Source organism: Desulfonema magnum (genome assembly GCF_017377395.1).
In the GTDB taxonomy this organism is placed as follows: domain Bacteria; phylum Desulfobacterota; class Desulfobacteria; order Desulfobacterales; family 4be13; genus Desulfonema_C; species Desulfonema_C magnum.
On the sequence record NZ_CP061800.1, the window covers coordinates 4,210,021 to 4,267,691 of the forward strand.

30 protein-coding genes (1 of these 30 running past the window's edge) are annotated in these 57,671 nt (G+C 46.1%); 13 read left to right on the plus strand and 17 right to left on the minus strand.

Annotated features, from left to right (window positions below):
* Positions 1-541 precede the first annotated feature (541 nt).
* The 6 genes from dnm_RS16275 (at position 542) to dnm_RS16300 (ending at position 7,510) form a co-directional block, all read left to right on the plus strand.
* A complete protein-coding gene (locus dnm_RS16275) occupies positions 542-1,915 on the plus strand; it encodes a PFL family protein (RefSeq protein ID WP_207677975.1) in 1,374 nt (457 codons plus the stop codon).
* Positions 1,916-2,667: 752 nt separating this feature from the next.
* Positions 2,668-3,195, plus strand: a complete 528-nt coding sequence (locus dnm_RS16280; protein WP_246556002.1) for a tRNA (cytidine(34)-2'-O)-methyltransferase — start codon at positions 2,668-2,670, stop codon at positions 3,193-3,195.
* A 253-nt stretch (positions 3,196-3,448) separates the two neighbouring features.
* Positions 3,449-4,615, plus strand: coding sequence for an alanine transaminase (alaC, locus tag dnm_RS16285; RefSeq protein WP_207677976.1), 1,167 nt, complete (start codon positions 3,449-3,451; stop codon positions 4,613-4,615).
* Positions 4,616-4,760: 145 nt separating this feature from the next.
* Complete coding sequence (locus tag dnm_RS16290; RefSeq protein WP_207677977.1) at positions 4,761-6,080, plus strand: homoserine dehydrogenase; 1,320 nt, start codon at positions 4,761-4,763, stop codon at positions 6,078-6,080.
* A gap of 251 nt (positions 6,081-6,331) precedes the next feature.
* Positions 6,332-6,952 carry a bifunctional phosphoserine phosphatase/homoserine phosphotransferase ThrH gene (thrH, locus tag dnm_RS16295; protein ID WP_337833582.1) on the plus strand — a complete coding sequence of 207 codons (621 nt, stop codon included), beginning with the start codon at positions 6,332-6,334 and terminating at the stop codon, positions 6,950-6,952.
* A gap of 156 nt (positions 6,953-7,108) precedes the next feature.
* Positions 7,109-7,510 carry an acyl-CoA thioesterase gene (locus dnm_RS16300; RefSeq protein ID WP_207677978.1) on the plus strand — a complete coding sequence of 134 codons (402 nt, stop codon included), beginning with the start codon at positions 7,109-7,111 and terminating at the stop codon, positions 7,508-7,510.
* On the opposite strand, the gene dnm_RS16305 is transcribed toward dnm_RS16300, so the two are convergent.
* Positions 7,484-7,702, minus strand: a complete 219-nt coding sequence (locus dnm_RS16305) for a hypothetical protein (protein ID WP_207677979.1) — start codon at positions 7,700-7,702, stop codon at positions 7,484-7,486. The genes dnm_RS16300 and dnm_RS16305 overlap by 27 nt on opposite strands.
* Before the next feature lie 619 nt (positions 7,703-8,321).
* Here dnm_RS16305 and dnm_RS16310 point away from each other — a divergent pair.
* The 3 genes from dnm_RS16310 (at position 8,322) to dnm_RS16320 (ending at position 14,588) form a co-directional block, all read left to right on the plus strand.
* Positions 8,322-9,728 (plus strand): efflux transporter outer membrane subunit, encoded by a 1,407-nt coding sequence (locus tag dnm_RS16310; protein WP_207677980.1) that lies wholly within the window; start codon positions 8,322-8,324, stop codon positions 9,726-9,728.
* A 24-nt stretch (positions 9,729-9,752) separates the two neighbouring features.
* Positions 9,753-10,994 carry an efflux RND transporter periplasmic adaptor subunit gene (locus dnm_RS16315; protein ID WP_207677981.1) on the plus strand — a complete coding sequence of 414 codons (1,242 nt, stop codon included), beginning with the start codon at positions 9,753-9,755 and terminating at the stop codon, positions 10,992-10,994.
* 264 nt (positions 10,995-11,258) lie between these two features.
* Entirely contained in the window at positions 11,259-14,588 is a 3,330-nt protein-coding gene (locus tag dnm_RS16320) for an efflux RND transporter permease subunit (protein WP_246556004.1), read from the plus strand.
* Between the two features lie 338 nt (positions 14,589-14,926).
* Here dnm_RS16320 and dnm_RS16325 read toward each other — a convergent pair whose 3' ends face one another.
* The 11 genes from dnm_RS16325 to dnm_RS16375 all read right to left on the minus strand — a co-directional run bounded on the left by dnm_RS16325 (position 14,927) and on the right by dnm_RS16375 (position 32,742).
* Positions 14,927-15,550 carry a hypothetical protein gene (locus dnm_RS16325; protein WP_207677982.1) on the minus strand — a complete coding sequence of 208 codons (624 nt, stop codon included), beginning with the start codon at positions 15,548-15,550 and terminating at the stop codon, positions 14,927-14,929.
* A gap of 1,788 nt (positions 15,551-17,338) precedes the next feature.
* Positions 17,339-20,302 (minus strand): C1 family peptidase, encoded by a 2,964-nt coding sequence (locus tag dnm_RS16330; protein ID WP_207677983.1) that lies wholly within the window; start codon positions 20,300-20,302, stop codon positions 17,339-17,341.
* Positions 20,303-20,938: 636 nt separating this feature from the next.
* On the minus strand, positions 20,939-21,460 hold the full coding sequence (locus dnm_RS16335) for a hypothetical protein (protein ID WP_207677984.1): 522 nt from the start codon (positions 21,458-21,460) through the stop codon (positions 20,939-20,941).
* A 674-nt stretch (positions 21,461-22,134) separates the two neighbouring features.
* Positions 22,135-24,291: an alpha/beta fold hydrolase gene (locus tag dnm_RS16340; protein ID WP_207677985.1), complete on the minus strand. Its 2,157-nt coding sequence runs from the start codon at positions 24,289-24,291 to the stop codon at positions 22,135-22,137.
* Between the two features lie 571 nt (positions 24,292-24,862).
* Positions 24,863-25,573, minus strand: a complete 711-nt coding sequence (locus tag dnm_RS16345) for an ABC-type transport auxiliary lipoprotein family protein (RefSeq protein ID WP_207677986.1) — start codon at positions 25,571-25,573, stop codon at positions 24,863-24,865.
* A 46-nt stretch (positions 25,574-25,619) separates the two neighbouring features.
* Positions 25,620-26,675, minus strand: a complete 1,056-nt coding sequence (locus dnm_RS16350; protein WP_207677987.1) for an MlaD family protein — start codon at positions 26,673-26,675, stop codon at positions 25,620-25,622.
* Positions 26,676-26,731: 56 nt separating this feature from the next.
* Positions 26,732-27,481: an ABC transporter ATP-binding protein gene (locus dnm_RS16355; protein ID WP_207677988.1), complete on the minus strand. Its 750-nt coding sequence runs from the start codon at positions 27,479-27,481 to the stop codon at positions 26,732-26,734.
* Positions 27,482-27,586: 105 nt separating this feature from the next.
* Positions 27,587-28,321, minus strand: coding sequence for an envelope biogenesis factor ElyC (gene elyC / locus dnm_RS16360; protein WP_207677989.1), 735 nt, complete (start codon positions 28,319-28,321; stop codon positions 27,587-27,589).
* Between the two features lie 664 nt (positions 28,322-28,985).
* Positions 28,986-29,771, minus strand: coding sequence for an endonuclease (locus dnm_RS16365; RefSeq protein ID WP_207677990.1), 786 nt, complete (start codon positions 29,769-29,771; stop codon positions 28,986-28,988).
* A gap of 52 nt (positions 29,772-29,823) precedes the next feature.
* Positions 29,824-31,530: a hypothetical protein gene (locus dnm_RS16370; protein WP_207677991.1), complete on the minus strand. Its 1,707-nt coding sequence runs from the start codon at positions 31,528-31,530 to the stop codon at positions 29,824-29,826.
* 528 nt (positions 31,531-32,058) lie between these two features.
* Complete coding sequence (locus tag dnm_RS16375) at positions 32,059-32,742, minus strand: aquaporin (protein WP_219739691.1); 684 nt, start codon at positions 32,740-32,742, stop codon at positions 32,059-32,061.
* A 451-nt stretch (positions 32,743-33,193) separates the two neighbouring features.
* On the opposite strand from dnm_RS16375, the gene dnm_RS16380 reads away from it, so the two are divergent.
* Entirely contained in the window at positions 33,194-34,435 is a 1,242-nt protein-coding gene (locus tag dnm_RS16380) for an ISAzo13 family transposase (protein WP_246555998.1), read from the plus strand.
* 131 nt (positions 34,436-34,566) lie between these two features.
* On the opposite strand, the gene dnm_RS16385 is transcribed toward dnm_RS16380, so the two are convergent.
* Complete coding sequence (locus dnm_RS16385) at positions 34,567-35,895, minus strand: hypothetical protein (protein WP_207677992.1); 1,329 nt, start codon at positions 35,893-35,895, stop codon at positions 34,567-34,569.
* A 299-nt stretch (positions 35,896-36,194) separates the two neighbouring features.
* Here dnm_RS16385 and dnm_RS16390 point away from each other — a divergent pair, with 299 nt between their 5' ends.
* Positions 36,195-40,289, plus strand: coding sequence for a PAS domain S-box protein (locus tag dnm_RS16390; RefSeq protein ID WP_207677993.1), 4,095 nt, complete (start codon positions 36,195-36,197; stop codon positions 40,287-40,289).
* 4 nt (positions 40,290-40,293) lie between these two features.
* The gene (locus tag dnm_RS16395) at positions 40,294-41,169 is read left to right on the plus strand and encodes an ATP-binding response regulator (protein WP_207677994.1); all 876 of its coding nucleotides are present in this window, start codon (positions 40,294-40,296) and stop codon (positions 41,167-41,169) included.
* 95 nt (positions 41,170-41,264) lie between these two features.
* Here dnm_RS16395 and dnm_RS16400 read toward each other — a convergent pair whose 3' ends face one another.
* Positions 41,265-43,256: a hypothetical protein gene (locus tag dnm_RS16400; RefSeq protein ID WP_207677995.1), complete on the minus strand. Its 1,992-nt coding sequence runs from the start codon at positions 43,254-43,256 to the stop codon at positions 41,265-41,267.
* Between dnm_RS16400 and dnm_RS16405 the strand changes: the two genes are divergently transcribed.
* Positions 43,232-45,352, plus strand: a complete 2,121-nt coding sequence (locus tag dnm_RS16405; protein ID WP_207677996.1) for a chemotaxis protein CheA — start codon at positions 43,232-43,234, stop codon at positions 45,350-45,352. The two genes, dnm_RS16400 and dnm_RS16405, sit on opposite strands and share 25 nt — an antisense overlap.
* 475 nt (positions 45,353-45,827) lie before the next feature.
* On the opposite strand, the gene dnm_RS16410 is transcribed toward dnm_RS16405, so the two are convergent.
* From dnm_RS16410 to dnm_RS16420, 3 genes are all read right to left on the minus strand, one after another.
* On the minus strand, positions 45,828-46,694 hold the full coding sequence (locus dnm_RS16410) for a diguanylate cyclase (RefSeq protein WP_207677997.1): 867 nt from the start codon (positions 46,692-46,694) through the stop codon (positions 45,828-45,830).
* Positions 46,695-46,915: 221 nt separating this feature from the next.
* Complete coding sequence (locus dnm_RS16415) at positions 46,916-48,679, minus strand: PAS domain S-box protein (protein ID WP_207677998.1); 1,764 nt, start codon at positions 48,677-48,679, stop codon at positions 46,916-46,918.
* A 74-nt stretch (positions 48,680-48,753) separates the two neighbouring features.
* Positions 48,754-57,671, minus strand: partial view of an SdrD B-like domain-containing protein gene (locus tag dnm_RS16420; RefSeq protein WP_207677999.1) — the 3' portion only. The gene runs 13,336 nt beyond the window's last position; the window shows 8,918 of its 22,254 coding nt (coding positions 13,337-22,254); the start codon falls outside the window, past its right edge; its stop codon occupies positions 48,754-48,756.

Genomic DNA, 57,671 nt, shown 5'->3' on the forward strand with positions numbered 1-57,671 from the left:
CCTAACACCTGACACCTGACACCTAACACCTTTTTCATATAAACGGCCATGAGCTGCCGGTCACAACGAATGATGAAAAATCAGTAGATCGAAAAGAATTTGTAACATACTGTTTTAAAACAACTGCGAGGAGTGCAAAAATGAAGCGAAGGCGAAATTTTTGCAAAAATTCCGCGTTCGCTTCATTTTTGCACTCCTTTTGTCCCGGAAACTTTTCGATCCATTGAAAATTTGTAATTTTTCCTAACACCTGACACCTGACACCTAACACCTTTTTCATATAAACGGCCATGAGCTGCCGGTCACAACGAATGATGAAAAATCAGTAGATCGAAAAGAATTTGTAACATACTGTTTTAAAACAACTGCGAGGAGTGCAAAAATGAAGCGAAGGCGAAATTTTTGCAAAAATTCCGCGTTCGCTTCATTTTTGCACTCCTTTTGTCCCGGAAACTTTTCGATCCATTGAAAATTTGTAATTTTTCCTAACACCTGACACTTAACACCTAACACCTAACACTTTTTTCTACAGAGAAATATCATGCTTACAGAGAGAGAAATACTTTCCACGCTTGAGATGCTTCAAAATGAACATCTTGATGTGCGTACTATCACTTTAGGCGTAAATCTTTTTGATTGTGCAAGTCATAATCTTGATACGCTGAAAAAGAACATCCATACCCGAATCACACAGCTCGCCAGAAATCTTGTAAAAATCTGTGACCAGGTTGGCGACAAATACGGCATTCCGGTGGTGAACAAACGGGTGGCCGTGAGTCCCATTGCAGTGGTGGGCGCGCCGTTTTCTCCGTCCCAGTTGGTTGAGATCGCCAAAACCCTCAATGATATTGCCGAAGAGGTGAATATTGATTTTATCGGCGGATTCACAGCCCTGGTGGAGAAAGGCATTGCCAAAGGAGACCGCTCGCTTATCGAGGCAATTCCCCGTGCCCTTGCGGAAACTGAACGGGTCTGCGCTTCTGTGAATGTGGCTTCCACCCGGGCCGGAATAAATATGGATGCGGTCTGTCTTATGGGGCAGATCATCAAACAGGCAGCAAGCCTTTCTGCTGACAAAGACGGGCTGGCCTGCGCCAAGCTCTGTGTCTTCGCCAATATTCCCCAGGATATTCCCTTTATGGCAGGGGCTTATCTAGGGGTGGGAGAGGCAGATGCGGTTGTCAATGTGGGGGTCAGCGGTCCCGGAGTGGTAAAAAAAGCCATTGATCGTGCGCTTGAGGCAAATCCCAATCTTGATCTGGGTCAGATTTCGGAACTTATCAAGCGGACCGCTTACAAGGTCACCCGTGTCGGAGAACTGATCGGCAGAGAAGTGGCTGAAAATTTGGGAATTCATTTCGGAGTTGCGGATCTTTCCCTTGCACCCACGCCAAATGTGGGAGATAGTGTGGGGGAAATATTCCAGAGTCTCGGGTTGCTGAGTATCGGCGTACCCGGAACCACGGCTGCACTGGCCCTTCTGAACGATGCAGTGAAAAAGGGCGGCGCGTTTGCAAGCTCCCACGTGGGCGGTCTGAGCGGGGCTTTTATCCCTGTGAGTGAGGATTTGAATATTTCCGAATCCGCAGCAGCCGGGCATCTTTCCCTTGAAAAACTGGAAGCCATTACCAGCGTATGCTCTGTGGGCCTGGATATGGTTGCCATTCCCGGAGATACGTCAGAGGAGACCCTTGCCGCGATTATTGCGGATGAAATGGCTATCGGTGTCATCAACAAAAAAACCACGGCCACACGGCTGATCCCTGTGCCGGGGAAAAAAGCAGGAGATAACGCTTATTTCGGCGGGCTTCTGGGGCAGTCCGTGATTATGCCGGTAAATAATGCCTGTGGCGAAAATCGTTTTATCCGCCTGGGGGGCAGGATTCCCGCGCCGATTCAGAGTCTGACAAACTGATTAAAGGTATATTTGACATGAGACCTCCGAGCAGTTGAACTCGGGGTTTCGTACCAAATTTCATAATCTTCTGTATGATCAAAAAACAGTTTGACATTAAATTTATAATTCAGTACGTTAGATAATTTTTTATTATATGCCAGCTCTGAACCACAGACTAACATGGATTAACACGGATTTCACGGATTGAAAAAAATTAGATAATTTTTTATTATATGCCAGCTCTGAACCACAGACTAACATGGATTAACACGGATTTCACGGATTGAAAAAAATCTGTGTAATCCCCTTAATCTGTGTTAATCTGTGGTTCAAACATTTTGCGGGACGGGGTTGCAAACCCGCCCGGGATGTTTTCCGAATCACCGCAAAGGAACCTTTCGGACGGGGTTGCAAACCCCGTCCGGCAACCTTAGCCTGATGCGTATGGGTTGCAAACCCCGTCCGGCAAAAATTTGAACCACAGATTAAAATGGATTAACACGGATTTCACGGATTGAAAAAAATCTGTGTAATCCCCTTAATCTGTGTTAATCTGTGGTTCAAACATTTTGCGGGACGGGGTTGCAAACCCGCCCGGGATGTTTTCCGAATCACCGCAAAGGAACCTTTCGGACGGGGTTGCAAACCCCGTCCGGCAACCTTAGCCTGATGCGTATGGGTTGCAAACCCCGTCCGGCAAAAGATTTCACAGATTTCACGGATTGAAAAAATCTGTGTAATCCCTTAATCTGTGCTAATCTGTGGTTCAGATGCTTCATTTACCGAAGATGAAAAATAAGTTTGAAAAGAATACCAGAGTGACAGAGCGGCATGTCGTTCTTATCGCGCCTGAAGTGCATTGGAATACTGGCAATATCGGGCGCACCTGTCTCGGGGCAGGCGCTTTCCTTCATCTGATCAGACCCTTGGGGTTTTCCCTTGAAAGCAAACAGGTTAAACGGGCAGGTCTTGATTACTGGCCTAAGGTCAGGCTTTTTGTGTGGGAGAATTTTGAGGAATTTAAGGAAAACATGAGACCGAAAAAAGAGGAAGTGGCATTATTTGCTAAAAAAGCTGAAAAACCCTTCTGGTCCATGCCATGCCCTGACCGCCTGTTTCTTATCTTTGGCTCGGAAACCAAAGGACTTCCCGAAACCATCCTGTCCGTATATAATCAGGCTGCTTATCATATTCCTATCTCCGGAAAAATAAGATGCCTCAACCTTTCCACAGCCGTGGGAATCGCTTTATATGAAAGCCTTCGCTCCTTACCGCCCGTTCATGCCTGGGCATCATAGGGAACGCGTTTCCCTGCGACTGACCTTCTGAGAATCAAAACAATTTTTTTGACATAAACCAATTCATATTGTAAAAAAGTGAAACTTGAAACTTGAAACTTGAAACTGGGCAACCACAGACAGATTCTCGCTGTGAAACAACGATTTCACACAAATTTGTCTTACATTCAAATAAAACTGTTCGTTTCAAGTTTCCAGTTTCCAGTTTCCAGTTTCAAATTTCCAGTTTCAAATTTCAAAACATGAGGTTGTTATGAGACAATTTGCAAGACTTGACCGTTTACCGCCATATGTGTTTGCCACTGTGAATGAAATAAAGATGGAAGCACGACACGCGGGTGAGGATATTATTGACCTGGGAATGGGCAACCCGGACCTGGGCACGCCTGACCATATTGTTGAGAAACTCGTGGAAGCCTCACAAAAGCACCATAATCACCGCTATTCGGCTTCCATGGGAATTACCAAGCTGAGGCTGGCGATTTCCAATTGGTACAAACGCCGGTTTGATGTGGATGTTGATCCTGATACCGAGGCCATTGTCACCATCGGTGTGAAAGAAGGATTATCCCATCTGATTCTTGTGACGATCCGTCCGGGAGATGTGGTGTTCACTCCGAATCCCACCTATCCGATTCATCCGTATTCGGCTATCATTGCCGGGGGAGATGTCCGCGGCATTCCTGTGGGGCCGGATTCTGATTTCTTTGAAAATCTGATGCACGCGACAAAGCAGACATGGCCGAGGCCAAAGGTGCTGATTCTCAGTTATCCGCACAACCCCACAACTGAGGTTGTTGATCTTGAGTTTTTTGAAAAGATCGTGGCTTATGCAAAGGAACACGATATTATGATCATCCACGACTTTGCTTATGCGGATCTGGTGTTTGATGATTATAAAGCGCCCAGTTTTCTCCAAGCCAAAGGAGCCAAAGACGTGGGCGTTGAATTTTTCTCTTTGTCCAAAAGCTACAGCATGGCAGGCTGGCGGGTCGGCTTCTGCGTGGGAAATAAGGAAGTGGTCGCTGCATTGCGCCGGATAAAAAGTTATCTTGATTATGGCATTTTTCAACCCATTCAGATTGCGTCCATCATCGCGCTAAACGGCGATTATGACTGCGTGGAAGAAATCCGTGACACTTATAAGAGTCGGCGGGACGCCCTGATAACAGGTCTGAACCGTGTGGGCTGGGACATAAAAAGCCCCAAAGGAACCATGTTTGTATGGGCAAAAATTCCAGAACAATATATTAAGATGGGTTCCGTGGAGTTTTCCAAATTTCTGATTAAAGAGGCCAAGGTTGCTGTCTCACCCGGATTGGGATTTGGCGAGTACGGGGATGAATATGTGCGGTTTGCGCTGATAGAGAATAACATGCGCATCAATCAGGCCGTAAGAGGCATTAAAAAAGTAATGTAATCCCGGCACAAGGAGTGCGAAAATTTTATTTTCGCAAACTCTCCTGCTGGCAGATTTTTTCTGGCGGTTTTTGCGAAAATAAAATTTTCGCACTCCTTTTTTTCTCTTCGGAGCAGAGGTCGGGAGTATTCAAAGGCTATTTTTTATGAAAAAGATTAACATTGGTTTGCTTGGCTGCGGCACAGTCGGTACAGGCGTTGCAAAACTTCTTATCGAAAACAGAGAGCTGATTCGCTCCCGGGTCGGGGCTGCCCTGAATTTGAAATATGTGGCTGATATAGATATTCAAACGGACAGAGGTATAAGTTTTGATGACGGGGTCTTCATCAGTGATGCTCAGAAAGTGCTTGATGATCCTGACATTGATATCATTATTGAAATGATTGGCGGCGAGGGACTTGCAAAAGAGTTTATTCAAAAAGCCATCCATAATGGCAAGCATGTTGTCACTGCAAATAAAGCCCTTATTGCCAGTCATGGCAATACCCTGCTCAGAGCCGCGGCGGAAAAAGGGATTGATTTTGCGTTTGAGGCAAGTGTGGGCGGATGTATGCCGATTATAAAATCTTTGCGGGAATCCCTGGTGGGAAACCGCATCACCTCCATGATCGGCATTCTCAATGGCACATGTAATTATATCTTATCCAAAATTACGGATGAGGGAAAGACTTTTGAAGCCGCCCTTTCCGAGGCCCAGGCAAGCGGTTTTGCAGAAGCGGATCCCACGCTGGATGTGGAAGGGTTTGACACGGCTCATAAACTGGCTATTCTGAATTCCCTTGCTTATGGCATGGAGATCAATTTAAAAGATATTTATATTGAAGGAATATCAGGAATTACGCCGCTGGATATCGAATTCGCAGGAGAGTTCGGCTATCGGATAAAACTCCTCGCCATTGGCAAAGATAAAGGCGATGCGGTTGAGGCAAGAATCCATCCCACCATGATTCCGTTTGATAATATTCTTTCCAATGTCAACAGCAACCTGAATGCGGTCATGGTTTCTGGCGACGCGGTGGGCGATATGCTGCTTTACGGATATGGCGCGGGGATGATGCCCACTGGCAGTGCGGTGATCAGTGACGCGGCCGATATTGCCCGGAATATTCTGTCCGGTGCGAAAGCGGGGAGGGTTCCCCTGCTTTCCTATCAGTCTGAAAATATTCGAAAAATTCCTGTGATGCCGGTGGATGAAATTTTCACTCATTATTATTTCAGGTTTTCCGCGCTGGATCGTCCCGGGGTTCTCTCCAAGATATCAGGTATTCTGGGCAAGCATGACATCAGCATCAAGTCTGTGCATCAGAAAGGACGGAAAACAGGCGGATCAGTTCCCATTGTCATGCTCACTCATCTTGCCAAAGAAGCAGATGTGAAAAAGGCGTTGTCCGAGATTATGCTCCTTGATGTTGTGGGCGATAAGCCGGTTATCATACGCATTGAAGATCAAAACGGACAGGATTGAATTGGGTGATTTGGGATTGGTGATTGGTGATTTGGGATCGGATCGTGAACGAATACTCGATGATCAGGTGTCTTTCTGTCATTCCTGCGAAAGCAGGAATCCCGTGCCGCCGGATTCGTAAAATATGCGAAAAATGGATTCCTGCTTTCGCAGGAATGACAAGCTTTTTCTTCGAACCGGGTCAAAAAGCTGATCGTTGAGTCATAATAATATCCTCCTCATCGGCGGATAATAAGAATGGTGAATCATAAATGACAGATAACAAAATGTATATTGTTTGTTCGGATTTGGAAGGGGTTTATACGCCTGAAATATGGATCAACGTGGCGGAGAAAACAGGCATTGAGGAACTCAGGCTGACCACACGGGATATCTCCGACTATGATAAATTAATGAAGCGACGGCTTTCCATTCTTCATGAGAACGGACTGAAAATAAAAGATATCACAGATGTGATCGCAACCATGGATCCCCTTGAAGGTGCGAAGGAGTTCCTTGACTGGCTGAGATCACGCACTCCGCTGATCGTTGTTTCCGATACTTTTGTTCAGTTTGCCGGCCCGCTCATGGAAAAACTTGGCCGCCCCACACTGTTTTGCAATTCCTTATCCATAGAACCGGACGGCACTGTTTCAGGGTATAACCTGCGCCAGAAAGACGGCAAACGAAAAACAGCGATTGCTTTAAGAGGTCTTAACTATAAAATTATCGGTGTCGGCGACTCTTACAATGATATTAATATGTTGAAAGAAGCTGACAAAGGCATTCTTTTCAGACCTCCGGAAAATGTAACAGAGGAATTCCCGGAGCTTCCTGTGACCTACAAATATGATGAACTGAAAACAATTATTCAAAAGGAACTGGGCGATTAAATATCTGAGTGCCTGAGGACCTTTAACTCAATCATCAAATTTTTTGTTCTTGTATAGGGAATTATAAAATCTGATCATCGAGTTTAAGCTGTTTAAAGAATTCAGACACCTCTCAGACACTCAGACATTAAAAAAACTCAGCTATTCAGACAAACAATGCTTACTCACAGAACAACATACCGAGTCATATACGGCGACACGGATAACATGGGAATCGCCTATAATGCCAACTATTTAAGATGGTTTGAGATCGGCCGGGCAGAAATGTTCCGGTCATTGGGGCTTCCTTACAAGACAATCGAATCAAAGGGAATTTTTCTGCCAATTTCGGAAATGCAGTGCAAATTTATATCGCCGGCCCGCTACGACGACCTTATTATTATCGAAGCGTCAGTTGATGCAAAGGTGCGGGCAGGAGTAAAATTTGATTATCAGATATTCAGCGAGGACGGGGAGACCCTTCTTGCCACAGGATACACAAAGCACGCCTGCGTTGACACTCACGGCAGGGTGGTGCGTCCGCCTGCATTTTTAAAAGATATTCTCCGTGAGGGATGAATACATTTTTATCTCGTTCCCACGCTTTGCGTGGGAACGAGATAACGAGATATCGAAATATCGAAATATCGAACGAGATAAGGCATATCTCCCGCCACACAGCTTCCTCAGTTCCTTATCATCCCACCACAGAAGAATGCCGTGCATTCCTGAGACCGCGCACAAGAACCAGAAGCCCTGTTCGAAAAACAATCTCTTTCTCCGAGTTTGAAGAATAATTTCAACCTGATTTTAGATTTTATTAACAGAGTTGTTCCTAAATACTCGATGTTCAAGTTTTTTTCTGTCATTCCTGCGAAAGCAGGAATCCGCTGCTTCCGGAAGCGTGGCCTCTGTCCAAAATGGATTCCTGCTTTCGCAGGAATGACAGGCTTTTTAGTCGAATCGGGTCAAAAAACTTGAACATCGAGTAAATAAATAATGCCACAAAGACACGAAGATGCGAGGGCGAGGGCTTCACGAAGGGTCTTTGTGTGCCTTTGCGCCTTCGTGTCTTTGTGGCATTATGAGCCGCACGTCGCGTCATATGACAGCGGGCTGAAAGGCTTACTTATTTGGGAACAACTCTAATGATTTAAATTCAGCGAATTAAAATTTTTAAATACAAAAATATACCAAAGGCCATTACCTTATCACAAAAAAATTCAGAGCAGACAATCTTTTTTGTAACCTTTTTCCAAGAACCATACGACATATATAGGCAGAAGCAGAAAAAAACTTCTGCTGATCTTTGTTTGGAAAAAGAAAATCTGGTTCATAAAGGAGTTTAAGATGAAAGCAAAAAGGACTATCAGTATGAGGGCCTGACAACATGATAAAAAAACAGATTATTATTACACTGCTGATTATTACAGGTCTGACAACCTCCTCCTGTACCTTGTTCACCCCGGATATCAGAACTGCTCCCCAGGGAGAACTGCCTGAAATGTTTTCCCTTTATACATCAGACAGGGATATGGCTGTCCCGTGGTGGCAGGAATTTAATGACGTTGAACTGAACGCGCTGATTGCCGAGGCTTTGTCAGGAAATTTCAGTCTGAAAGAGGCGTGGCAAAGACTGAAACAGGCTCAGGCAGTGGCAGTGAAAACCGGAGCAGCGAGTTTTCCGGATGTGTCACTGAACGCAGGGAATTCACGCACCCGCAGGCGCACAGATGACGGTTCCGGTTCATCCTCGCTTACTGCTTCGGATTATTCCCTAGGGCTTGCCAGCAGTTACGAACTGGATATATGGGGACGGATTCGTTCGGAACAGGAAGCGACCCGCCTTGAAACCGCGGCAACCCGTGAAGACCTGAACGCGGCTGCCATGACGCTCACCGCTTCGGCCGCAACACTCTGGATCAATATCATTTCACAGCGAATGCAAAAGCAGCTCCTAAAAAGACAGCTTGAGACAAATAAAACCTATCTCGAACTGGTGGAACTCCGTTTCCGAAAAGGGGTTGTTTCCGCACTGGATGTGTATCAGCAAAGGCAGGCTGTTGAACAGGTCCGGGGGCAGATTCCGCTGATCGAATCAGAAGAACAACTGCTGATGCACGAGCTGTCGCTGCTTCTGGCAAAACCGCCCAGATCAGAGGTTCGCATTACCCGAAAAACCCTGCCGGATATTTCCCAGGTTCCGGCAACAGGACTGCCTGCGGATATTTTGGCCTCAAGGCCGGATGTCCGGGCAGCCGGGTTGCGCTTACAGGCTTCGGACTGGAACGCGGCCGTGGCAAAAGCCGACCGCCTGCCCGCTTTGAAACTCACAGGAACTGCGAGTTTCGGCGCAGATCATCTTGACATTATTTTTGACAACTGGCTGCTCAGGCTCGCGGGAAATCTTACCGCACCGATTTTTGACGGGAAACGCCGGAAAGCCGAGGTGGATCGGAGCCTGGCAAAGGCCGATGAAAATCTGTGGGCATATCGCCGCGCTGTTTATACCGCCATCAAAGAAACAGAAGACGCGCTGATCAGGGAGAAGAAACAGCGACAGCATCTCCGGGTGCTGGAAGCAGAGACAGAAGTCGCCCAAAAAGCATTTGATCAGGCCATTGCCCGTTACCGCAAGGGGCTTTCAGATTATCTGCCAGTGCTGACACAGCTTCAGAAAGTTCAACGTCTGGAAAAAAGCATGATTCAGCAAAAAACCGGGCTTCTGATCTATCGGGTAAATCTGTATCGCGCACTTGGCGGAACATGGACAGATTCGCTCATGTCCGAGGGGTAATCTGCAAGGATAAGGATAAGGAAAATGACACATCGCAATCATCAAAACACAGATCAAAATCGCATCGCGGTTCCCTCCGAACATCACCGCATCATACCGCTTTTAGTTAAAATTTTGCTTCCCCTGCTCATACTCGGCGCGGGTATCGCGGGGGCCGCATATATTCAGAAAAGTACCTCCAAACCCCGCAGACGTCCCCCCGAGCAGACAGCCCGCCTGGTAAATACCGAGCCAGTTCGCATATCTGATGAACAAGTGGTGATTCAGGTCATGGGAACTGTGGAACCAGCCCATGAACTGGTACTCAGACCCAAAGTTTCGGGAGAGGTGGTCTCAGCTCACCCCGAATTTACCGAAGGCGGCTTTCTTGAAGCGGGCGAGGAAATCCTGAAAATTGACCCCAAAGATTACGAACTCATTGTCACACAGATGAAAAGTAAAGTTGCCGAGGCTTCATATCAACTGAAGATAGAAATGGGGTACCAGGATATTGCCAAACGGGAATGGGAGTTGCTCAACGGAAAAAGCAGTGGCAAAGACCCTGACAAAGCGCTTGCGACGCGCAAACCGCATCTTGAAAAGGCAAAGGCTGAACTCCGGTCGGCAAAGGCCGAACTGGAACAGGCAAGGCTGAACCTTGCCCGAACCCGGGTTTGCACGCCGTTTAGCGCTGTGATACGAACGAAACAAGCAGAGATCGGTTCCCAAGTCTCATCCGGGGAGCAGCTCGCGGAGCTGACAGGTACGGATGAATACCGGATCCGGGTTTCCGTGCCTGTGGACAGGCTGAAATGGATTACCATTCCCCGAAAGGGCGGAGACCCGGGTTCCCAGGCTGTTGTGAAATACCATGACGGCGCATATCAGCGGGAGGGAACAGTGATCAGACTTCTGAGCGACCTTGACACTGAAGCGCATATGGCGCGGCTTCTGATCTCTGTAAAAGATCCGCTGGGGTTGGAGAATCCTGAAACCGGATATCCTCCGCTTCTGATCGGCGAGTATGTCCGCGTTGAAATCAGAGGAGAGAAACTGACAAATGTTGTCCGCATTCCGCGAACCGCGTTGCGGGATGATAATAAAATCTGGATCGCGGGAAAAGACAGAACCCTGATTATCCGTCAGGTCAGAACTGTTTGGCGGGATAATGATTCTGTTTTTCTGAAAAATGGTTTGAAAATCGGAGAACAGCTGATCACATCTGATCTTTCCGCGCCCGTGCATGGAATGGCAATTCAGATGGCAGGTTTTTCTGAAAATGAGTAGATCGAAAAAATTCACAAATCCGGAGTGCAAAAATTAAGCGAAGCGGTTTTTTGCACCGCTCATTTAAAGAATTCACAAATCCGGAGTGCAAAAATTAAGCGAAGCGGTTTTTTGCGCCGCTCATTTAAAGAATTCACAAATCCGGCGTGCAAAAATTAAGCGAAGCGGTTTTTTGCACCGCTCATTTAAAGAATTCACAAATCCGGAGTGCAAAAATTAAGCAAAGCGGTTTTTTGCACCGCTCATTTGAAAAATTCCGCTAAAATGCAAAAAATCGCTTTGCTTAATTTTTGCACGCCGGAAAGGATTTTTGATCTGCTGAAAATAGCAAAGATTCAGAAAGAGGCAAACATGGCAAATGAACATAAAGAAAAAGAACGTGGACCGGTCGCATGGATGGCGGGCAATTCTGTTGCCTCGAATTTACTGATGCTGGTCTTGCTGGTGGGCGGTCTGATCCTGGGAACTCAGATCAAACAGGAGGTATTTCCTGAATTTGATTCGGACAGAATCAGCGTGACAGTATCTTATCCCGGGGCCAGCCCCGAGGAAATAGAACAGGGAATCATCCTAGCCATTGAAGAAGCGATCCAGGGACTGGAAGGGATAGACGAAATCACATCCGCAGCAAGGGAAGGTTCGGCAACAGTCACAGTCGAAGCCCTGACAGGTGCGGATATGCAAAAGCTTGCAAATGATATTCAAAGCGAAGTTGACCGCATCAGTTCTTTCCCGGAAGAAGCTGAAGACCCTGAAGTGTCTGTGGCTATGCGCCGCCGAGATGTGATATCTCTCGTAATCTACGGAGATCAGGACGAGCGGGTGCTGAGGGAAACTGCCGAAACTGCCAGAGACGAACTGCTCCGGAATGAGAACATCACCCAGGTGGAGCTGGCCGGTATCAGGGATTTGGAAATCAGTATCGAAGTGCCCCAGGAAAAGCTGAGGGCATATCATCTGACGTTGGAAGAAGTCGCACAGCGCGTCAAAGCCGCTTCAGTGGAACTGGCAGGCGGCGGTATCAAAACCCGGTCCGGCGAGGTACTGGTCCGCATGAAGGAACGCAGAGATTATGGCAGGGAATTTGCCCGGATTCCCATCATCACCGGCAAAGACGGTTCCCAGACACTTTTGGAAGATATCGCTGTGATCACGGACGGATTCGAAGACACAGGCCGTTACGCCACTTACAACAGTAAACGCGCAGTGATGATCGAAGTTTACCGGGTGGGCGATCAGAGCCCGCTTGAGGTTGCCGATGCAGTCAAAACCTATCTGGAAGAATTACAGGGAAAGCTGCCTCCCGGGATCGAAACCGGAATTCTGAAAGACAAGTCAGATATATATCGCCAGCGCCTGGACCTGATGCTTCGAAACGGCTATATGGGGCTTTCACTGGTATTCATCCTGCTGGGGCTGTTTTTGGAAATCCGTCTTGCTTTCTGGGTGGCCATGGGAATTCCCATTTCATTTATGGGTTCGCTTCTGTTTCTGCCCCTTCTGGGCATCAGCATCAACATGATTTCCATGTTCGCATTTATCATTGCCCTGGGAATTGTGGTGGATGACGCGGTTATCGTGGGTGAAAATATTTATTCTTACCGGCAGCAGGGAAACTCCTTTTCCAAGGCTGCGATTGCAGGCGTTCAGGAAGTCTCCATGCCTGTCACCTTCAGCATTCTGACCAATGTGGTGGCGTTTATGCCGCTGTGGTTTATACCCGGACATATGGGCAAAATTTTCAAGAGCATTCCCGCTGTTGTGATCACTGTATTTCTCATATCGCTCATCGAAAGCGTGTTTATTCTGCCCGCGCATCTGGGACATCAGCGGGAACGGGGAAAAAAAGGACTGACAGGCTGGCTGTTCCGTGTACAGGCACGTTTCAGCAACGGATTTACCCGTATGATTCACCGGTATTACAGTCCGTTTCTGAAACAGATATTGAAAAACCGGTATCTGGTTCTTTCCATTGGCATGACAGCCCTGATACTCATTCTTGCCCTGGTAAAAAGCGGCCGTATGGGCATGACGCTTTTTCCCAGAGTTGAGTCGGATTTTTCTCAGGCAACCCTTGTTCTGCCATATGGCTCACCTGTTGAGAAAACCGAGGCCGTGACAAAAATTTTAACAGATGCTGCCAGACAGGTGGCCGAGGAAAACGGAGAAAACAGCCTGGTTCAGGGCATTTTTGCGGAAATCGGCAACTCTGGCGAGCATACGGCAAGGGTAAGGGCATATCTGACACCTCCGAAAATACGCCCCATGAGTACCGGCGAAGTTACCCGTCTGTGGCGGAAACAAGCCGGAGTCATTGTGGGGCCTGAATCGCTGACATTCAGGTCTGACTCAGGCGGTCCCGGATCAGGCGCCTCACTGAGTCTGGAACTGAGCCACCGGGATATTAACGTGCTGGAGGCAGCCAGCACAGAACTGGCTGAGGCATTGAGCCAGTTTCCCAATGTCAAGGATGTCGAGGATGGTTTTTTACCCGGCAAGCAGCAGATGAATTTCAAAATCCGACCCGAAGGCCAGGCCCTGGGGCTGACAGCCCAGTCCGTTGCCAGGCAGGTGCGTTATTCTTTTTACGGCAAGCAGGCGATTCGTCAGCAGCGGGGAAAAAACGAGGTCACGGTGATGGTACGCCTGCCCAGGGCAGAACGGAGTTCGGAGCATCACCTGGAGGAACTGATCCTGCGCACCCCCTCAGGCGCGGAGGTTCCTTTGCGTCAGGTGGTGGATACAAAGCGGACCCGGGCATATACAGAGATCAATCGGCGGACCGGCCGCAGGGTGATCACGGCCGAGGCAGATGTGAATCCGCCTGAAAAAGCAAATGAGATATTGGCTGAACTGAAATCCGGCATACTGCCCGAACTGACACATAAATACACGGGACTTGAGTACAGTTTCCAGGGCAAACAGGCGGATATTCGGGACAGTATGAGCAGTCTGGTGAAAGGTCTGCTTCTGGCAATGCTGTGCATTTACGCCATGCTTGCCATTCCTTTCAGGAGCTATGTACAGCCTGCCATTGTAATGACTAGTATTCCTTTCGGGATCGTGGGCGCGGTGCTGGGGCATCTGATCATGGGCTACAGTCTGAGCGTGATGAGCATGTTCGGCGTGGTCGCGCTCTCCGGCGTGGTGGTGAATGATTCCCTGGTTCTCATCGAGCTTGCCAACCGCAGAAAACAGGAGGGATTATCTGCCCATGACGCGGTTCATTCCGCCGGAATTCAGCGGTTCCGTCCTATTTTACTGACAACCTTTACCACTTTTGGCGGACTCGCGCCCATGATCTTTGAAACATCCCGGCAGGCAAAATTTATGATTCCCATGGCCCTTTCACTGGGCTACGGTGTTTTGTTCGCCACCGGTATCACCCTTGTCCTGGTTCCGTCGCTGTATATGGTCCTCGAAGATATCTACCGAGCTGTGTGGTCCCTCATGGGCACCCGGTCAGATTTGCGGATACAAGATGAAGACCAAGCCTGTAAGGATATTCTTCAAAAAAATGATACTGTTATAGCTTCCGATCCCCAAACTCCCAATGACAGGGCTGTTATACTGTCGGACGCATTCAAAGTTTAGCGAAACACACAGAGTCTCAGCAGATTGAAAAAGTTTTCAGGCCGTCACAGGGCGGACGGGGGGAGAAACCCATATGCATCAGGCTAAGAATGCCGGACGGGGTTTGCAACCCCGTCCGAAACGTTTGTTTTCGGGGGTCGGAAAATATTTCGGACGGGGTTGCAAACCCCGTCCGGCAGATCACGGATTAATAAAAACAATGAGTTACGATCTTAGCCTGATGCATATGGGGGAGAAACCTGGCTTTTTCCCGCGGGGGAGATATTTTGTCCGGGGAACAAACCCGGGTTTCGTTGCTGTCCAGCGCACAGCCAGGAAACTTTTCAATCTGCTAAATATTACAGCCCCATCTCTGAAATATAGTTCAAACCATAAATTATGTCTCTCAGGTCTATTTTGTTGTCTTCGTTCATATCAACATACGGTAATCCGGAATCTTTTGCTATTAATGCTTTCAGCATATTTATAACATCAGCCAGACTTACAACGATAAGATCAATTTGTTCAACATCTCCGCTTTCTCCTACAGTCAGTTGCTGGCCCTTCGCTGACACATTAATATTATCCCGACGTTCCCCTATTAATACAACGGGTAGTTCAACACCATCCTTAATGGCATGGATGACCACTGGTTCGCCTGGTTCCGCCCCTTCTGGCTGGCTGTCTTTGTTATAAATTGGAATATCTATTATATAACAATTATGTTCATTAAGGCCATCTGTATCTTCCGCTTCATCTCCGTTTGCTGAAATAAAAGATGTTCCATCCGGTTTGGTTACAGTAAATACATAACCTGCATCGGTCTCATTTGTTATTTGTACACCATTTACCTCCACCGTGCCGCCAATTCTGAAAGGCAACGGTATTCCGGCATCATCCCTGGTTGTTTCCTGCCCCAGAACTGTTGAAGCAAAAAAACAGAGAGACAAAACGACTGACATGGCAATTTTTTTCCCAAACATGGATAACCTTTCTTATTCATTAGAGAATTAAAAAATTAAAATAAGGTGCAAAGATGAAATAAGTTCCCGACCTGAACGTCCTGGAAAAAAGCCGGGTTTCTTTGCCGCACCGCGCGCAGTCCGGAAACTTTTCGATCTGCTGACACTCGATAATCAAGTTTTCTGATCCGGTCCGGCCGGACAGCCTGTCATTCCGTCCGACTGAAACTTTGGCATGAGTTCAGTCGGACGCTCACGCCGAAGCCTGCAAAAACAGGAATGACAAAAAAATTTGATCATTGAGTTACAGTGTTTCATTCAGGGACAAACTTTGAAAAACTCCGTATAAATCCTCTTATATTCAGATAGATTGGGGGCAGTTGCAATGAAGGCGGTAGGTAAGGTGCGATTTGGAAAATTGAAATATGATTCAGCAACTCCTCCCCCGGAATTTTTTTCTCAGAGCTTATAAGTACCTAACCATAAGTTTTCTATATTTGTCCGGGGAAGAAACCCGGGTTTTTTCCGAAATGATCCGCCGTCCGTGAAGGAAAAAGCCGGGTTTCTCAGCCATCCTCGGAAAAAAAAGATGTATGAAAAATTTTTGCTCAAGTACTTACATGCGGCAAAGTTATTTTATCTTTTTCGTGAATCATCAATATCAGTAGATCGAAAAGTTTCCGGACTGTGTGCGGCATGGCAGAGAAACCCGGCTTTTTTTCCCCGGACAGAAGACTCCCCCCGCGGGAAAAAGCCGGGTTTCTTCCCCGTTCGCCGTGTCTGTCCCGCGACAGCCCGAAAACTTTTCGATCTACTGAATATTGAAAAGCAAAATAGCAGATTTTAAGGAAAGTGATCAATGGGGTGAGAAGAGTAAATTAACTGGAGAAAAGGAGTAAACTGATAGGGAAAAGGCGCATCAGAGGTAGGAATATCCTACCTTTTACAAAGGCTTTGGCATATTTTTTGCTTAAAAGATTATAATATTTTAATATAATTATAAATAGTCAGATATATTGACCCGATGCCACAAATTTAAGCGGTTGCAGCCAATAGGGTGAAAAGCGTAAAATTATGAAAAACAGGGAGTAAATCAGCAGAGCAAAAAGCCCCTTTTTAAACTTTTCGAGCTGAAATAAATAAAAAAATAGCTGGTTCTGACGAATTTTTTGGTTTTACATGATTTCAGAGAGTTATCAGCCTGAAAATCGGTGCGAAAGTATCAGAAACCACAAAAAAACGTTAGAATCAGGAATGTTCAGCAGATCGAAAAGTTTGTATCAGCCAACGGATTACAGAAGACATCACGGGAATAACAGAGATATTCCCGTAACAGAAAATTAACGATACCTAATAGATATCTTATACTCGATAATCAAGTTTTTTCTGTCATTCCTGCGAAAGCAGGAATCCACTGTCTCCGGATGCGTAAAATCTGCGGAAAACGGATTCCTGCTTTCGCAGGAATGACAGGCTTTTTTGTTCGATCCGGGTCAGAAACTTGATTATCGAGTGTGAGGAATGCGGAAAACAGATGCCGCGCCTCCGGCAACAGTGGATTCCTGCTTTCGCAGGAATGACAGGCTTTTTGTTCGATCCGGGTCAGAAACTTGATTATCGAGTTATAGTCTTCATCACAGAATTCAATTCTGATCTTAATATTGGCAATCACATAGGAAAAAACGGCCAGCAAACTCATCAATTCAGATTTTTGAATAATTTCATATAGTTGCATTCCATTCTTTCAACTAAGAAAGCTTCTCTCAAATAAATTGTCCCAGTTTTCAAAAGTTTTCGATCTGCTGATGTTTACTGCCTTTTTCGTGAAACATATCTTAACACATAAATCGCGTCTTCCAGACTGATCTTGTGATCTTCATTCATATCAGCACATGACGGATCCGCGACTTCCATGCCTGTCAGCGCTTTTAATACTGATATGGCATCAGACAGTTCAGGACCATTGCCGCCACATCCCGCAGGAGGCGTCTCAGCCTGTCTTATCTCCACAGTCTGAGGGCTTCCTTCTATGTCCGGGGCTGAAATTTCAATTTCACCTGTTCTTGCAGCACCGGGATTGGCTTCATACTCAACTTCTATGATGCCGTCATTCGTTCCGGAGGTTTTGCTGATAATGCTTAACCATGGGTCATGGGTCTGTGCTGTCCAGTTTATCGTGCCTTTGCCTGCGTTAGAGATATTAATGGTCATTGCTCCGTGTGCTTCGGAAACCTCTTTGAATGGCGGTGAAGCCATTAAAACCGGAGGCATGCCTGAACTCGCAAATTTTATGGCCCTTACTTCCACAATAACAGAAGCTTCATCCGGATCATTGGAAAAGATTGTTATCTTTCCTGTCTCCTCCGGGTCCCTGACGGCGTCCCAATCTGTCACAGATACTTCCACAACAGCGTGTTCGTTCGGACGGATACGCTGAATTATCCGGGGCGAAAATGTCAGCCAGTTCTTATCTTCTGATATGCTGTTGATGACCAAATCACTGTCGCCTGTATTTGCAATGGTAAACTCTGTTTTGTCCTCATCTGTGAAGACCCCTGAGACTTTGCAGGCATAACTGCCAAATTTCACATCATCCGTGACATCATCATAGGCAATACGAAAATAGCCATTCTCTCCCCACCAGTCGCCCCAACTGTTTTTCACCTTGAAGCACTGTTGCGTGTCATCATATCCCACAAGCAGAACCGCATGACCGTTGTCCTCCCAGGAAATGGGTCCGCCATTATAATCATAGACCCCGCCGGTGTAGCTGCCATTAAAAGTTCCGTCGTCAGGTGTCCTCATGCAGACGATAAGTGGTCCGTCTTGCAAGGCTTCTTTCAAATCATTTACAGTATGATTTTCTCCCCATAACCCCGGGGAGGGAGTAAACTCTTTTATTTTCAAAAGAAAATCCGGTTCAGCGCATTTGTCATCACAACTACCTTTTGAAGTGGTATAAGGGTAGCAGGATTCCGGGAAAATTCCGCTTTTATAAATATAATTCAGGGCATCCCAGTACCATCCGCCGCTGCAACTGCCAACAGAACAGGAAAGAATGGCCTGTTCGGAAATATCATCTTCCACAGAAAGTCCCGCCTGATTCATAAGGTTCTCAATCATCGCAGCGGTTGCAAAGGCCCAGCACGAACCGCAGGATCCCTGAAACCTGACGGGGCTGTCATAAACGCTCCAATCCGCAGACACAGGCAAAGAATCTGAAGCAGGTTTGCGCGGCGGCGCAATACGCGTATTCCAATATGCTTTGACATATTCAGGTATGACAAGACCCTTTGCGTATTCGTTGTCTGAAACTTGAAACTTGAAACTTGAAACTTGAAACCTGAGACTTGAGACTTGAGACTTGAGACTTGAGGATGGAGACTTAAAACCTGAGTTTCGAGTTTCGAGTCTCGAGTTTCGAGTCTCGAGTCTCAAATTCTGAGGCTGATTAATAATTAATGATTTCGGAGTGACATGAATATCTGATGTGCTGATTTCTTCAGAAAAATTCCTGGAGATATAAGCTGAACCCGAATCTTTTCCATTATCATCATCTTTATAAGCCCCTGCCATTGCATAATATCCCTCGCTCTGGCCGGAGATGGAAACAGACCAGCCCAGATAATCCTCTGAAGCCCCGTCATTAGCAACCAATTTTTCCTTCTGAATCCAATGAGTTCCGTCATATTTAAAAATATAGGCTGAACCGGAATTATATCCTCTGTCATCGTCCGAATCTGCTCCCACCATTGCATACCAGTTTGATCCGCGTCCGGAGATGGCGACAGACCTGCCGAAAAAATCGTCTGCCTCTCCGTCATCAGCTGTCAGCTTTGCCTGCTGAATCCAGCGGCTTCCCTCACGCTTAAAAATATAGGCCGAACCAGAGGCACTTTCATGGTCATCATCCGCATCCGCGCCCACAATCACATACTGTTCCAGGCTCACAGCGCCTGAAACAGAAACCGAAAAACCGAAAAAGTCGTCTGCCTCTCCGTCGTCTGCTGTCAGCTTTGCCTGCTGAATCCAGCGGTTTCCCTCACGTTTAAAAACGTAGGCCGCTCCCTTATCACCATCATGAATCGCTCCTACAACAGCATAGTCACCGGAAATACAGACAGATCTGCCGAAATTGTCACCGGCCGCGCCGCGGTCGGAAGTCAGCTTGTCCTGTTCTGTCCAATCGGTTCCGCTGCGTTTAAAAATATAAGCCGAGCCGGAGTCCTTTCCGCCGTCGTCATCCCTGTAAGCCCCGACAATCGCATAATCACCGGAAACAGATACAGAATAGCCAAAATAATCATTTCGTTCGCCATCGCTCGCAACCAGTTTTGCCTGCCGGATCCAGTTGGGTCCCTCACGTTTAAAAATATAGGCCGAGCCTGTGCCAAAGGCATTGCCATTACTGTTAAAAGCGCCTGCTATGGCATACCACTCTGATTCATGGGCAGAAATGGAAACAGAATGGCCAAAATACTCATGACCTGCCCCCTCGGCAGATGCGAGTTTGGCCTCCCGGGTCCAATTGCCGCTGTTATGTTTAAAAATATAAGCCGAACCAGAACCGCCCCCTCCGTTATCATCTTTATAAGCGCCTGTAATGGCATAGCACTCTGAGTTTTGTCCGAAAATGGAAACAGACTGACCGAATTCATTGCCTTCGGCCCCGTCATTGGCAGTGATTTTTTCAGTTTCGGCAAATGCCGCGGAAAACAACAGAAATACAAAAATTGCAGTGAATAAAACCGGGGTATGTTTTTTTGTCATCATATGTCTTTTTTCAGATAAATAAATTCAGAATACAGGAGCAATTCTTGTGGCTGCACCTGATATCAGATAAGTGCCTTAGCAAAAAGTTTTTATATATCTTTTTCTGCGAACGGAGGAGAAACCCGGCTTTTTTCTGCTAAGGCTAGCGCATTATTTTAATTTTAAAAAAATTGTCCGAACCGTTTTTCTGTACAAAGCATTTTCTCTTTGTGATAAACTTCGTCATTATACCATTGATTTTTGATAACGGGCTGCTAATATTATTTTCAAATTAAAATTTGACTTCCTTCACAGAAGCTAAAAAGCACAGATGGTGGGTTCCGCTTCGCTGCACCCACCCTACATTTCGGGCAGATTATTTTTTGGGAAATTTCTTACACTTTTTCCGGCCTGTAAAACAATCTGCAAAATTTTTCTGTGGCAGAGTGCAAACTGATAAATAAAGGATGCTAAAATTTTAAAAAATTTTCCTGATAAAATGGGGATTTTCCTGATATACAATATTGCTTTTTTAAAATATATTTATTATTTCAGATTGTTTTTAAAAAATCGTTAAAAAATCTAATCTATTGAAATTAAAAAATATTTTATGATACTGAAGTCGGATTTAAGAGCAAAACAGTCGGATTTTGACATTCAGGGTCTTAGCCAGCTCAGAAATGTTTTAAAGAATCTGACGGCCTGAGGGTCAGTAACTTTCTGAGTCCAAATATGCTGCCCCAACCCCGTCTGAGCCAGGACATATTTCCCAATCGCAATCTGTCCGATTGCGACAATCCCTGTGGATATCTGTCCGATACCAAGGATAAAACCAATTGCCAATTGTCCGAGCGCAAACATGCCGCTACATCCCTGTCCGAGCCCGAACAAAATGCCGGCTGCAAGCTGACCCACAGCGATCAGTCCGAATGAAGCCTGGCCTATGGCGATACCACCGGCCGCAATCCTTCCCACTGCCACAATCCCCTTGGCAATGATACGTCTGCCAGTCTCAGGACATATCCCCCGGGTATAATGAAACAATGGGAGACCGAATAACACACGATGGGATGTGAATTCAGCAAAGTAAAGTCCGCTCACAGAAAGGTGACGACGCCAGGTTCCATACCGTGTTTTTTCAATCTTATAATCTGGTTTCTCCAGTAACATATTCTTCATAAGTCAATGTTTTCCTTTCCGGTGCGGCCATATCTGCCAGTTATTTTTAATCTTTAACTATATCAGAAAGTTATATCAGAAAGCACATGTGCTGCGAGATACAAAAAAGCATTCCTGATACCACAACAGGACAAAAGCAAAACGGAATAGTAAGTACCTAACCATAAGTTTTCGATATTTCCCCTGAAAAGAAAGCCGGCTTTTTTTCCCGGAATGACCCGCCGCCTGTGACGGAAAAAGCCGGGTTTCTCCCCCGTTCGCGGAAAAAAAGATGTATAAAAAATTTTTGCTCAGGTACTTATCAGCAGATCGAAAAGTTTCCGGACTGTGCGCGGCGCGGCAAAGACTCCCGGCTTTTTTTTCAGGACGGGGCACCCCATATGCATCAGGCTAAGACTGCCGGACGGGGTTTGCAACCCCGTCCGAAACGTTTGTTTTCGGGGGTCGGAAAATATTTCGGACGGGGTTGCAAACCCCGTCCGGCAGATCACGGGTTAATAAAAACAATGAGTTACGATCTTAGCCTGATGCATATGCGGGGCACCCCCCTCGCCAGAAAAACCCGGGTCTCTCCCCCGTCCGCCCTGTGACAGCCCAAAAACTTTTCAATCTGCTGAGTATAAGAATATCACAAAAGATATTAAAAGACATTATTCTGATATCTGTTCAATAGACTATAATTGTTTAATAAAATTCCAAATGGCTTCGTAAACACGGTGAGACCCTTCACCTAAAAGTATTCCGTGGCGGGCAAAATTATATAAGATATATTGTTTATCTTCCGAACCCAGAAGCTGGAATATTCGTCTTGAACCTTTATAATTGACGACCGGATCTTTAAAAGATTGGATGACAAGCGCAGGAATTTCTATGGCAGGCAGTTTGGGTTCAAGTTCATCCATCAGTTCCTCAATTTCCTTTACACCTGAAATCGGATTTCGGAAATAATTGATATGAGGATTTTCAGGAGTGTTCTCAACAAATTCTTTTTTAGCTCCGTCAAGGTTAACCGCGCTCATGAGACGGTTCCACGCATCCACTGCCGGAGCAAATTTTGCGGCGAGATCCTGAAACCGCAGCGGCGGGCAGACAGCAAACCCTCCTTTTATATCACCGATTCTGGCCGCAAGATCAAGCGCCAGGGCCGCGCCCGTGGAAAAGCCCCCCACGATAACCTGTTTACAAATATTGCTCATAATCGCATAACCCGTATCAACAGATTCCACCCAGTCCCTGTATGTTCTGTTGGCAAGATCATCAGGAGATGTGCCATGTCCCTTTAAGCGGGGACAGTAAACCCATAAGCCTCTCTGGGCAAGATATTTTGCCAGCCCTGTTACCTCAAGAGGGGCTGCCATATATCCGTGAACAAGAAGCACCCCTGTCTCCCTGGAAGCTCCCCGGAGGAGAAAAGGTCTTCCCACATGTTTGCTTTTTGATTCTCCTTCAATATAAAACATTTCATAATCTTTTTCAAAATCAATAAGTTCCTTATTTTTTAAATACTCAGATATCTTGTGTCTTATTCGGAAAGCAGGCTGCCATGCAAGACCGCGCATCACACGCTGAAGTGATATCAGGGGTTCCACCTCGTTGGCCATCACCAGAATCGGGTTGTCAACGCGCATCCGATGAAAATCAAAAACAGAAGAGAATTTGGATGCATCCTTTATCAGCATATTTTCTTCCGTTTTTACAACGCCCTTTTCCAGAGCGATTGTAATAAACTCTTTGAACTTGTTATAACGGTCGTCCGTGAGAAGCGGAATCTGATTGGCATCGAGACTTGTATGATGGCTGGAGACCTTCTTATGAAGGTTCCGGGTCGCGGCAAGAAATACCCTTCGCCTCAGATCATGCGGATCAATTTTTTTAAATGGCATCAGCCTGAGAAGGGACGCAAAAAGGTGATCGTGGTTTACCGTGGTCATGCTGTAAATAGATGACATATAACGTTCCATAATATCCATTGCCGCCCTCCGCATGATTTGTCTGGACGGAATGGGGTCATCAAAATTTATCTCACACATTGCGCCTGAGATATCTTTTTCGATAACCGTGTTGCATAAGAAATCACGGATCCGAATCGGTTCACCAAAACGTATATCTATATCCACTCCGGAAAGAAGCATGGCACCTTCGGTCATAATCTCCTCTGTTGCGCGTTCTGAAATATCTTCGACAAGATTTTCGGCAAGCTTGTTGAGGATATTTTCCCGTGCCCTTATGGGATAATAAGTCAGATTCACCGGAACAATATATGTGGATTTCTCAAGCACAGATTCAATTGAATCTATTTTAAAAAGCGTTAACAGACGGTTTGCTTCATCAGGCCATTCTGTTCCCATATTGTGCAGGCGCTGCCGATAGAATTCCGTTCTGAGCGCCAGCGTCGCGGCCCCTGTATGCGGCCGATGTTTGCCTTCGGGAGACGATATCATAAATCGCCCTTTTTCAAATATCTTTTTATTTTTTACCATCAGGCCCTCGGGGAAAATAATCCAGTGAGCTTCTCCGGTCAGCAGACTTTTTACGATGATCAGATCTCTGTCAGGGTTTTTGGTGGAAACCGCGCCCACTTTGTCGAGATAAACCCCCAGAGCGCCTTTGAAAAGCTCGTAATCCGCAAGAGACCATACCGGAATCCCTGTCAGATGATGGATATAATAAGGCATTATAAGGGTTTCTATCCGGGTAAAATGATTGATCACAAAAATAACAGAGGCATTTTCAGGAATATTCTCTTTCCCATGAATATTTATCCTGGCTTTTGAAATTTTGGAAAGCGTCTTTATGGCAAAACGTGATGTGAGATAAGCAAAACGGCTCATATTTGTCACTCGTCATTCATTATTGTCAGAATCATCTTTTTCATCATTCCTGATCAACCAGAATCAGCAGATCAAAAAAGTTCACTCCCGTTTGAGGCGCTCAGGCATGTCAGAGGCGTCTCTCTGCTTTCACGAGGATCGCCCGGACGCGGAACTCCGAACTTTCCGATAAAAATAAATTGTAAAACAAAATGGTGAGATAAGTCAATGGGGCGAAGAGAGTATTCAGGCGCATGGGTTTTCTGCTTTTGGTACCCTGCCGAACCAACCAAAACAAAAATTCAGATAAATTCCGAATTTCAGATAAGACTGAATTCCGGTCATTGTGATTTATAATTTATTTGGAATTTGTTTTTTGGATATTGAGATTTATTTGTCATTTGTTCTTTGTGAAGGCTGCCGGACGGGGTTTGCAACCCCGTCCGAAACGTTTGCGGGCGGCGATCCGGAAAATATTCCGGACGGGGTTGCAAACCCCGTCCGGCAAAATCAGAGTTAATAAAAACAGTAGGTTGTAATCTTAGCCTGATGCATATGGTGAAAAACCCGGCTTTTTCATGAGTGTTTATTGTCATTTGCTCTTTGTTTTTTGCGATCTGAAAGACAAACAATTGTGGATATCAGTTATTATTTTTTCAGAAATCTTTGACAAGGCTTTTCCCATGGCTTCGGCGAGATGTCTGGGATTTTTTTGGGCACACAATTCTTTTGCATTGTATTTTTTCTGCAAAAGAATTTTTTTGCTTATATCGGGTTCGTTTTCCGCCATCAAAGTGATACTGACAGCTAAAACAGCCTGCCATGAATCCGCCTCATCCTGCTCGAAAAATTCATCAACCGTCCCCTCGATCAGATGGGAGCAGGACAGGCTTTTATCAAAAGCAAACACCGCTTCGAAGAGCCCGGATGCTTTTATATCTCTTGCCAAAAAATAGCTGACAATATCCCCGGGTTTAGCCCACCATTTATGATAAATATATGTGTCTCTCTTAAAAGCGCCTTCTTTAAAGACAATTTTATTTGTATCATAAAAAGGTGCCGCCTGAAAGCGTTCCACCCTTATCACAAAAGGAAGGGGAGGCGATTTGGGATTTGGGATTTGGGATTTGGAATTTGGAATTGTCGAGTTTCCAGTTTCCAGTTTCCAGTTTCGGACAACAGGAGGATCATATTCAAGAGAATAATAGTTTATCTTTTGGGCTGTCTCTTTAAGATTCAGACATCCTGCCAGAGACAGAACAACGAAAACGAATAAAAAAAATATTTTTTCAGAATGATTCATTGGAATATCCTCGCTACCTGAAACATTTTTCTTCAATCTCGGATTTTCAGTCTTCAATTTTTTTGGACGGAATCGGATGCCCGAAAATCAGTTGGGAAGGCTGATCAGAAATTGTGTCAACAAAATTATCTAAATTTTCACTTGCTTTTTCAAGATTCTGAAGGGTGACAAGCAGATGACGCTGCAAGGTGGAAAATCTGACCTCTGAATTTTTTATCAGACGGGTTCCCTGGTCCAGGAAAATATCCGCATTTTCCATTGAGCTTTCCAAACTGGCAGCTGCTTTATTAAGACGCTTTTCATTGTCTGAGACAATTTTTCCGATTCCGTTGACGGTATTATTTATGCTGGAAATTGTCTTGTTTGCATTTGCCGACAGCTTGTTCATATTTTTATTGAGGTCAGAGACCGTCTGATTGGCGTTTTGGGCAAGACTATTTAAAGATTCGCTGGTCTTTTCAAGGGAACTGATAATTCTGTCCCATTTTTCAGGTTCCAAAATTTTGTCAATTTTTGCCAGGGATGACCGGATATCCGATGACAACCCCTTTACCTCCGCATCTTCAAATATCTGGTTTATTCTGTCAACGCTTCTTTTCAGCCTGTGAGAAATCCCTTTTGTATCTAATTCACTGACAAGATCAAGTACCTCATCCATGCCGTCCATGAGCATTTTGATACCAGATGGTTTTACAACGACAATAGGATATTCCGTATAAAAGCTTATGGGAGGATGATAATCCGGTTCCCCTTCCTTTTTTCGGTCAATTTCAATAAACATAATGCCTGTAATTCCAACGGATTTGAGCTGCGCGTACATATCTGATTCAAGCTGCATCTCTTCTTCTATTGTCAGTATGACTTCAATCAGGGTTCCGTCCGGAGCCACGCCCACGCTTTTCACCCGACCGATGGCAACACCTCTGTATTTTACCGGAGAATCCCTGTCCAGTCCCTGCACGGATTCATCAAAATACGCGACATAATTTTGCCCTTTTTCAAAATAATTGGACATCCCGAGCCATATAATAGCGGTAACGGCGATGGCAAGTCCGACAATCATAAACAGACCCACTGCAAATGCGGTTTTATTTGAGGCCATTGTGTTGTTGGTATTTGGTTTTCAGGTGATTAATCTTTGCTGATTTTTTCAAAAAATTAAACACTGATTCTGTTAAAAAACTTTCTCACAAAAGGATGATCACTGTGATCTTTAAGCTTTTTGGGGTCTCCCTCGGCAATGATTCCTTTTGTGCTTTTATCCAGCATGATGACCCGCTGGGCAACGGTGAAGATGCTTGCGAGTTCATGGGTGACGATCACCATGGTTGTTCCGATAATTTTGTTGAGCTGTAAAATCAGTTCATCTATTTCCGCGGATGTGACAGGATCAAGTCCGGCCGAAGGCTCGTCAAGAAACAAAATCTTGGGATTCAGTGCCAAAGCTCTGGCAAGTCCGGCCCTTTTTTTCATCCCGCCGCTGATCTGGGCCGGCAGATGATGTTCATAACTCGCCAGACCCACCATGCCCAGTTTCATCCTCACAAGATTGGCAATGGCGTCCGGGGGAAGATCAGAATATTCCGCAATGGGAAGTGCCACATTTTCCCCGAGGGTCATGGAGCCGATAAGCGCACCGCTTTGAAACAAGACACCTATTTTTCGTAAGGTATTATGAAATGTCACATCATCACATGAGCCAATATCATTTCCGTCAATAAAAATGCTGCCTGAAAAGGGTTTGTTCAGCCCGATCAGATGTCTGAGCAACGTGCTTTTTCCACATCCGCTCCCTCCCAAAATGACAAAAATCTCACCTTTATAAACATCAAAGCTGATATTGTCAATAATACGGGCATCCCCGTATTGTGCAACAAAATTTTTTACTTGGATAATCGGTTGTTCCATGCTTATAATCAGAATGTTCCGTTGCGCTGAACAGCGTTATATTTCTTCTTTTGTTCAACAAATCATTTAGAAACAGAAACCGTTAATTTCCCTTATGTCAGCCACTCATATTTGCCCTCTTAACTTTGCCCAAATCAGCCCCATGTATTCATAAAAAGCGTTTTGCGATTTATACAATTCATTTGCATTTGGAAAAAATGAACTGAACGTCACCTCATCTTTTTTAACCAGATGATGAACGGAAGCGGGAACAGGGTTCATGCCCTGTTTTTTAAATAAAGCCACGGACCGGGGCATATGCGAAGCAGAAGTGACCAGGGCAAATGGTTTCTCATGAACGATTATTTTTACGTTTTTTGCTTCATCTTTTGTGTCTTTGGATCTGTTTTCAATAATGATATCATTTTCATCAACTCCGAGAGATTTTGCGACATTTGCCATAAGCATTGAAACGTCCTTACCTGTAAAAACAAGCCTGGTCCCCGGATTTTTATGGTATATCCGAATTCCCTCTGTCAGACGAACCAGGCTGGGACTGGTGAGCTGGCTGGCCAGGGGAATTTGGGGATTAAGCACATGGCCGCCCCCGAGGACAACGACAAATCTTACAGAAGTTTTCATGTCATAAGGGGAATATTTTTTTTCAAGCGGTCCGAGGAGTGTATGGGATACAATCCTGCAACTCAGTAAATAAAGAACACATATTCCAATAACTATGAAAATTTTCCCATGCTTCTGTTTTGTCGTGAAGCAAAGGAAATACATCCCCAGTAACAACATCGTGAGACAAATGGGAATCGGTAAAAAAAACGGCGCAACTGCCTTTTTAAAAAAAAACATTTTTTCTCTCCCCGGGCGGTGAATTGCCAGGTTGTTTTCAAATATTCCAATGGGACGAACTTGCTCTCAGCAGCGATGAAAAAAGCCGGGTTTCCCCGCAGTTTGAGGAAAAAAGAGCTATAAAAAATTTTTGTTCAGGTACTTAGGAATGAATCTTCAACAGGGTAAGGGAACTCGAAATAAATAAAATACCCGATACAAAAAATGCAGGGTGGGTTCCGCTTCGCTCCACCCACCCTACATTTCTACATTTCCGGGTATTTTATTTTTGGGGAAATCCCTAAGTAACCGAACATAAATTTTCAGGTGTAAATCTGGCATAAATCCTGCGAGGTTTTCGAAATTCCGCAGGTCTTCGGATACAGGCTCAGGGTACATTTTTGGCTCAGTGCATTTTTGGATCGGGTTTCCGTTTTTTGTCCCTGATCCCTGAGCCTGTCGAAGGGAGCGGGAACAAAAAACGGAAAGATGGGAACAAAACCGGGTAAAAAATAGTGGCAAAAAGTGACATTTTCAGACGGCTTAATCCAAGTCATACCTGGCCAAAGTCACTCGATGATCAGGTTTTCCGAAGCCGATTTCGACAAAAGTCTGTCATTCCTGCTTTCGCAGGAATGAGAAAAAAGAACCTGATGATCGCGTAATCAGAACCAGGCCGTCTAAATCAGAACGCAAACCCTTTTTTCTGGCACGGTTTTTTGACAAACGAATTAATGTTGCCCTGAAGACTTTCTATCTTTTTACACCGTTCGCATTCCCACTCATCCACCGGATCTTCCTTATCCCACATCTGAAACTCCCGTTTTTCAGCCTCGGACATGATGTTTCGTCCCGGATAAACCTCATTCATATAAAAGTATGTCCTGGCGATATCCCCTCTGACATGCGGAGAAGGCTCTGCTGTTTTTTTTGAGACCTCAAAGTCACAGTTTCCGAATTCTCTTTTCTCACCCGGAATAATTCGGTAGGGATAATTCAGCCGTCGCTGATTGATCAGGCCGATTGCCGGGGCAAGATTATACATGTCGGATTCCATCAGCCGATAGAGTTTTGACACACGCCTGGCATTTTCCCTTCCCCCGAGTACTTTGCATTTTATTGAAAATAATTTCCGTATAAAGGAAGGAATCCGGCATTTCAACGGCGTGTATTTTTTCCAGGAGTCGAATGTCCGCCCGAACTGAGACGCGGGTACGATATGTTCCCATTCTATACGCCTGGCTCTTTCTCCTTCGCCTGTTTTGCATCGGACTTTCTTATTTTTGGTAAAATTACACCCGCAATAAAACGTGACCCTGTGATTGTTATAAACCTGATTAAGCAACAAGTTCTTTGCCTTTATGAAGCTTTCATTTTTTGTATTTCCTTTTTCCGGAATGCTTTCCGTGCCGCCACAGCCTGATATAATCAGCGTGGCAGCAATGATAACAAAATAAATTAACCTGAACATAAAACAAATCCTTTCAGTTCCATAATACAGGGCTACTTTAGCCCCTGGCCCCTCACCCCTCGCCCGGACCTTCCGCATTGTGGAGGGTAATCTGTGTAAAAGGTATTTCCCAGCCGTAAGCGTTACAGGCGTCAACAGCGAAAGATTGTATATTTCGGTTAAGCCTTTGATAAAATTCAGCCACCCTTCCGGAAAAATCAGCGATGATTTCAAAATCCAAAGAAGAGGCAGCGGCTGATTTGAAATCAACTCTGAGACTGATAAGGTCATCTCCGTACCCCGCGTCCCTAAGTTTTTCCTCCACAAATTTACCTAACATCTCAGGCACTTCACTGGTACATATGGCCTGATGTCTGTAGTCAATCCCGAAAGTGACTTTCAGACGGAATTTTTCAGAAATATTATGCGGACTTAAACTCAGAAAATCTCCTGTAAGATAAGTTTTGTAACTTTCGCCTCGAAGACAAAGCCGAACCATATCATGGCTCTGACTGATCACCTGACCTCGTGTTTCATCAGCCAAAATCACCCAGTCGTTTTCTTTACAGGGAAACCACGGATCATTTTTTTGATAAGGGTATGAATTTAATGTTGTGAGTTCCCTCAGCGAAAGCTTGATTTTGTTTTTTAACACCGGGTTTTCCAATTCAGTGTAAAGATTTAAAGAATTCACCTTCCAGGGAACTCCCTGATAGATCAGACGCTCATTCTCCCTCACAGAACCCAGGTTTAACAAAAGTTTGATTTCTTCCCAAAAACGTGAAAAATTCTCTTTGGCAGTCCATACAAAACCCAAAATAAAAAAAACAGCAAGTGTCAGAAGAACCCAGTCTCCGTAAGTATAAAGCACAGCCAGAAATGCGAATACGGACCCGGCGCCGGTCAGAAGGTGATAAAAGACATCACATAACCGAACATAGAACGGACGTTCTTCTGCCTTATGGATGGGGCTGAATTTGTAAATTCCCCGATGAATCAGACGAAGTATCAGAAAAACAGATAAAAATGACACTAAGGCGAAAAAAAGATTCTTTCCACGGCTTTTAAAAAAAAGCTTTAAAATTGTCTGAGCAGATTCCCAAAAAGGCTTTCTCGCCTTAGCCAGTTCTTCCAGTTGCAACCTGGCCACAGCCAGCTGATTAGAAAACTGCTGTTCTTTGTCTGTCCAGCTTTTTTTCAGATGTTTCAACTGTTTTCTGAGCTTTTTGCTTTCGACCTGAGTCATGAGCGTTTCAATATTTTTAACCGCTTTTTTTATAATGGGAAGCCTGGTCTCGTAATACGTCATATCTCTGCGAAGTTTTTCAGTCTGCCGAGGTCCGGCCGTCATTCCCTTAATCTCCTGAACCACCGGCCGTAAAAGCTCTGAAACTTCTTCCTCCCATTTGAACTCTTTCTGAGGCTTTTCTTCAAAAACAGATACATCAATACTGGTTGCAATTTTATTAAAATTTTGCTCGAGAATGTCCAGCTCGTCAGTGAAGTTGCTGATTTCTTCTCGGATTCTGAGTTTTTCTTCTTTTGTTTTGGCAGACCTGAGTTCTCTTTCTTTACTTTTGATGTCCTTGTTGAACTCATTGATGTCCTGAAGAATCATATCAAGCGTCTCAATGTGTCTGTTTTCTTTTATTTCCTCTTCGTTAACCTCATCAGGTTGTTCCGGTTCTGTTTCCTGAGCCAACACAAATTCGTTGAAAAACGGTGAAAGACAGATAAAACAGCCGATGATTCCAATCAATATTATCTTTGATTTCAGCATATTCAAAATTCCGGAATGTTGTCAGTTGATAAGTTTCAGTTGTGAATTGTCACAAGACAGAAAAAACTTCGGCCACCTCATTCCCACGCTTTGGGCGGGAATACAGCGCGGACGCTTCTGCCAAACTGCAAGTTTGGCACTCCGGATAATCTTTTTCTTAAAGCCTGTACCAGTTATCCGAGACACGAACCACGGGAATGAGGATACTGAATTTTCCATCTGCTGATTGTCAATTATCAGTTGTCAGAATTCACTTTGTCAGACATTGTCTAGCTGACCACGAATTGCTGAAAACTGACAGCTTTTATACTACATGATCAGATAAAATCTGACGGGTGATTCGAATGCCGGACCTGCGAGGTTTTGAAAAGTTCGCAGGTCTTTGGCGGGCGGTCCGACCCGTCATAATTATCTCGGTAAGGTACTACATGACCAAATAAAATCTGACGGGAGATTCGAATGTCAGACCTAGCGAGGTTTTAAAAACCTCGCAGGTCTTTCACTCGTCGAATTCATTGCGATCAGGTACTACTTTTCTAACACCTTTGAACGAAATAAAACTCCTGCCAAAGCTCCTCCTATGCTTGGCACAATCAGAAATAACCAGACCTGGGCAATTGCCTTTGTTCCGGCAAACAAAGCAGGTCCTAAGCTTCTGGCAGGATTCACAGATACACCTGTTATCTGAATGCCAAAAATATGAATGACGACCAGTGTAATACCGATAGCAAGCCCTGCGATCTGGGAAGGCGCGCCTTCCTGAGTTGAACCTAAGATAACCACACAAAATAAAAATGTTGCAATAAGCTCAAAAAGGATGGCTGAACTTAAACCATAAGCCCCCAGATATCCTTGCCCCCAGCCATTTTGTCCCAGACCACCGGAGCCGATATCATAACCGGCTAACTGACCTTTGACAAGCATTGCCAGAATGCCTGCTGCAACGATGGCCCCTGCACATTGTGAAAGAATATAACCGACCAGGTCTTTTGCATTCATTCTGTCAGCAATAAAAACAGCCAGACTGACCGCAGGATTAATATGACAGCCGGAAATCGGGCCGATTCCATAGGCCATGCCAATCAGTGCAAACCCGAAAGCAAAGGCAATGCCGAGCACACCGACCTGAGCGCCGGCTACCACGGCTGTTCCGCAGCCAAAAAAAACCAATGTAAACGTTCCGATAAATTCTGCCACATACTTCTTCATCATTTTATCTCCTTCTTAACATGTTAAAAAAAATACATATCCGTCCGAACCACCCTTACGGAGAGAAGTGACATGAAACTCCGGTGATATGAGACCTGCGAGGTTTTGAAAACCTCGCAGGTCTTCGACGGTCTCCTTACAAAATTTCTGAAACTCATATTATGTTTTTCATACAATGTCAAATTCCAAATGATGAATTCGCATGACAATTAGGTAAAAAATATTAAACGATTTTGGTGAAATTGCCGGAACAGTTTTTTTCCCTGTTTCTGATTCCCATCCCTTCTGTTCCTGATATTTTGTTGTTGATATTTTTTCGACTGACCTTTAAACTTTCACTCACATTTTAAGGAATGAGCATGAAATAATATGCCCATTTTGATTTTTATATGTTAAAAAATTGCGTAATCCTGTAAAGTGTATTTCAAAATCACTTTATCAAAAGGAGATTATTATGCAACCCTATTCCTTAGAAGTAGAAGAAATCATGCGGCGATACTATGAGAGTCTGAATGAAAAAGACCGCCGGCGATATGCCGGTATTGAAGCTTTGAAATTGGGACATGGCGGACAAAATTATATTGCCAAAGTCTTGGGTTGCAGCAGGCGGACTGTGCGCAAAGGAGCGATCGAAGTAAGCGGCCTGCCCGGACACATCGTAGCAAAACAAATTGGAAAATCTCCTGCTGAATCTTCTGAAATACGTAAAAAAGGTGGCGGACGCAAACAGTATCTGACTGAGCACCCTGAAATAGACGAGCAGTTTTTGAATGTGGTGCGTGAGCATACAGCAGGAGATCCGATGGATGAAAAGGTACGATGGACAAATCTGAGGGAGTGGGAAATCGCGGAGGCTCTGGAAAAAAAATACGGAGTAAAAGTGAGTCGTAACATTGTCCGTCAATTGCTCAAAAAGCATGACTATCGGTTGCGTAAAGCTCAGAAACGCAAACCTATGAAAAAAAACGTACCAGATCGCGACGCTCAGTTTGACAATATTTTGAAACTCAGATCAGAATACCGGAAGGCCGGTAATCCCGTTATCAGCATGGATACCAAGAAAAAAGAATATCTTGGAAATTTTTACAGGAAAGGCCGACTATATACGCTGGAGGAATTGCAAGTTTTCGATCATGATTTTACAAGTTTTGCCGAAGGTGTCATAATTCCGCATTGTTTTTATGACCTGCGACTCAATATCGGGTATGTTCAGGTGGGAACAAGTCATGATACCAGTGAATTTGCCTGTGACAGTTTCCGTCATTGGTGGTATGGTTACGGTTGCCGAATATATCCAAATGCCACGTCAGTTTTGATATTGTGCGATGGTGGCGGCAGCAACAGTTCCCGACATTACCTTTTCAAACAAGATTTACAAATTCTGGCGGATGAAATCGGGATTGAAATCCGAATCGCTCATTACCCGCCCTATTGTTCCAAATTTAATCCGATCGAACATCGCCTGTTTCCTCATATTACTCGTGCGTGTCAGGGAGTAATCTTTTCAAGTTTGGAGGTGGTGACTGATCTGATAGCCAAAACACATACCAAAAAAGGTTTAAAAGTCTTTGTCCATGTTATTGATAAAGTCTATGAAACCGGTCGAAAAGTTGCTGAAACTTTTAAATCAGAAATGCGAATTGTATTCGACAAAATTTTACCCAAATGGAATTATCGTGCAATTCCAATAAATTAAAATGGGAAAGTTATTTAATACCGATTCCTAAAAATGTATGTCGGTTCTCCGAAGGCATAAATGACAGAAAAAGCTGCACTGATCTTTTAAACAAGGAACAATTATGTTCATATCCATTGACCTTTCTGAAATCACGCTAAAGCCTTATCCAACGTGTGATTATTGGGAATAATACTCTGAAAATGCTCTTTGAAAATTTTTCGGACGTCAACGAACTTCGGGCAGAGTCTGACTAACTTGTTAATGGTCACATTTCGGAAGCGTCGGAGCTTCCTCAGATTCTGCTTCATCATATTGACGACGAGGTATGCGATGACTTTGACGCCGACGCAGGCATGAGCCCCCTTCCGATCTCGGAGATGCATTGCTCCCAGTTCGAGAGTGTCTTTGAGGAGCTTCCAGAATTCTTCGATGCGATGATGGAAGGCGAAGGCATGCAGTGCCTCGCTGCTACGCAGAGGTCGTCCTGCTATAATAAGGTAGCTGACCGCCCGTTTCCCCTTCGGAATATAGAAGACGAGAATAACCTCGCCGAAGGTTTCGCTTACTGCTTCGGTTCGATACACCGGCTGTCCGTCTGTTCCCCATCCGGGAGTAAGACGATCTTTGAAATTTTTCCGCCACTGGCCGGCCTTCCGGATTTCTCCGTCAATTTCAAAGACGTAGTTGTCCTTGCCGCGGAAAATTCCGGTAAGAGTCAGTAAGAGTGCGGGATCGGACGATTCGGCATCTTCGTTCGCAAGGCCGGTGTCTGTAGCTGACGCATCCGATTCGGACGAGGCTTCTTCCGAACATTCACCGCGGCAGAATGCCGCGATATCCTGAGAAAAATATGCCGCATCACCTGTAGTTCCGAGGCGGCTGATGTCAATGCCCGCGGCTTCGAATTTTGCTTCGGCGGCTTTCAGCATCTCCTCATATATCTCAGGCTTGGTTTTAAGCCCCCTGCCCTGTTTGGAGACTATCCGCACGTCGAGAGGGAGAATAATGTCGCCGATTACCAGAATCAGAGCGATCACGTTCTGCCCGTTCGCCACGCGTTTAAGCTGGCCGCTCCACCATTTCCATACATAGCCGAGTTCCGTGGCAATACGGGCAATCACGGAGTCATCGACTGCCATAATCAGTCCGTCCCGGCTTTTTGTGGCATCGCTCATGGTGAGCCTCTCCCGCAGGAGAGGAACAGCGATGCTGTAAAGGTGATTCTGCAGGAACTTACGCCAGCAGTAAACACTGACGTTTTTAACACGGTCATAGGTGGCGGTTTTCGGGAGTCCGAGCACCTGCATAACCTGGTAAACATTGTCCGCTCCGAGAAATACCGCCATGCTGATGAGAAGAAGGGTTTCCATATCCTCATCAGGCATCCGGCGGAAATACGGGCGGAGTATTTTTCCGAACTCCTCGGCGGCACGAAGCATTTCTTCGGTAAAATGTTCCTCAGCGGTTTTCGTTGTCATAATAAGAACCTCCTTATAATATCGGCACCCGGAATCAGGGCGGTCAGAGGCTCGGACATATATTTCCGAACCGTATATTTGTACAGTATATCACGAAGTCCGTCGTATGCCAAGAAAAATTTTAAATCCGAGTGTCTGACTACAGATTCGCATTCTTAAAATATAAGCTGGTTTCAAACGCATTTTCATGAGATTAATTTATGTAAACTCAATATAAACAGCATGTTAATTTCAATACTGGAAAGGTCAAATCCATAAAAATAAAAATGTGTTTTGTCGTTGCACTATTGATTTCTCTAATGATGTTTGCCGTCATTTTTATTAACAAAAAAAATTTTGAAACGGAACTGAGAAGCATCCACGGCAAACTGGCTCAGAACGCACTTCAGTCTGCAATGTATATAATCAAAAATAAATACGATGAAGTTACGGATTCGGGCGTGTTATCAATAACAGATGAGCTTGAAGGCATTTTTTCCAGTTTGAAATTTGCTGAAACCGGGCATATTTTTATACTCGACAGCAAAGGAAACATGCTGATTCACCTGAAACCTGCCAGGAAAAATCTTTCTGTGATGACAAAGACCGCCGCTTCCGAATCTCTTATACAACAACTGGCAGCCGCAGCCATATCCCCTGAAAAACCTGTTGAAGATTTATCTTTTTTCCCGCAAAAACATGAACATACGCAAATCATGTATGTGGCTTATTTCAAAACCGCAGACTGGTATGTGGCTGTTTCCATACCTGATGATGCCATATCCGTTCCGATAAGACATCTCATTATAAAGGAGATGCTTGTCATCTTAATGATTTTATTTGCAGGAACTGTTATTGCTATCTCTTTAAGCGAAAAAATAACAAACCCCCTTTTGAAATTGGCTCGTTATGCCGCGGAACTCCCCAAAAAAAATTTCAGACCAGAAGATACCCGGACCCTGCTCAGTCTCAAATCCGATAACACCAATAATGAAATCGGGCAGTTCATTGAATCTTTTATATTCTTGGAAGATGCTTTCAGAAAATCCCATGAAGAACTGGGGCGGCGTGTTAAAGAAGGGTCCTCAGAACTGAATGATACAAATGCGCTTTTTGAAAAACTATTTTCCAGCACTCATGTTCTGTTGGCGTATATGGATACTGAGTTTAATTTTCTAAAGGTAAATCATGCTTATGCCTCGGCTGATGAGCGTGAGCCGGAATTTTTTATTGGCAAGAATCATTTTGATCTTTACCCAAATAAAGAAAACAAAGCCATTTTCCGTGAGGTGGTCAGAACAGGGAATCCTTATTTTGCTTATGCAAAACCATTTGAGTATCATTATAATCCGGAACAAGGAGAATCTTACTGGGATTGGAGCATAGAACCGATTAAAGAGCCGGAAGGCACGATAAGCGGACTTGTCCTGTCTCTGATTAATGTGACCAACCGGATCAGAGCCGAGGCCGCACTGAAAGAAAGTGAAGAGCGTTTTCGCTCAATTTTTGAACAGACTGCTGTGGGAATATTGCTTGCTGATGGGGGTCGGAATATTCTTAATTGCAATATTGCCGCAAAAAAGATGCTGGGATATGCCAAAGAGGAATTAATTGGGAAAAATGTTAATGAGATCAGTTATCCTGATGATGATATCGTAAATATGAAACTCCTTAAAAAAATGTCAGAAGACAAACGTGACAGTTTTCAAATGGAAAAAAGATATATTCGTAAAAACGGAACAATTATGTGGGGACATCTGACCCTTTCTTATATTGTTCGGGACCAAAGCGGAAACCCGGGGTTTTATGTGGCAATGGTGGAAGATATCAGCGAAAATAAGCGACTGGAAAAGGAACTGCGTTTGTTCAAAGCCATTGTCGAATCCTCACAGGAGGCCATTGCCATCAGTGATCCTCATGGGCAGTTCGTATATGTCAACCCGGCCCATGAAAAACTTTTCGGGTATTCTCTGGAACAAGCCAGGCAGATGAACTACCAGGATTACTATCCTCCGGAATCAGTAGAACTGCTTAACCATGTTGTGGCACCTGCTTTGGCTCAGGGTAAGAGTTGGGAAGGAATAACAGATGCCTTTGACGCGGATGGCCGCCGATTTCCCCTGTGGGAGCGTGCGGACACGGTCCGTGATCCCGAGGGAAATATGCAGTTCGCTTTTGCTTTCATGCATGACGATACCAAACGCATAGACATGGAAAACGCATTACGAAAAAGTGAAGAACGCTACAGAACACGTATTGAAAGCATACCTCATCCCATTTTGGAAGCAAATGCTTCCGGTATCATAACCTTTGCAAATTCAGCGTATCACAACATGTCAGGTTACGATAAAGGAGAACTGAATGGAAAACCGGCCTGGGAACTGACTGCGCCTGAGTCCGAGCAAACGCATTTCAAAGATTATATCGAAATGCTGGTGAAAGAACAGCCCGAACCAACCCCCTGGTTCGGAAAAATTTTGGCAAAGGACAAAAAATTTACAGATGTTCGCACGGACTGGAATTATAAGCGGGATGAGCAGGGACAGGTGACAGGATTTGTCGCGGTTGTTAAGGATATTATGGAAGAAAATCGGGCAAAGGGCCTGCTGCGTATCCAACGGGATCTCGGCATCGCACTGATTTCCACAGCCAGTTTAAGAGAGACATTGAACCAGATAATGGATGCGCTCCTGAAGATCGGTGAGATTGATTGCGGCGGCATCTATCTTGTTGACAGTATTACCGGAAGCCTGGACCTGATAATACACAAGGGCTTATCTCCTGATTTTGTGATGAAGGTTTCTCATTATGATGCGGACTCACCCCATGCCCGAGTGATCAGGGAAAGAAAGAGCATCTACAGAAATGAACCCAAAGTGTTTATCTCTGAAGAAAAAGAATTACAACGTGAAGGCTTGCGCTGTCTGGCAATTATTCCGGTTCAATATGAGGAGGATGTTGTTGCAGTGCTGAATCTCTCTTCCCACATTTCCGACGAAATTATCCCGAGTGATCGCAATGCCATTGAAACCATCGCTTCTCAGATAGGGTCTGTTATTGCCCGTGTAAAAATGGAAGAGGCGCTGAGGGAGAGCGAAGAGAAGTTCCGAAGGCACTTCAGAGATATGCCCGTACCTGCTTTTATCTGGCAAAAACAAAGTGATGATTATGTGTTAATTGATTATAACAACGCAGCCAATGACCTCACTTTGGGCGAAATCAGTAATTTTCTGGGCGCAAAAGGGCGAGATATTCATTCTCAGGATTTGCAAATTATGCGGGATATGGACACCTGTTTTCAAGAAAAGAAGATCATCCAAAGACAGAATTACTTTAAGTCTCCTTCCACTGGCGAATGGAAATTTTTTAATGCCAGTTATGTATTTATTCCTCCGGATATGGTCATACGGCATACTGTTGACCTGACCGAACACAAGCAAACAGAAGATGAACTGAACCATGCCCTTTCCGAACTCCGGACCATTTTCGATACCATACCAGGTATGATAATTGTAATTGATAAAGAATATAACCTGTTAAACATGAGTCGTACATTTTTCAAGCGATATGGGATTCCGGAACACGAGAATATTATCGGACGGAAATGCTATGAAGTGAAAGAAGAAAGAACCTCTGTTTGTCCAGGATGTCTTGTCGCTCAGGTTTTTAAAAGCGGCAATCCGAAAACCCGTATGTCATCACCTAAACAAGAAAAACGCATAGGAAAGGCGTGGAAAAGTTATGTCGCACCGCTCAAAAATGGTTCTGATAAAATCATCGGGGCCGTCAAAATTGTAATGGATACCACGGATATCAGAGACATGGCAAATAAACTGAAAAAAGCCAAAGAGGCCGCAGAATGCGCCAACCAGGCAAAGAGCGAATTTCTTACCAATATGAGTCACGAACTTCGCACCCCGCTCAACGGCATCCTGGGATATACCCAGATTTTCAAGCGTGATAGCAGCCTCACAGAGAAGCAGCTTGAAGGCATTGAGGTCATACATAACTGCGGAGAACATCTGCTTACAATGATTAATGAGATTTTGGATCTGTCCAAAATTGAAGCCCGGAAGCTGGAACTGGTAACTGCTGATTTTCGTTTCCCGTCATTTCTGAAAACCATCGCCGAAGTTATCGGAATTCGGGCACAGGAAAAAGAGATTGCTTTTGAGTATAAAATCACTTCTGATCTTCCCCGGGGTGTTCACGGTGATGAAAAACGCTTACGGCAAATTCTCCTGAATCTGCTCGGCAATGCCGTCAAATTTACCGAAAAAGGAAAGGTTGTTTTTACTGTGGGGACAGAGGCCGGACGCGAGGGTGCGGGGGCAAATACCGGAATCCGTTTTCATGTGGAAGATACAGGTATCGGGATCCCGGATGAAAAATTGAAAGAAATCTTTCCCGGATGAAAAATTGAAAGAAATCTTTCTGCCTTTTCATCAACTCGGAGACAGGCTGACTCGGAGTAAGGGAACCGGTCTGGGCCTTGGAATCAGTCAGAAGCTTGTACATGCCATGGGCAGTGAATTGTATGTAAAAAGCAAAAAAGGACAGGGCAGTGTTTTCTGGTTTACCCTGGATTTACCTGAAACTGTTCAAAACAGTGAGCTATTGGAAAAAACTAAAAATATCACTGGTTATGTTCCTTCTGACAAGGCGGTTTATAAGATTCTGATCGCAGATGACGCGGAAAAAAATCGCTTGGTCTTAAAAGATATGCTGTTCCCCTTAGGTTTTGAAATTGCAGAAGCAACTGACGGACGCGATGCCCTGGATAAGCTGTCAGAATTTAAGCCGGACATGATTCTGATGGATCTGATAATGCCAGTGATGGACGGTTTTGAGGCCATAAGACAAATCAGGCAGATACCTGACTTCAGAAAGGTCATTATCATAGCTGTGTCGGCAGTTGCGGACCTTCCGGCAAGGACGAAGCGCGCAGAAATAGGATGTGATGATTTTATTGAAAAGCCTGTCAATGTTGAAAAGCTTCTGAAAAAAATAAAGCTTTACCTGAATCTGAACTGGGTTTATGAAGATGAAACCGGCCCCCGGGAGATCAGCATTCGGCCTGAAACCGAACCTGTGATTCCGCCTCCGAAGGAAAATATCGCCAGGCTTCTCAATGCGGCCATGATGGGTGATATAGACAGTGTTCGGAAACAGGCCAAAGCGATTCAGGCCTCGGATCCGAAATTTATTCCGTTTGGAAAAAAGATTGACGAGTTTGGAAAGCAATTTCAGTTAAAAAAAATTAAGAAATTTATTAAACAATATATGGAAGATTAAAAAATGCTCATTCCCGAGTTCGGGACGGACAGGGGAGAAACCCGGGTTTTTCCGGCCGGGGAGAGACTGATTATAACGGAGTCAGGGCAGGCCGGTCAGACCCTGTAAGGCCGGTATGTTTGTAGCAGTTCCGGAGTGCGAAAAAGCATTTTTCGCAGGCGCAAAAATATAATTTTTGCACTCCGGAGCCGCTTAGAGCGGTATATTTGTAGCAGCAGCTCCGGAGTGCGAAAAAGCATTTTTCGCAGGCGCAAAAATATAATTTTTGCACTCCGGAGCCGCTTAGAGCGGTATATTTGTAGCAGCAGTTCCGGAGTGCGAAAAAGCATTTTTCGCAGGCGCAAAAATATAATTTTTGCACTCCGGAGCCGCTTAGAGCGGTATATTTGTAGCAGCAGTTCCGGAGTGCGAAAAAGCATTTTTCGCAGGCGCAAAAATATAATTTTTGCACTCCGGAGCCGCTTAGAGCGGTATATTTGTAGCAGCAGTTCCGGAGTGCGAAAAAGCATTTTTCGCAGGCGCAAAAATATAATTTTTGCACTCCGGAGCCGCTTAGAGCGGTATATTTGTAGCAGCAGTTCCGGAGTGCGAAAAAGCATTTTTCGCAGGCGCAAAAATATAATTTTTGCACTCCGGAGCCGCTTAGAGCGGTATATTTGTAGCAGCAGTTCCGGAGTGCGAAAAAGCATTTTTCGCAGGCGCAAAAATATAATTTTTGCACTCCGGAGCCGCTTAGAGCGGTATATTTGTAGCAGCAGTTCCGGAGTGCGAAAAAGCATTTTTCGCAGGCGCAAAAATATAATTTTTGCACTCCGGAGCCGCTTAGAGCGGTATATTTGTAGCAGCAGTTCCGGAGTGCGAAAAAGCATTTTTCGCAGGCGCAAAAATATAATTTTTGCACTCCGGAGCCGCTTAGAGCGGTATATTTGTAGCAGCAGTTCCGGAGTGCGAAAAAGCATTTTTCGCAGGCGCAAAAATATAATTTTTGCACTCCGGAGCCGCTTAGAGCGGTATATTTGTAGCAGCAGTTCCGGAGTGCGAAAAAGCATTTTTCGCAGGCGCAAAAATATAATTTTTGCACTCCGGAGCCGCTTAGAGCGGTATATTTGTAGCAGCAGTTCCGGAGTGCGAAAAAGCATTTTTCGCAGGCGCAAAAATATAATTTTTGCACTCCGGAGCCGCTTAGAGCGGTATATTTGTAGCAGCAGTTCCGGAGTGCGAAAAAGCATTTTTCGCAGGCGCAAAAATATAATTTTTTGCACTCCGGAGCCGCTTAGAGCGGTATATTTGTAGCAGCAGTTCCGGAGTGCGAAAAAGCATTTTTCGCAGGCGCAAAAATATAATTTTTGCACTCCGGAGCCGCTTAGAGCGGTATATTTGTAGCAGCAGTTCCGGAGTGCGAAAAAGCATTTTTCGCAGGCGCAAAAATATAATTTTTGCACTCCGGAGCCGCTTAGAGCGGTATATTTGTAGCAGCAGTTCCGGAGTGCGAAAAAGCATTTTTCGCAGGCGCAAAAATATAATTTTTGCACTCCGGAGCCGCTTAAAGCGGTATATTTGTAGCAGCAGTTCCGGAGTGCGAAAAAGCATTTTTCGCAGGCGCAAAAATATAATTTTTGCACTCCGGAGCCGCTTAGAGCGGTATATTTGTAGTAGCAGCAAGAGCGGTATATTTGTAGTAGCAGTTCCGGAGTGCGAAAAAGCATTTTTCGCAGGCGCAAAAATATAATTTTTGCACTCCGGAGCCGCTTAGAGCGGTATATTTGTAGCAGCAGTTCCGGAGTGCGAAAAAGCATTTTTCGCAGGCGCAAAAATATAATTTTTGCACTCCGGAGCCGCTTAGAGCGGTATATTTGTAGCAGCAGTTCCGGAGTGCGAAAAAGCATTTTTCGCAGGCGCAAAAATATAATTTTTGCACTCCGGATACGCTTGGAACTGCCTAAGTCAGCAGCATTGCCCGCCAGGCATGATGAATGGCAAAGATATCGTCCCCATGTGGCGTTACCGGCCTCCCCCGGATCCGTTATCGTCAGAAAAAATATGATAAATGAGGTATTAGCCAATGAAAGAAATATATAAAGAAACATATCTCCAGGAGGCTGAGGAACACTTAGCCAGTATTGAAGAAGCCATATTGGATATCGAGGATAATCCTGATGATAAAGAGAGCATTAATCGCCTTTTTCGTGCAATTCACACCATCAAAGGATCCGGTGCCATGTTCGGATTTGATGATATCGCCGGCTTTGCCCATCACCTGGAAACTGTTCTTGAAAAAGTTCGTAAAGGGATTCTGCCCGTAACCAGCCAGCTTATTGATTTGGTTCTTGCCTCACGGGATCAGATAAAGATTATGCTGGATGCCACCCACGGAGGAGCCGAAGCAGATATTGAACTCAGCGGCAAGATAATTGGCGCTCTGGAATACCTGCTGTCGGAAGCGGAAAATGTCGGCGATTCTGACCTGAAAAGCGTCTCTTCTCTAAAAAACAGCAAAAAAGATGAAATGACCTGTCGCATCAGATTTCACCCCAAACCTGATATTTTCGAATCCGGCACGGAGCCTGCTCTGCTTTTGGAAGAGCTTCGGAACTTCGGAGAATATAATATTGTGGCGCATACACATAAGATTCCACAGCTAAAAGATATTAATCCTGAATTATGCTACATCCATTGGAATATCATTCTGACCACTTGTAAAGAACTTGATATGATTAAGGATGTATTTATTTTTGTTGAGGACAGGTGTGACTTGAAAATTGATCTTATTGACACGCAATTCACCACAAACAATGTGGAAAGTCATAAAAGGGTCGGTGAGATTCTTATTGACCGGGGGGATCTGTCGTCTGATGAACTCATAAAGGCATTGAATATCCAGAAACGGGTCGGCGAGATACTGATAGAGAACAGGGCCATTGATCAGGACGCAGTTGATGCGGCGCTGATTGAACAGGAGCATGTCAGACAAATCAGAAAAAAACGCCGCGAAGCTGTCTCATCTTCGAGTATCAGAGTGGCCGCGGATAAGCTTGACAATCTTATAAACCTTGTGGGAGAACTGGTGATCACCCAGGCGCGTCTGACCCAGGTCTCTTCTGACATAGATAATATCGAATTGGCAAATCCTGTGGAAGAAATAGAGCGGCTGACGGTTGAGCTCCGAGACTGTGCGCTCAACATGCGTATGGTCCCTATCGGAACCACTTTTGGCAAATTCAGACGCCTGGTACGCGACCTGTCCGCGGAACTTGGAAAAGAGATCAACCTGGTCACTGAAGGGGGGGAGACTGAGCTGGATAAAACCGTTATCGAACGTCTCAGCGATCCCCTTGTTCATCTGATCCGAAACAGTATTGATCACGGTATCCGATCACCGAAAGAGCGGGAACACTTTGGAAAGCCCCGGACCGGAAACATTTACCTGACAGCAGCTCACCGGGGTGCCAAAGTGTTCATCACCATCAGAGACGACGGCATGGGGATAGACCCGGAAATTGTCCGGGCAAACGCGGTGGAAAGCGGCCTGATTTCAAAGAATGCGGAGCTTTCACAGGAAGAGATATTTTCACTGATCTTTGCCCCTGGTTTTTCCACTGCCAGCCAGGTGACAGATGTATCCGGCCGGGGCGTGGGATTAGATGTCGTGAAACGGAAGATAGATTCTCTGGGAGGAACCATTCAGATCAGCAGCGAAAAAAAACGGGGAACTACCATCAGTTTGTCTATGCCTCTGACATTGGCCATTATAGAGGGCTTGCTGGTAGAGGTGGACGGAACCAGTTTTATTCTGCCCCTCTCTCTTATTAATGAATGTACAGAACTGACAGACACTCATATTGAAAAAGCCCGCGGCAGAAATGTGATTTCAGTGAGAGGAAAATTGCTTCCTTTTCTCCGTCTGCGTGAGACATTTGCCATCTCCGGAACAAAACCCCGCATAGAACAGGTTGTCATCACAGAAGTTGAAAATTTTCGGGTGGGGATTGTTGTGGATGAAATCATTGGCAATCTCCAGACGGTCATTAAACCGCTTGACAAGGTGTACCGTGAAGCCAAAGGCGTTTCCGGCGCAACAATTATGGGAGACGGAAGGGTGGCCCTTATCCTGGATGTTCCGGGATTAATCCGCTATACGGAGAAAGAAGAGGAAAAGAATATCAGGAACGCATATGAGAGGTGAAACTGTCTGATTTTGAACCACAGATTTACACGGATTATACGGATTTCTCAGATTGAAAAAATCCATTAGGCGGGCAAGTTGGTTCGTAGTTCCGCCTTTAGGCGGGCAAGTTGGTTCGTAGTTCCGCCTTTAGGCGGGCAAGTTGGTTCGTAGTTCCGCCTTTAGGCGGGCAAGTTGGTTCGTAGTTCCGCCTTTAGGCGGGCAAGTTGGTTCGTAGTTCCGCCTTTAGGCGGGCAAGTTGGTTCGTAGTTCCGCCTTTAGGCGGGCAAGTTGGTTCGTAGTTCCGCCTTTAGGCGGGCAAGTTGGTTCGTAGTTCCGCCTTTAGGCGGGCAAGTTGGTTCGTAGTTCCGCCTTTAGGCGGGCAAGTTGGTTCGTAGTTCCGCCTTTAGGCGGGCAAGTTGGTTCGTAGTTCCGCCTTTAGGCGGGCCGGCACCGCCTAAAGGCGGAACTACGAACTTTGCAAAAGCTTCAATGCTTATGTAGCGACAACAACCTTGTTACGCCCCATCTGCTTACCCCGGTAAAGGGCCCTGTCAGCAGTTTCTACCAAATCAGACTCATCATCCCTCATGGAGGCCACCCCGAAGCTGGCGGTGATATGTCCCACTTGCGGAAAATGATGTCTTTCGATTCTCTGACGAAGGCTTTCAGCTAATATATTAGCCCCTTTCATATCTGTTTCCGGAAGCAGAATTGCCATTTCCTCTCCTCCCCATCGTGCAGGCAGATCAGCATCCCGGGTATCTTCCCGTAAGAACCTTGCGACCTCCTGGAGAACCATATCACCGGCTTTATGCCCAAAGGTATCGTTGACTTTCTTAAAGTGGTCCAGGTCAATGAGAATCAGTGAAAACGAGTGATTGTACCGCCTGAATTTCGCTTTTTCCTGTTGTAGAAAGGCATCAAAGACTCGCCGGTTGTAAAGCCGGGTGAGTGAATCAAAGGTGGCATCCAGCTTTTCTTTCATCAGACGGACTCCCCTTCGGACACGCGCCAGCAGTATCGTGGGATTAAACGGTTTCGCCACATAATCATCCGCGCCGATATCCAGCCCCGCGACCTCATCTTCCGCACTGTTTTTCGCGGTAAGCATAATCACATAAATGAAATTATATTTATAATTACTCTTAAGTCGCCGACACACTTCCAGACCGTCCATCTTGGGCATCATCAGGTCCAGCAGAATCAAATCTGGAAGCCACTCGAAAACCTTTTGAATCGCGGCCTCTCCGTCCTCTGCCATAGTCACGGCGTATTCTTCTTTGGAGAGAATCCGCCGCAGAACATTACAGATATTCTTGCTGTCATCCACAACCAAAATTTTGGGCTTGTTTTTCATCATGATTCTCTGTCTCCTCACTCCTTAACGATTAAAGATTTTTTTGAAACAAGAATTCGGAGGCTATGGCCGCCGTCCCATCTGAGTCCGAGAGCAAGTTATCCCACCCCTCACTCACTGGCTGTAATTCGGGGAAAAACACCCAAAACAGTTCAATACATTGTTTTCGTAAAAGGAGAACCAGAGGAATGTCTGAGTATGTCCAAAAATGAGACCCTCTCATCTTATCCCTCCTTGGCTAAAGGAATCATAAATTTGAAGACGGTCCCTTCATTCAATTTGCTTTCCACTGAGATTTCACCGCCATGCAATTCAACAAGGCGTCTGGTTATGGCCAGTCCCAGACCGGTCCCCGAGGCATTACGTGTTGAAGAACTGTCAACCTGTCGAAAAACATCGAAAATATGCGGCAGGTCTTCGTCACACATCCCGCAGCCTGTGTCTCGGACGTTAAAACACGCCATGTTTTGGTATGGAAACGCCCGGACAGTAATACTGCCTTTATCCGTAAATTTGACCGCGTTGCCAAGCAAATTGAGAAGTATCTGCTTCATTCGCACCGGATCAGCTTTGATTCTCATATTTTCAGTTTGTGTTTCAATAACAAGTCCTTTTTGGCTGGCCAGCGGTTTTATGGTTGCAGCGGCTTCTTCTATGATCAGCGGAACAGAGAGGTTTTCCGAATTTAGCTGCATCTTATCTGCCTCGATTTTGGAGATATCCAGAAGATCATTAATGAGTGTGAGCAAATGCTGGCCGTCTTCTTCAATATCCCGGGCGATTTCAGCAATCTCTTCAGACTCCGGCATATTCTTAGAATCCGTCAGCAGCGGCGTATTTCCCAATATTACTGTGAGAGGGGTTCGTAATTCATGGCTGATGACATTGATAAACTCGGATTTGATGCGGTTGGACGCCTCAGCCGCCTCCTTGGCCGCGATGAGCGACATTTCCGCGTCTTTTCGGTTTGTAATATCGGTCAGCACACCGACAAACATCCGCTTGTTACCAATGGACATTTCATTGACAGCAAGCTCCAGAGGAAAAGATGATCCGTCTTTGCGCCTTCCTTCAATCTCACGACCAATACCAATAACCTTTTTTTCGCCTGTTCGCAAATAGTTCTGAATGTACTTGTCATGATTGCTGTGATATGGTTCAGGCATCAGGATGCTGATATTATGGTCAATAACCTCCTCGGCCGAATAGCCGAAAATTCTTTCCGCAGCCGGGTTAAAATCTTGTATAATTCCTTTCTCATCAATGGTGACGATGCCGCTGGCAAGCATCACCAGAATGGTACGATTTTTTATTTCGCTTTCTCGCAGTGATTCCTCGGCCCTTAATCGCTTCTGATCCCATCGGAATGCCTGGGTGATATTGCCGCAAGTGGTAAGAAAAGGCTGTAAAAATCGAATAAGATTCTCATCATAGCCCCCGGGACGGTTCGCAATACCGACAATGCCAACAAATTCTTTGCCTGAAAAAAAAGGAAGCCCTAAAAATGAGTTCAGAGACGGATGTCCCCCGGGCCGTCCTCCGGATCGGGGATCATTGTCAGGATCGTTTGATATGACCGGTCTGGCTGTGGTCAGCACGGCCCCGAAGAGTGTTTTCAGATTGCGAAACTCCAGATCGGCAGGCACATTTTCTTTGTAAAATCTTCTGGTCTCCTCGTTCTCGGAAATATTGCTAATAGCGTGCATCTTGAGATAAACCGAATCCGCAGGATCATACAACACTTCGCCAATAAATCCATATTCACTGTCAGTAATAAAAAGAAGATTCTCAAGAAGTTTGCCAAAAAGTTCAGAAGGTTTTGTATTGGTAATAAATTCGCACTGGGCTTTTGTTATGGCCTGAAGAAGCCTGTTGGTCAATTCCGGCGACCTTTCGCACGCTTCGGCGCAGTCCTCCTCATACTCGATATATGGTTCTTTATCTGATTTGGGGACGGTGAAATTACCGTCAGTAATTTGGCCGCTCATATTCAGGTTTCTCCTTGTTCCCCTCTTCGCAGTTCTTTCTCTCAAAGGAACAAAAAGGGGAAAAAGGGTTCTTCTTAAAATGGCTTCATCGGCAGACACTCGAGACAATCCGGAGATGCTGGCTGGTAAAAGCCGAAATTCACCCAGGGCGCTTCGTCAGCCCTCAGGCTAATGGCCCGGGTAACTACGCCGTGTCCGGGAATGAGATTTCCTGTGCTGTTGGAATATCCGTTCAGAACACTGTTATCATCGAAATTTGCAGGGACAGCCTGAACAATATATGCGCCTTCGCACAGATTATTGAATATATACCGGCCGAGTTCTCCGTCAAGCGTAACGCTGATTGCGGAATCCAGGAATTCATCTTTATCAGGCGTGTAATGACCGCTGCCGTCACTGTCTCGGTAAAGACTGAGCCTGACATGATCAATGCCGCTTTCGCTGTCGGGCTGATAAATACCATTCTCATCTGCATCATGCCAGACAATGCCGCCCAGAATGAGATCGCACGGATCAGCCGGAGGTTCATTCTGACAGAAACCAAAATCAGCAGTCAGGTTGGTGTCAGGATCAATGTCTCCGTCATTGACAGGTTCTCTGCCGCAGGTCAGCGTGACAGCTTTGGTAACGACACCGTGGCCGAACATGGGCGTGCCATTGTCGTCATTGTTAATGTCATTATCCGGGTCTGAATTCCCTGATGTGCTGAAGTAACCGGTAAGTACGCCATCCCCGTTAAAATTCGAGGTGTCTGTCCGCACAATGTAGTCTCCCTCACTCAGATTTTCAAAAAGGTAATGTCCGGGTTCGCCATTCAGCGTGAAACTGATCTCGGAACTTAGGAATTCGTCCGCATCAGGTGTGTAATTGCCGCTACCGTCGCTGTCCAGGTAAAGACTGATTTTCACATCATTGATACCGGATTCGCTGTCAGGCTGATACATGCCGTCTTTGTTGGCATCCTCCCATACCAGATTTCCCAGATCAAGATCGCATGAACCAGGGAGTATCCCATTTTGACAGAAACCAAAATCAGCAGTCAGATTGGTATTGGGATCAATGTCTCCGTCATTAACAGGCTCTCTGCCACAGGTCAGGGTGATGGCTTTGGTGACCACCCCATGACCGAACATGGAATCGCCATTGTCGTCGTTGTTGATATCATTGTCCGGGTCTGAATTCCCTGATGTGCTGAAGTAGCTGCTGAGTATGCTGTGTTCCTCAAAATTTGAGGAGTCAATCTGCACAATGTAATTGCCCTCGCTCAGATTTTGAAAAAGATAATGTCCGGGTTCGCCATTCAGTGTGAAACTGATTCCTGCGGTCAGGAATTCATCTGTATCCGGTGTGTAATCGCCGCTGTCGTCGCTGTCCCGGTAAAGACTGATTTTCACATCATTGATACCGACTTCATTTTCAGCCTGATAAATGCCGTCCTTGTTGGTATCCTCCCATATCAGATTACCCAGACTGAGCCTGCACGGACAGACCGGGGGATTGGTATCAGCGGAATCCTGATAAAACCCAAAATCCAGCGTCAGGTTGGTGTCGGAGTTTGTATCTCCGTCGTCAGCAGGTTCGCCCCCCGAGGTCAGCGTAATGGCTTTGCTGACAACGCCGTAACCAGACATGAAGATACCGTTGTCGTCAGTGTTGATGTCATTATCCGGGTCTGAAATTCCCACGGTTGTGGAATAACCTGCGAGAACATCCTCGAAGTTTTCAGGGAGGATTCTTATGATATAATCTCCGTCGCAGAGGTCTTCAAAAAGATAATGGCCGGATTCGCCGTTTTCGTTGATGAAACTGAGCGTGGTTTCCAGAAATTCATCTGTGCCGGGTGTATAATCCCCGCTGTTGTCGCTGTCCTGATAAAGATTGAGTCTTACGCCGTTGATACCGGATTCGCTGTCCGGCTGATATATGCCGTCCTTGTTGATATCGTGCCAGATGATGTTGCCCAAACTGACATGGCACGGACCAACTCCGATGCTCTGATAAAAACCGAAATCCAGGGTCAGATTGGTGTTGGAATCCGTGTCTCCGTCATCAACAGGTTCGCGCCCGGAGGTCAGCGTAACAGCTTTGCTCACCACACCGTATCCGGGCATGGAGATGCCGTTGTCGTCATTATTGATATCATTATCCGGGTCTGAAGTACCGGCCGCGCCGGAATAGCCGTTGAGAACACCGCTGTTCTCGAAATTTTCGGGAGTGATCTGAACAATGTAATGACCTGGGCACAGTTCCTCAAAAAGATAATGTCCGGCCTCACCGTAACGAGCGGAGGTGACGGTTGTTTTCAGGAACTCATCCGCACCGGGCGTGTAGTCTCCGCTTCTGTCGGTATCCCGATAAAGGCTGATTCGGACACCATCAACGCCAGTTTCGCTCTCTGGCTGATAAAGACCGTCATTATTCGTATCATACCAGACAATATCGCCCAGGGTAAGATCGCATGGACCGCCACGCCAGGCTGTTGAATCTCCTGATACACCGGTATTCGGATCATCAGTATAGACCGGGATCAGACCGGCCGCGGCCTCATCTCTCCAATCTCCGTTGCCATTCTGATCCCAGGTGGCCGAAGCCCGGTTTTCCACTTCATACACATCATCCGGGACCGAGGTATGATACCATATTTTAACCTGTCCGTCATTTCCGGCTATTTTCCCCTCCCAAACAATTTTGTCTGCAGCCTCATCATACCAGTATTCTCCGTAATCAGCGCCAAGAGAGTCCGGAACATAGGTGACACCGGGAGGAAGGGGATCCTCAACATGAACGAGCATCGCATCTGTGTTGCTGTCATTGATCCAGACCATTTCCCAATAAATTACCGGCCGGCTGCCCGAAGCTGTTTTATATGAAATCGGAGGATCAAAAGCAAGTGGCTCCCAGACAACAACGGCCACTGTGGGATCATCAGCAGTGGGAGTGGTCGGGTCATCTGTAGGTTCAGCAGGATATTCATTTGTTTCTATCCGTGCCTGACTCGGAATCGGGGTGTTGCTGGGCGTGCCATCTGCCACAATTACCTGAAACACGATGGTCGCGGTCTGGCCCGGGGCAAGATCGCCCACCTGAATTTCTATGCCTGTGTCATTTCCTCCGTTGCCTGTGATAACGCTTCCCTGGCTGTTGCTTATTGTACCGGGAATCAGCGTAATGTATCCCGCGGGCTGATCATAAAACATAATTCCGGTAGCATCTGTATCACCGGTATTTATAAGCGTAACCGTGTATTCCAAAATATCTCCCGGCTTAACAGAACCGCCGTTATAATCTGATACGCTCTTATACGCCTCGATATAGGGCGGTTCTCCGGCAGTGACAAGGGTTGTCGGATTACTGGTAAGCTGAATATCGCACGCGCCGTTAATGGCCGCCTGAGTGTAAATCATGGCATTCTGAGGCACTTCACTGTCTGTAACGACCTGGAAAGTAATCACTGCGACTTCACCCCGGTCAAGTTTTTCTATGGAAACACTCGGGGGATTTTCCCTGATTACAGTACCGTGAGTGCTTGTCAACGTGCCGGCTGTCAGATCGGTGTAAATTGGCACGTTGTCGGTAAAAATGATGTTTGTTGCCGGATCCGGGCTGTTATTTATGATGCTGATTTGATATTCGACACTATCACCGGGTTCCAGTTCTCCGCCATTTAAATCCAAGGCCCTTTCTGTCACATCCAGATTTGCATTGGAAGTGGCACCGCTCATGGGGCCGATCAGCGTGGGATCATTCAGCGCGGTGATCTCTAAAAAGTCCGTGGGTTCATCTGGGAAATTGGATGCGGTTGCCATTCCCTGATTGAGAATCCACAAGCATTGCGGGGCAGCCGCGTCAACCTGAGCCAGATATGTGATGGCAACACTCTCTTTCGGAGAAATATCGCCAATGGCTATCTGAATGGCAGCAGCTTCACTGTTGTTTCCGCTTATGACTGTTCCCCGGGTGGTTGTTACAAGTCCCGGAATAATTTTGGTGTGAGTGGCAGGCGTATCCGTATAAACAACACCGCTGGCTGTTGCTCTCCCGGCATTATAGATACTTACCGCATACCAGATCACATCACCGGGTTCCAGTGTTCCGCCATTTATATCACTCACATATTTGATGGTGTTGGCAATATCAGGAAGGGGAACGAACAGGCCCGCGTCCAGCGTCATATTGTGTTCATCAGGGGACAAGGTAACGATCTGAGTCCGGCCTGTTGCAGTGTCCGCATCGCTGTCCCAAGTATCGTCATCGCCCTGGTTCTGCGACGTGAATTCATAACCCTGAGGCGGGACAAATTGGACAAGATAATCTCCCGGAGCCAGGCTGGTGAAGAGATAAGAACCGGAGTTGTCCGTTATCGTGCTGGCGATCACCGCATTTGTCAGCGGATCAACAAGATTCACCGTGACGCCGGCGATGCCTGGTTCCTCAGCATCCTGAATCCCGTCCTCATCCTTATCATGCCACACAAAATCACCGAGGCTCGCAACGGCAAGCATTCCCGCGTCCAGCGTCATGTGGTGTTCTCCGGCCGAAAGCGTGATCACCTGAGTTCGGCCGGTTTCAGTATCAGCGTCGCTATCCAGAGCCTCATCATCTCCGTGATTCTGCGAAGTGAGTTCATAACCCGGAGGCGGTCCGAATTCAACAAGATAATCTCCCGCATCAAGTCCGGTGAAGAGATAAGAACCGGATCTGTCCGTCACCATGCTGGCAATAACTGTGTCTGTGGCCGGGTCAATAAGCTTCACCGTGACGCCGGCAATGCCGGGTTCATTCGCATCCTGAATCCCGTCCTGATTTGTGTCGTACCACACATAATCACCCAGAGAGGCCATGTTCGCACGATATCCAAAATCCACATTAAGATTATCCTCAACCTGGCCCATGAGGTCTGTAACCGAGTCCGGCGCATCGTCAAACTCAAGGAACGCTTTCGCATTCTCAGGCAGTGTGCTGATATCCGCTTCCACCCGATAATCACCCGGTGCCAGTCCGGTAAAGCGATAATTGCCATTTTCGTCTGTTTCCGTGACAGCAATGAGATGCCCGTCGCCGTCATAAAGGATTATCCTGACACCTTCCAATCCTTCTTCCTCTGAGGGCAGGCCGTCACCGTTCTCATCCAGCCATACCAGATTTCCCAGACTGATATTCAGCGGTCCGTACAACCCCGCGTCTGTATCCGTGACAGCATTCCCCGGAGTCAGACGAATAAGGCCGGTTTGTCCGGTTTTCGTGTCAGCGTCGCTGTCAAGAGCATTATTCTCACCTTTTCCCTTAGCAGTAAAACTGTAACCCGGGGGCAGTTCAAACGCCACCACATATTCGCCCGGGGCCAGACCTGAAAATTCATAAAAACCATCCGCATCGGTCTTTGTTGTCTCCAGCAAATTAATTCCTGCGGAGTCATAAAGATTCACCGTGACACCGGCAATGCCCGATTCATCCACATCCTGAATCCCGTTCTTATTGGTATCATACCACACAAAATCGCCAATACTCGCCAGCGGAAACATTCCCGCGTCCGCGGTCATGTTGTTCTCACCGGGCGAAAGAAAAATTGCGCCGGTTCGGCCTGTTTCCGGATCCGCATTGCTGTCGGATGTGTCATCTGTTCCCTGATGCTGCGGAGTGAACTCGTAACCCGGAGGCAGGAGAAATTCAACAGCATATTCACCTGGTGTCAGACCGGTAAACGTATAGAAGCCGGAATCATCAGTGACAGCCGTGGCGAGTATCGAATTTGTGAGCGGATCGAGCAGATTCACCGTGACACCGGCAATCCCCGATTCATTAGCGATATCCTGAATGCCGTCCTGATCTGCATCATACCACACATAATCACCAAGAGAGGCAATGTTCGGACGATATCCAAAATCCACATTAAGATTATCCTCAGACTGGCCCATGAGGTCCGTAACCGAGTCCGGCGCGTCATCAAGCTCCCGGAACGGTGTCACATCATCAGGCAATGTGCTGATATCCGCCTCCATCCGATAATCTCCCGGCGGCAGTCCGGTAAACGCATAATTGCCGTTTCCATCTGTTTCCACAACATCAATGAGATGCCCCTCGCCATCATAGAGGATTATTCTGACACCTGGCAAGCCTTCATTCTCTGACGGAATGCCATTGCCGTTCTCATCCAGCCATACCAGATTTCCGAGACTGATGGCAGGCGGCCCGTACAGCCCAGCGTCTATATTCGTGACAGCATCTCCTGAATTCAGACGAATCGGAACTGTCCGACCTGTTTCTGTGTCAGCGTCGCTGTCCAGAGCATTGTTCCCGCCCTGTGCCTGAGCAGTAAAGCTGTAATCTGAGGGGGACTCAAACCCCACGACATACTCGCCCGGAGCCAGACCTGTAAACGCATAAAAACCATTCGCGTCCGTGCGGGTCGAAGCCAGTAAAACGGTTCCTGCGGCGTCATACAGATTCACTGTCACACCGGCAATCCCAGATTCATCATCATCCTGAATGCCGTCCTGATCTGCGTCATACCACACAAAATCGCCGAGACTTGCGGGGATGATATTTGGAATAAATATCCCCGCGTCTATATAAATATTATTCTCACCAGCAGAGAGAGCGATTATTTTGGTTTGTCCGGTTTCCGCGTCCGCATCGCTGTCTGAAATATTATTTTTCCCCTGATTCTGCGAGGTGAACTTATAGCCCGGAGGCAATTCAAATTCCACCCGATAATCTTGTTCGACTGAGCTTACGCGGGATCCCGGAGCCAGCCCTGTAAATTCATAAAATCCGGAGCGGTTTGTGATGGTGGAGGCGATCACCATGCCTGTATTCGCATCAATGAGATTTACCGTTATACCCGCGACGCCAACTTCTTCCGGATTCTGAAAGCCATTTTGGTTTGTATCGTACCATACATAATTGCCGAGGCTTGCAGGCGCAATATTCGGAATGTACATGCCCGCATCTGCCCGCATGTTGTCCTCACCTGGCAAAAGGACAATCGCCTCTGTCCGGCCGGTGGCTGTGTCCGCGTCGCTGTCAAATGTATCCTGCAAAAGACCTGTTCCTTTGTCCGGGGAACTGAAAACATACTCCTCCGAAGGGCGTACAAACTCAACCGCGTAAATGCCCACTGGCAAATCCGCAAACAGATAAAAACCAGAACCGTCTGTGAGTGTCTCGTCAAGGATTTCATTGCTGGCCGCATCAAGGAGTCTCACCGTCACACCGGCAATTCCCGCTTCATCCGCATCCTGGATACCGTCATGGTCTGAGTCATACCACACATAATCCCCGATACTTGCAGGCTGTTCATCCCACATAAACATCCCAGCGTCCGCGTCCGCATTATTCTCACCTTCGGACAACGTGATGATGGCAGTCTCACCTGTTCCCGTATCAGCGTCACTGTTCAGCGCATCATCTGCATCCTGATTTTGCAACGTAAAGCCGTGTCCCGGAGGCAGATCAAATTTTACCACATAATTCCCCGGAGCCAGTCCTTCAAATTCATAGAACCCGCCCGCATTGGTAATGGCTGTGCTGAGTAGATTTCCCGCACTGTCGTAAAGTTTTACGGTCACACCGGAAAGCCCTGGTTCATTCTCATCCTGGATGCCGTCTATGTCTGTGTCATACCAGACAAAATCCCCGAGGCTGGCAGGAGGAGTATCAGAAATGAACAGCCCCGCGTCCAGCGTTAAATTATCTTCGCCTGTGGAAATGCTGATGGTATCTGTTCTTCCCGTTGTAGTATCGGCATCGCTGTCCGCTGCATCGTCATTGCCCTGGTTCTGCGGTGCAAAATCATAACTCGGCGGCAACTCAAATTCCACAAGATAATCCCCCGGAGCCAGTCCTGTAAATTCATAAAAACCCGAGCCATTTGTGATGGCTGTGGAAATCACCTCATCCGTAGCCGGATCAGTCAGATTCAATGTTACTCCGGCAACACCTGATTCACCTGCCTCCCGGATGCCGTTCTGATTTTCGTCATACCAGACAAAATTGCCGAGGCTCCCGAGTTCTGTTTCCGGGATAAACATGCCTGCATCGGCCCGCGTATGGCTTTCACCGGCAGAGAGAGATATAATTTCGGTCCGGCCTGTTATGACATCCGCATCACTGTCCAGAACATCTTGTAAGGGACCGCTTCCCGCGTCCGACGAAGTGAATTCATAAGCATCTGACGGCGGAGAAAATTCAACAATATAATCGCCTGGCAGCAGATCTGTAAACACATAAAAACCGGAGCCATTGGTAATCGTGGTGGCGATGACTTCCTGTGTAAGCGGATGGATGAGATTCACGGTCACACCGGCAATGCCTGGCTCATCTGTATCCTGGATACCGTCCTGATCAATATCATACCAGACAAAATCTCCGAGGTCGCACAGAATTGGCTGATACCCAAAATCCAGATTCAGGTTGTCCTCGGACTGGTCAATAATATCCGTGACTGAATCCGGCACAGGGTCAAACTCCTCTGTCGCTAACACACCGTCAGGCAATGTATCAGTATCCACCTCGACGCGGTAATCTCCCGGGGGCAGACCAGAGAAACGATAGTTGCCGTTCTCATCTGTTGCCGTGGTGCCGCGGACATTTCCATCGCGGTCATACAGCACCAACCTCACACCGGGAATTCCTTCTCCTTCAGACACTACGCCGTTACCATCCGTATCCAGCCATACCAAGTCTCCCAGCGTCACGGAATTGGGCGCGTACAAGCCAGCGTCCACATTTGTGACCGTATCGCCAGCGGAAAGACTGACAAGATCAGTTCTGCCTGTGTCCGGGTTTGCGTCACTGTCCAGCTCGTCATTTTCTCCGTGGTTCTGCGGCGTAAAATAATGGCCGGAAGGCGGTATAAATTCAACCCTGTAATCCCCCGGAGCCAGCCCCGCGAACTCATAAAAACCGTAAGCATCCGTGGTGGTGGTATCGAGGATATTCTCGCCTGTGCTGTCATACAAATTCACTGTCACACCGGGAAGACCGTCCTCTT

Excerpts from the sequence above, each read along its gene's own strand:
- dnm_RS16275 (WP_207677975.1), top strand. The coding sequence starts at position 542 with ATGCTTACAGAGAGAGAAATACTTTCCACGCTTGAGATGCTTCAAAAT.
- dnm_RS16280 (WP_246556002.1), top strand. The coding sequence starts at position 2,668 with ATGCTTCATTTACCGAAGATGAAAAATAAGTTTGAAAAGAATACCAGA.
- alaC (WP_207677976.1), top strand. The coding sequence starts at position 3,449 with ATGAGACAATTTGCAAGACTTGACCGTTTACCGCCATATGTGTTTGCC.
- dnm_RS16290 (WP_207677977.1), top strand. The coding sequence starts at position 4,761 with ATGAAAAAGATTAACATTGGTTTGCTTGGCTGCGGCACAGTCGGTACA.
- thrH (WP_337833582.1), top strand. The coding sequence starts at position 6,332 with ATGACAGATAACAAAATGTATATTGTTTGTTCGGATTTGGAAGGGGTT.
- dnm_RS16300 (WP_207677978.1), top strand. The coding sequence starts at position 7,109 with ATGCTTACTCACAGAACAACATACCGAGTCATATACGGCGACACGGAT.
- dnm_RS16310 (WP_207677980.1), top strand. The coding sequence starts at position 8,322 with ATGATAAAAAAACAGATTATTATTACACTGCTGATTATTACAGGTCTG.
- dnm_RS16315 (WP_207677981.1), top strand. The coding sequence starts at position 9,753 with ATGACACATCGCAATCATCAAAACACAGATCAAAATCGCATCGCGGTT.
- dnm_RS16320 (WP_246556004.1), top strand. The coding sequence starts at position 11,259 with ATGCAAAAAATCGCTTTGCTTAATTTTTGCACGCCGGAAAGGATTTTT.
- dnm_RS16325 (WP_207677982.1), bottom strand. The coding sequence starts at position 15,550 with ATGTTTGGGAAAAAAATTGCCATGTCAGTCGTTTTGTCTCTCTGTTTT.
- dnm_RS16330 (WP_207677983.1), bottom strand. The coding sequence starts at position 20,302 with ATGATGACAAAAAAACATACCCCGGTTTTATTCACTGCAATTTTTGTA.
- dnm_RS16335 (WP_207677984.1), bottom strand. The coding sequence starts at position 21,460 with ATGAAGAATATGTTACTGGAGAAACCAGATTATAAGATTGAAAAAACA.
- dnm_RS16340 (WP_207677985.1), bottom strand. The coding sequence starts at position 24,291 with ATGAGCCGTTTTGCTTATCTCACATCACGTTTTGCCATAAAGACGCTT.
- dnm_RS16345 (WP_207677986.1), bottom strand. The coding sequence starts at position 25,573 with ATGAATCATTCTGAAAAAATATTTTTTTTATTCGTTTTCGTTGTTCTG.
- dnm_RS16350 (WP_207677987.1), bottom strand. The coding sequence starts at position 26,675 with ATGGCCTCAAATAAAACCGCATTTGCAGTGGGTCTGTTTATGATTGTC.
- dnm_RS16355 (WP_207677988.1), bottom strand. The coding sequence starts at position 27,481 with ATGGAACAACCGATTATCCAAGTAAAAAATTTTGTTGCACAATACGGG.
- elyC (WP_207677989.1), bottom strand. The coding sequence starts at position 28,321 with ATGTTTTTTTTTAAAAAGGCAGTTGCGCCGTTTTTTTTACCGATTCCC.
- dnm_RS16365 (WP_207677990.1), bottom strand. The coding sequence starts at position 29,771 with ATGTTCAGGTTAATTTATTTTGTTATCATTGCTGCCACGCTGATTATA.
- dnm_RS16370 (WP_207677991.1), bottom strand. The coding sequence starts at position 31,530 with ATGCTGAAATCAAAGATAATATTGATTGGAATCATCGGCTGTTTTATC.
- dnm_RS16375 (WP_219739691.1), bottom strand. The coding sequence starts at position 32,742 with ATGATGAAGAAGTATGTGGCAGAATTTATCGGAACGTTTACATTGGTT.
- dnm_RS16380 (WP_246555998.1), top strand. The coding sequence starts at position 33,194 with ATGCAACCCTATTCCTTAGAAGTAGAAGAAATCATGCGGCGATACTAT.
- dnm_RS16385 (WP_207677992.1), bottom strand. The coding sequence starts at position 35,895 with ATGACAACGAAAACCGCTGAGGAACATTTTACCGAAGAAATGCTTCGT.
- dnm_RS16390 (WP_207677993.1), top strand. The coding sequence starts at position 36,195 with ATGATGTTTGCCGTCATTTTTATTAACAAAAAAAATTTTGAAACGGAA.
- dnm_RS16405 (WP_207677996.1), top strand. The coding sequence starts at position 43,232 with ATGAAAGAAATATATAAAGAAACATATCTCCAGGAGGCTGAGGAACAC.
- dnm_RS16400 (WP_207677995.1), bottom strand. The coding sequence starts at position 43,256 with ATGTTTCTTTATATATTTCTTTCATTGGCTAATACCTCATTTATCATA.
- dnm_RS16410 (WP_207677997.1), bottom strand. The coding sequence starts at position 46,694 with ATGATGAAAAACAAGCCCAAAATTTTGGTTGTGGATGACAGCAAGAAT.
- dnm_RS16415 (WP_207677998.1), bottom strand. The coding sequence starts at position 48,679 with ATGAGCGGCCAAATTACTGACGGTAATTTCACCGTCCCCAAATCAGAT.